This window comes from Neomegalonema perideroedes DSM 15528 (assembly GCF_000374145.1).
Classification (GTDB): Bacteria; Pseudomonadota; Alphaproteobacteria; order Rhodobacterales; family Rhodobacteraceae; genus Neomegalonema; species Neomegalonema perideroedes.
This window is the reverse complement of sequence record NZ_KB893654.1, coordinates 832029-889408: the sequence shown is the minus strand read 5'-3', so window position 1 is coordinate 889408 and position 57380 is coordinate 832029. Positions and strand designations below refer to the sequence as shown.

General features: G+C 67.7%; 46 protein-coding genes (1 of these 46 only partly in view). 32 read left to right on the top strand and 14 right to left on the bottom strand.

What is annotated here, in order from left to right; genetic code table 11:
* Positions 1-549 precede the first annotated feature (549 nt).
* Positions 550-2334, top strand: a complete 1785-nt coding sequence (locus tag B161_RS0111325) for an SLC13 family permease (RefSeq protein ID WP_018633519.1) — start codon at positions 550-552, stop codon at positions 2332-2334.
* Between the two features lie 45 nt (positions 2335-2379).
* Here B161_RS0111325 and B161_RS0111320 read toward each other — a convergent pair whose 3' ends face one another.
* The 3 genes from B161_RS0111320 to B161_RS0111310 form a co-directional block, all read right to left on the bottom strand.
* A complete protein-coding gene (locus B161_RS0111320; RefSeq protein ID WP_018633518.1) occupies positions 2380-6486 on the bottom strand; it encodes a CDP-glycerol glycerophosphotransferase family protein in 4107 nt (1368 codons plus the stop codon).
* 106 nt (positions 6487-6592) lie between these two features.
* Positions 6593-8227: an amidohydrolase gene (locus B161_RS0111315; RefSeq protein WP_018633517.1), complete on the bottom strand. Its 1635-nt coding sequence runs from the start codon at positions 8225-8227 to the stop codon at positions 6593-6595.
* 56 nt (positions 8228-8283) lie between these two features.
* Positions 8284-9147 carry a D-amino-acid transaminase gene (locus B161_RS0111310; protein WP_018633516.1) on the bottom strand — a complete coding sequence of 288 codons (864 nt, stop codon included), beginning with the start codon at positions 9145-9147 and terminating at the stop codon, positions 8284-8286.
* 183 nt (positions 9148-9330) lie between these two features.
* Here B161_RS0111310 and B161_RS0111305 point away from each other — a divergent pair, with 183 nt between their 5' ends.
* From B161_RS0111305 to B161_RS0111295, 3 genes are all read left to right on the top strand, one after another.
* Positions 9331-10521, top strand: a complete 1191-nt coding sequence (locus B161_RS0111305) for a surface lipoprotein assembly modifier (RefSeq protein WP_018633515.1) — start codon at positions 9331-9333, stop codon at positions 10519-10521.
* Between the two features lie 98 nt (positions 10522-10619).
* A complete protein-coding gene (locus B161_RS0111300; RefSeq protein WP_018633514.1) occupies positions 10620-12758 on the top strand; it encodes a malate synthase G in 2139 nt (712 codons plus the stop codon).
* A gap of 101 nt (positions 12759-12859) precedes the next feature.
* On the top strand, positions 12860-14899 hold the full coding sequence (locus B161_RS0111295) for a prolyl oligopeptidase family serine peptidase (protein ID WP_018633513.1): 2040 nt from the start codon (positions 12860-12862) through the stop codon (positions 14897-14899).
* Positions 14900-14905: 6 nt separating this feature from the next.
* On the opposite strand, the gene B161_RS0111290 is transcribed toward B161_RS0111295, so the two are convergent.
* Entirely contained in the window at positions 14906-15946 is a 1041-nt protein-coding gene (locus B161_RS0111290) for an MBL fold metallo-hydrolase (RefSeq protein WP_018633512.1), read from the bottom strand.
* Positions 15947-16115: 169 nt separating this feature from the next.
* Here B161_RS0111290 and B161_RS0111285 point away from each other — a divergent pair, with 169 nt between their 5' ends.
* The 25 genes from B161_RS0111285 (at position 16116) to B161_RS0111165 (ending at position 41425) form a co-directional block, all read left to right on the top strand.
* Positions 16116-17267 (top strand): ABC transporter substrate-binding protein, encoded by a 1152-nt coding sequence (locus B161_RS0111285; RefSeq protein WP_018633511.1) that lies wholly within the window; start codon positions 16116-16118, stop codon positions 17265-17267.
* A gap of 64 nt (positions 17268-17331) precedes the next feature.
* Positions 17332-18255: a branched-chain amino acid ABC transporter permease gene (locus tag B161_RS0111280; RefSeq protein WP_026310383.1), complete on the top strand. Its 924-nt coding sequence runs from the start codon at positions 17332-17334 to the stop codon at positions 18253-18255.
* Positions 18252-19241 carry a branched-chain amino acid ABC transporter permease gene (locus B161_RS0111275; RefSeq protein WP_018633509.1) on the top strand — a complete coding sequence of 330 codons (990 nt, stop codon included), beginning with the start codon at positions 18252-18254 and terminating at the stop codon, positions 19239-19241. Before B161_RS0111280 ends, B161_RS0111275 begins: the two co-directional genes overlap by 4 nt.
* Positions 19234-19983 carry an ABC transporter ATP-binding protein gene (locus B161_RS0111270; RefSeq protein WP_018633508.1) on the top strand — a complete coding sequence of 250 codons (750 nt, stop codon included), beginning with the start codon at positions 19234-19236 and terminating at the stop codon, positions 19981-19983. The genes B161_RS0111275 and B161_RS0111270 overlap by 8 nt, the downstream gene beginning before the upstream one ends.
* A complete protein-coding gene (locus B161_RS0111265; protein WP_018633507.1) occupies positions 19980-20666 on the top strand; it encodes an ABC transporter ATP-binding protein in 687 nt (228 codons plus the stop codon). Before B161_RS0111270 ends, B161_RS0111265 begins: the two co-directional genes overlap by 4 nt.
* A gap of 12 nt (positions 20667-20678) precedes the next feature.
* On the top strand, positions 20679-21086 hold the full coding sequence (locus B161_RS0111260; RefSeq protein ID WP_018633506.1) for an acyl-CoA thioesterase: 408 nt from the start codon (positions 20679-20681) through the stop codon (positions 21084-21086).
* A 124-nt stretch (positions 21087-21210) separates the two neighbouring features.
* On the top strand, positions 21211-21825 hold the full coding sequence (locus B161_RS0111255; protein ID WP_018633505.1) for a hypothetical protein: 615 nt from the start codon (positions 21211-21213) through the stop codon (positions 21823-21825).
* A 137-nt stretch (positions 21826-21962) separates the two neighbouring features.
* Entirely contained in the window at positions 21963-22655 is a 693-nt protein-coding gene (locus B161_RS0111250) for a response regulator (RefSeq protein ID WP_018633504.1), read from the top strand.
* A gap of 11 nt (positions 22656-22666) precedes the next feature.
* The gene (locus B161_RS17885) at positions 22667-23926 is read left to right on the top strand and encodes an FIST N-terminal domain-containing protein (RefSeq protein WP_018633503.1); all 1260 of its coding nucleotides are present in this window, start codon (positions 22667-22669) and stop codon (positions 23924-23926) included.
* Entirely contained in the window at positions 23907-25328 is a 1422-nt protein-coding gene (locus tag B161_RS0111240; protein WP_018633502.1) for an ATP-binding response regulator, read from the top strand. The genes B161_RS17885 and B161_RS0111240 overlap by 20 nt, the downstream gene beginning before the upstream one ends.
* A complete protein-coding gene (locus tag B161_RS0111235) occupies positions 25325-26902 on the top strand; it encodes an ATP-binding protein (protein WP_018633501.1) in 1578 nt (525 codons plus the stop codon). Before B161_RS0111240 ends, B161_RS0111235 begins: the two co-directional genes overlap by 4 nt.
* Positions 26899-27612, top strand: a complete 714-nt coding sequence (locus tag B161_RS0111230; protein ID WP_018633500.1) for a response regulator transcription factor — start codon at positions 26899-26901, stop codon at positions 27610-27612. Before B161_RS0111235 ends, B161_RS0111230 begins: the two co-directional genes overlap by 4 nt.
* Complete coding sequence (locus B161_RS17880; protein WP_018633499.1) at positions 27609-28322, top strand: hypothetical protein; 714 nt, start codon at positions 27609-27611, stop codon at positions 28320-28322. The genes B161_RS0111230 and B161_RS17880 overlap by 4 nt, the downstream gene beginning before the upstream one ends.
* Positions 28322-28672 (top strand): hypothetical protein, encoded by a 351-nt coding sequence (locus tag B161_RS0111220; RefSeq protein WP_018633498.1) that lies wholly within the window; start codon positions 28322-28324, stop codon positions 28670-28672. The genes B161_RS17880 and B161_RS0111220 overlap by 1 nt, the downstream gene beginning before the upstream one ends.
* A gap of 106 nt (positions 28673-28778) precedes the next feature.
* Positions 28779-29360, top strand: coding sequence for an S-(hydroxymethyl)glutathione synthase (gfa, locus tag B161_RS0111215; RefSeq protein ID WP_026310381.1), 582 nt, complete (start codon positions 28779-28781; stop codon positions 29358-29360).
* 220 nt (positions 29361-29580) lie between these two features.
* The gene (locus B161_RS0111210; RefSeq protein ID WP_026310380.1) at positions 29581-30711 is read left to right on the top strand and encodes an S-(hydroxymethyl)glutathione dehydrogenase/class III alcohol dehydrogenase; all 1131 of its coding nucleotides are present in this window, start codon (positions 29581-29583) and stop codon (positions 30709-30711) included.
* Between the two features lies 1 nt (position 30712).
* The gene (gene fghA, locus B161_RS0111205; protein ID WP_018633495.1) at positions 30713-31552 is read left to right on the top strand and encodes an S-formylglutathione hydrolase; all 840 of its coding nucleotides are present in this window, start codon (positions 30713-30715) and stop codon (positions 31550-31552) included.
* Between the two features lie 222 nt (positions 31553-31774).
* Positions 31775-33613 carry a methanol/ethanol family PQQ-dependent dehydrogenase gene (locus tag B161_RS0111200; RefSeq protein WP_018633494.1) on the top strand — a complete coding sequence of 613 codons (1839 nt, stop codon included), beginning with the start codon at positions 31775-31777 and terminating at the stop codon, positions 33611-33613.
* Positions 33614-33855: 242 nt separating this feature from the next.
* Complete coding sequence (locus B161_RS0111195; protein WP_018633493.1) at positions 33856-34431, top strand: c-type cytochrome, methanol metabolism-related; 576 nt, start codon at positions 33856-33858, stop codon at positions 34429-34431.
* Positions 34428-35303, top strand: coding sequence for a substrate-binding domain-containing protein (locus B161_RS0111190; protein ID WP_018633492.1), 876 nt, complete (start codon positions 34428-34430; stop codon positions 35301-35303). The genes B161_RS0111195 and B161_RS0111190 overlap by 4 nt, the downstream gene beginning before the upstream one ends.
* Positions 35304-35418: 115 nt before the next feature.
* A complete protein-coding gene (locus B161_RS0111185) occupies positions 35419-35907 on the top strand; it encodes a formate dehydrogenase subunit gamma (protein WP_018633491.1) in 489 nt (162 codons plus the stop codon).
* Entirely contained in the window at positions 35904-37430 is a 1527-nt protein-coding gene (locus B161_RS0111180; RefSeq protein WP_018633490.1) for a formate dehydrogenase beta subunit, read from the top strand. Before B161_RS0111185 ends, B161_RS0111180 begins: the two co-directional genes overlap by 4 nt.
* Positions 37427-40321, top strand: coding sequence for a formate dehydrogenase subunit alpha (gene fdhF / locus B161_RS0111175; RefSeq protein WP_018633489.1), 2895 nt, complete (start codon positions 37427-37429; stop codon positions 40319-40321). The genes B161_RS0111180 and fdhF overlap by 4 nt, the downstream gene beginning before the upstream one ends.
* A complete protein-coding gene (gene fdhD / locus B161_RS0111170; protein ID WP_018633488.1) occupies positions 40321-41157 on the top strand; it encodes a formate dehydrogenase accessory sulfurtransferase FdhD in 837 nt (278 codons plus the stop codon). Before fdhF ends, fdhD begins: the two co-directional genes overlap by 1 nt.
* Positions 41144-41425: a formate dehydrogenase subunit delta gene (locus B161_RS0111165; protein ID WP_157755610.1), complete on the top strand. Its 282-nt coding sequence runs from the start codon at positions 41144-41146 to the stop codon at positions 41423-41425. Before fdhD ends, B161_RS0111165 begins: the two co-directional genes overlap by 14 nt.
* A 210-nt stretch (positions 41426-41635) precedes the next feature.
* Here the strand turns inward: B161_RS0111165 and B161_RS0111160 are convergent, their stop codons facing one another.
* Genes B161_RS0111160 through B161_RS0111130 form a run of 7 tightly spaced genes read right to left on the bottom strand, consistent with a single transcriptional unit; the run spans position 41636 to position 47582 of the window.
* Positions 41636-42871 (bottom strand): BatD family protein, encoded by a 1236-nt coding sequence (locus B161_RS0111160; RefSeq protein WP_018633486.1) that lies wholly within the window; start codon positions 42869-42871, stop codon positions 41636-41638.
* Positions 42865-43464 carry a hypothetical protein gene (locus tag B161_RS0111155; protein ID WP_018633485.1) on the bottom strand — a complete coding sequence of 200 codons (600 nt, stop codon included), beginning with the start codon at positions 43462-43464 and terminating at the stop codon, positions 42865-42867. Before B161_RS0111155 ends, B161_RS0111160 begins: the two co-directional genes overlap by 7 nt.
* Entirely contained in the window at positions 43461-44423 is a 963-nt protein-coding gene (locus B161_RS0111150; RefSeq protein ID WP_018633484.1) for a vWA domain-containing protein, read from the bottom strand. The genes B161_RS0111155 and B161_RS0111150 overlap by 4 nt, the downstream gene beginning before the upstream one ends.
* On the bottom strand, positions 44420-45385 hold the full coding sequence (locus tag B161_RS0111145) for a VWA domain-containing protein (RefSeq protein ID WP_018633483.1): 966 nt from the start codon (positions 45383-45385) through the stop codon (positions 44420-44422). Before B161_RS0111145 ends, B161_RS0111150 begins: the two co-directional genes overlap by 4 nt.
* Positions 45382-45753, bottom strand: coding sequence for a hypothetical protein (locus B161_RS18945; protein WP_018633482.1), 372 nt, complete (start codon positions 45751-45753; stop codon positions 45382-45384). The genes B161_RS0111145 and B161_RS18945 overlap by 4 nt, the downstream gene beginning before the upstream one ends.
* Complete coding sequence (locus B161_RS17870) at positions 45740-46588, bottom strand: DUF58 domain-containing protein (RefSeq protein ID WP_018633481.1); 849 nt, start codon at positions 46586-46588, stop codon at positions 45740-45742. Before B161_RS17870 ends, B161_RS18945 begins: the two co-directional genes overlap by 14 nt.
* On the bottom strand, positions 46572-47582 hold the full coding sequence (locus B161_RS0111130; protein ID WP_018633480.1) for an AAA family ATPase: 1011 nt from the start codon (positions 47580-47582) through the stop codon (positions 46572-46574). The genes B161_RS17870 and B161_RS0111130 overlap by 17 nt, the downstream gene beginning before the upstream one ends.
* 501 nt (positions 47583-48083) lie before the next feature.
* Between B161_RS0111130 and B161_RS0111120 the strand changes: the two genes are divergently transcribed.
* Positions 48084-49658, top strand: a complete 1575-nt coding sequence (locus B161_RS0111120) for a Re/Si-specific NAD(P)(+) transhydrogenase subunit alpha (protein ID WP_018633478.1) — start codon at positions 48084-48086, stop codon at positions 49656-49658.
* Between the two features lie 10 nt (positions 49659-49668).
* On the top strand, positions 49669-51105 hold the full coding sequence (locus tag B161_RS0111115; protein WP_018633477.1) for an NAD(P)(+) transhydrogenase (Re/Si-specific) subunit beta: 1437 nt from the start codon (positions 49669-49671) through the stop codon (positions 51103-51105).
* 68 nt (positions 51106-51173) lie between these two features.
* Here the strand turns inward: B161_RS0111115 and B161_RS17865 are convergent, their stop codons facing one another.
* The 3 genes from B161_RS17865 to B161_RS0111100 all read right to left on the bottom strand — a co-directional run bounded on the left by B161_RS17865 (position 51174) and on the right by B161_RS0111100 (position 55596).
* On the bottom strand, positions 51174-52688 hold the full coding sequence (locus B161_RS17865; RefSeq protein WP_018633476.1) for a VOC family protein: 1515 nt from the start codon (positions 52686-52688) through the stop codon (positions 51174-51176).
* Positions 52685-53302, bottom strand: a complete 618-nt coding sequence (locus B161_RS0111105) for a glutathione S-transferase family protein (protein ID WP_018633475.1) — start codon at positions 53300-53302, stop codon at positions 52685-52687. The genes B161_RS17865 and B161_RS0111105 overlap by 4 nt, the downstream gene beginning before the upstream one ends.
* Before the next feature lie 233 nt (positions 53303-53535).
* Positions 53536-55596, bottom strand: coding sequence for a protein meaA (locus tag B161_RS0111100; RefSeq protein WP_018633474.1), 2061 nt, complete (start codon positions 55594-55596; stop codon positions 53536-53538).
* Positions 55597-56305: 709 nt separating this feature from the next.
* On the opposite strand from B161_RS0111100, the gene B161_RS0111095 reads away from it, so the two are divergent.
* On the top strand, positions 56306-57380 hold the 5' portion of the coding sequence (locus tag B161_RS0111095) for a DEAD/DEAH box helicase (protein WP_018633473.1). Its footprint extends 500 nt past the window's final position; only the first 1075 of its 1575 coding nucleotides appear in the window; it begins with the start codon at positions 56306-56308; the stop codon falls past the right edge of the window.

The following is a 57380-nucleotide window of genomic DNA, read 5'->3' as shown; positions in this document are numbered from 1 at the left end:
GGCCGTTTCCGAAGGAAAGGCGCTTGACCATACGAAAGATCATGGACAGTCTCCGCAGGAAAGCCCCGATCCGGCGACGCCTGCGGCGAGCGCAGGACCAAGGCTCGGCCATCTTCTGTCTTGTCGGAACGCCATCTTCTGTCTTGTCGGAACGAACGACGCCAGCCCCTCGGGATCAGGGCGACCGGAACAAGGCGACGCGTCCCGAAAACGCGCCCTGAAGCCGGACGGCCGATCCGGGAGGCTTCTGGAAGACGCAGGATCGCGCCCGCGGATCGCTTCAGCGAGGCCGCGCCGGAATTCCTGACCCTCTTGCGAAGCGGCGGCCGATCCGCTTCGAAGCTCGGGCGGGACGCAAGTTCGACCGCCGCAAGGCCGTCGGACGATGGGAGGCGGAGCGGCCGGACACGCTCCGCCTCTTTCGCCCTTGCGCCGCCCGCGACGTCTCTCCGGAATCTTCGGCGCGCCCGCCGAGGGCGCTTGCTCCCCCGCTCCGAGGCTCTATCCTGCCCGCCTTGAGCCTGAAGCCCCGAGGGAGACGAAGCCGCGATGCAGAGCCTGATCGCCGAACATGCGCCCTATGCGGCGCTCGCCGTCATGCTGCTCACCTTCGCCGCCTTTCTCTTCGAGCGCCATCCGCCCGAAGTCACCGCCGCCGGAGGCGCCGCCGCCTTCGTGATCCTCGGGCTGGTCACGCCCGCCGAGGCCATGGCGGTCTTCTCCAATCCGGCGCCTCTGACCATCGCGGCGATGTTCGTGCTGACCGGGGCCCTCGTGCGCGCCGGAGTTCTGGAGCGCGTCGCCGGGGCGATCATCGAGCTCGCCGGAGACAGCGCGGTCAAGGCGGTGGTCCTGCTGATGGTCGGAACGATGCTCATCGCGGGCTTCGTCAACAACACGCCTCTCGTGCTGATCCTGATCCCCATCGCGATCCGCATCGCGCGGAAATTCGACATCGCCTCGACGCGGCTGCTGATCCCGGTCTCTTATCTGACCATCCTCGGGGGCGCCTGCACGCTGATCGGCACCTCGACCAATCTGCTCGTGGACGGGGTGGCGCGCGAGCATGGGCTCGAACCCTTCTCCATCTTCGAGATCACCCCGGTCGGAATCGTGACGGCGCTGTCGGGCGCGGCGCTGCTCGGGCTTTTCGGGCGCCGTCTGCTGCCCGACCGCCGCGACGCCGCCCGAATCGGAGAGCAGGGCCAGCCGGAATTTCTCTCGGAGGCCGCGATTCTGGAGGAAGGCCCTCTGACGAGCGGGCCGCTCGGGGAGGCCAAGGCGCTGAAGCCGCATGGCGTCCGGGTTCTCGGCCTGAGGCGGGGCGAGGAGATCTTCCGCGAGAATCTCGACGGCTTCGTCCCGCGCAAGGGAGACCGGCTGATCCTTGAGGCCAGCGCCTCCGAATTGCTGACCCTCGCCGCCGACAAGGCCCTGCGCGTCGGCCAGAGGCGCCCCTCCGGGCTCGGCGCCGCCGCCGAGGCGGTGGTGGCCGAGGCGGTGGTGGCGCCCGCCCATGCGGGCGTCGGGCGGCCGATCTCGGAGCTGGGCTTAGGCGGACGCTTCGGGGTGCGGGTTCTGGGGGCGCATCGGCATCAGCATCGGCCGGGCAAGGATCTGGAGAGCGTTCTCCTGCGCCCCGCCGACCGCCTTTTGCTGGAGGGGCCGCCCGCCGGGCTCGACGCCATGTCGCAGCAAGGCTTCGTGGTCTCCGTCACCCGCACCAGCGGCCGCGCCTTCCGGCGCGCCAAGGCGCCCATCGCGATTCTGGCTTTGCTGTCGGTGGTGGCTCTGGCGGCCCTCGGCGTGATGGAGATCACCGTGCTGGCCATGATCGCGACGGCGGCCATCCTGCTGCTGCGCTGCCTCGACAGCGACGAGGCCTGGGGCGCGGTGGACGGCTCGATTCTGGTGCTGATCTTCTCCATGCTCATCATCGGCGCGGGGCTTCAGCGCAGCGGCGCCGTGGATCTCGTGGTCTCCGGCGTCGCGCCGGGTCTGGCGGGGCTTTCGCCGGCGGCGACCCTGATCGTGGTCTATCTGCTCACCTCGCTGCTGACCGAGATGATCACCAACAACGCCGTGGCGGTGGTGATGTCGCCCATCGTGATCGGTCTGGCCGCGCAGCTGGGCCTCGACGCGCGCCCTTTTCTGGTGGCGGTGATGTTCGCCGCCAGCGCCAGCTTCGCCACGCCCATCGGCTATCAGACCAACACGCTGGTCTACGGCGCCGGAGACTACCGCTTCGCCGATTTCCTCAAGGTGGGGATTCCGATGAATCTCGTCGTCGGTTTGGCGACCTGCTGGGCCATCGCGGCCTATTACGGCCTCTGAGGCCCCGCGCGCCGTCCGGGAGAGGCGGCGCGCAGGAGGCGAGGCTCAGCTCTGATCGCGTTTGGCGGATTTCCGCTTCGCGGGCGTCTTCGCCTTCGGCGGCGCCTCTTCGGTCTTCAGAAGCGCCGCGAGCCTTTCAGGCGCATAGGCGCGGCGCTCGATTCCGATCGCGCGCATCTCCGCCCGCGCGAGGGTCGCCTCCGTGACGCGGATCAGCGGCTCGTCTCCCAGAGCCTCGACGAAGAGATTGACCCAGAAGGGCCGCGCGCCGTCCAGATCCAGCGAGACGTCGAAATGCGCCCAGCCGAAGAGCCTCCGGGCCTCATGCCGCAAGGCCGCTCCGAAGACGGCGCGCATCGCAGGCGAGAGGAAGAATTCGCGCGTCTTCAGCTTCTCGTTCAGCCATTCCTCTTCAAGCGTCATGCAGGCTTTGCCGAAGCGGACGATCACATCCGCATCCGCGATCAGGGATTGGGCGGTCGCGATGCGGGCCTCGTCGCTCACGACCACGTGGCGATCCACCACCAGCGTGTTGAAATGTCCCTGCGCCTTGGCCTCCGCGAGCAGGCCGCGCAGCTCCTCCAGCTCCGGCCCCGCGTCGAGCGCGCCGCCATGGACCAGCAGAGTCTTGCGCCCCTCCGGGGGCTTCGGCGGCGTCGGCGCGCGCTCCTCGAAGAAGAAGGCTTCGACGACCCGCGCCGAGGCTTGGCCGTCCTCGAAGGGGCAATAGGTCTTGGCGTCGGCGCGATAGCGCGCGGAGATCCGCCCCTTCGGATCGCGGACGCAGGCGGCGAGGGCCTGCTCCAGCTCCTCGTCGTTCTCGGCGACGAGGCCGGGGATCTCGTCCTTGCCGAAATAAAGCCCGCGATTCTGGGCGTATTCGTCCCAGTCGGGAACGTAATGGATGACCGGACGCCCGGTGACGAGGAAATCGTAAAAGATCGAGGAGTAATCCGAGACGAGGACGTCCACGATCGACAAAAGGCTGCAGCTGTCGATGGAGTGCGGCGCGATCTTCACCGGAAGCCCCATCTGCATGATGAAGCGCTCCGCGAAGTAATGGCCCCGGAAGACGAGGTCGTAATCCGGGCTTTTCATCCGCTCGATGGTCGCGATCAGGGCCTCGGCCTCAAGCTCGGGCGTCGCCCAATAGCCGCGATAGGTCGGGGCGAAGAGGACCATGGGCTTGCCGGGAGTCAGGCCCAGCTGCTGGCGCATGGCGGCCTTCTCCGCCTCGGTCGCGTTGACCAGCAAGTCGATGCGCGGATAGCCGCTGAGCAAAGAGCGCCCGGAGAAGAGATTCCGCACGCCGTAACGATCGAGCATCACATGCTCGGTATGGGCGTTGGGCGCGATGAAGAGCGAGGCCTGAATCAGATTGCGCGCCGTATTGGCCCGCTGAATCGGCGTTTCATTGACGTCGTAGCCCAGAGTCTTGAGCGGCGTCCCGTGCCAGGTGCTGAGATATTTCTGTCCCTCCTTGCGCAGGAAATAGGCCGGGAAGGCGGCGTTGGTGATCAGATATTCGGCCGTGGCGAGCCAGCGCTGATAATTCAGGCTCTTCTTGACGACGAAGATCACGTCCTTGCGCTTGAGCAGCTCCTTGGGCGCTTTAGACAGGTCGTTCAGCGTCCAGACGTGCAGCCAGCCCGCGAAGCGCGGATCCCGCTCGACAAAGCGGAAGATCGCCAGAGGATTGTCCGAACAGCCCTCGCCGCTGAAGGATTCATAGAGGATCGTCCGCGGGACCAAAGGCAGCACGTCGAAGAATTCGCGATAGGCCGCGGTCTCGTGCAAAGCGGGGGTCGTCTCGAAGGCGGCCTCGGAGACGCCATGCGGACGCTGAAGGATCCGCTGATCCCGGAAGGCCGCGCAAGCCTCCCCGAACCGCCCCAGCCCCGCCAGCAACGCGCCCAGACGATGGCTCCATGTCGGCTGATGGTCGGACGCGCGCATCAGCGCCTGCCGCATCGCCTCGACGGCGGCCTCCGGCTCGCCGCCGGCCTCCATCAATTCGCTCAGACGCGCCCATTCCTTGGCGCGCGAGGCGTCGCGCGCGAGGCGCGATTCGATCACCTGCCGCTCGGAGCGGACGGCGGAGAGGGCGGCGCGGCGCTTGGCGTAGGCCATGTTCGGCTCCGGCGCGCAGAGCAGAGCCTCTGAGAGCGCCGTGGCGGCGGCTTCGCGGTCGCCCAGCCCCTCGAGAACGCGGCTATATTGCGACCAGAGCTTATCGTCGTTCGGCCGATCCTGAAGCAGATCGCGCAGAAGCTCCACATGCGCGGCCTGCAGACGCGCCATATGCGGCGCAGGCGGCGGGGGGGGCGCCGCTTCGGGCAGAACCGCGACATAGGCCGCGCAGGCCTCCTCCAGCCGCCCGAGCTTCTCCAGCGCGCAGCCCGCCCGATAGAACCACAGCGCCTGATGGGTCTTGGAGCCCCGCGCGGCGTGAAGATAGGCCTCCGCCGCCTCCGCGAACTTCTCCTGACGCTCCAGCGCGAAGCCGAGCCGATAATGCCATTGCGGCTTTTCGGAATCCAAAGCGAGGGCTTCGACGTAACGCGCCTCCGCTTCGGCCCATTCGTACAGCCGGTCATGGGACATGCCGAGCCGATAGCGCAATTCGGCGTCCAGCGGATGGCGGCTCAGATGCAGGCGATAAGCGGCCTGCGCCTCGCGCCAGCGCCCGCTTTTCGCATGGAGCGCGCCCACGCCGAATTTCGCGGCGACCTCGTCTTTCGCGCAGGCCTTCGCATAGGCCTGAGCGGCGGAGACCGGCGGAAGCTGCGCGAAATCGGGATCGGCGGGATCCGCCTTCTCCAGACAATAGCCGAGCCGATAGAACCAATCCGCAGTCGCCTTCTTGGGCGCGAGCTCGATGGCGGCGGCGAAGGCGGCGGAGGCGGAGGCGGGACGCCCCGCCCTCTGCTCCGCCAAACCGAGCCTGTGGCGCAGCCCCGCGTCCTGCGGCTTCAGAGCGGCGGCGCGCGCGAGGGCTTCGGCCTCCTCCCGCCATGCGCTCCGCCCGTTGCGGGCGCGCGCCAGAGAATCCCAGAGCTTCGGATCCTCCGCGCCGAAGGGCAGAAGAACCAGAACCAGACGCTCGACCTCCAGCCATTCCTTGGCCCGCTGCGCGAGGCGGAGCTGCTCGCGGAGATCCTCCTCGTCCAGATCGGAGCGCGCGTCCAGCAGCCCCTCCAGCTCCCGCGCCGCGGCTTCTCCGGCGCCGGCCTCGCGCGGATTGGCGAGATAATCCTCCAGAAAATCCTCGACCCCCGCCCCGAGATCCAGACGCCGCTTCTTAGCCAGAAGCTCCAGCATCTCCTCAAGGCTTTCCGGATGATGGCCGATCCGTTCGCGGTGGATATGGGCCTCGGCGCAATCGGGCGCGCGCTCCAGAATGCGGTCGCGCGTGATCCAGCTCGGGAAGATCACCGGCTTGCCGAGCGCCCAGGCCTCATAAATCAAGGAGGCGTAATCGGTGATCACCACGTCGGCCGTCAACAGCTCCTCGGTGACGGGGCGCTTCTCCCGCCCGACCCGCTCGTCCACGGCGAGGACCAGCTCTCCTTGCGCGCGCAGAAGCTCCAGATGGGGCTCCATATCCGCGCGGCAGCTCATGGGGCCGTCGACGCCGTGCCATTGCTCGTTCAGCGGCGCGAAGAGGATGCGGAAAGGCGCGTTCCTCGGGCGCGGAGGCAGCTGCGCCTGCAAGGCGCGCAGATGATCCACGCGCGGCGAGCCCACGACGACCACCGCCTCAGGATCGACCATCAGCTCAGGATCCGTCGTCAGGCGGCGGGCCGCCCATGCGCCCGGCACGAAGATCTTGCGGAAATTGCGGACGAAAGGCCATTTCTCAGGGGTGAACTGGCTGAAATAATTGCGATCCGCCAGATCGAAGGCCAGCAGGATTTCGCCGGGAGTCTTCGGGAAAAGGGAGACGCGCAACTCCGCTCCCTCGGCGGGCAGATCCTTCTCTCCGTCCCTCCAAGACGTCTCCGGGGAGAGCGCGGCCTTGATCGGAGCGTAGATCTGATGGCGCAGGAGGCTTTGGTCCTCGGCGGCGCCGTCCACGAAAACGATCCCCGGCCCGACGGAAGCGCCTTCGTCAAGAGGGGAGGCGGCGTCTCCAGAGGTCAAGCTGTTCATCTTCTTCAAATTCCCAAGCGAAGCGCGACATCAAAAGCCTAAAGCCGCGACAGCCTAACGAGGGGCGCAGACCATCGCAAGACGCGACGCGCGCCCAAGCGCCGCCCTAGCCGCGCGCGTCATGGACGACCCGCCCCGCGAGCAGCGTCAGCAGGCAGCGCGTCCCGGAAAGGACGACCTCCGGGGGCGCCTCCAGCAGATCCTGATCGAAGACCGCCACGTCCGCCCATTGGCCGGGAATGAGGCGGCCTTTCGTCGCCTCGGCCTTTTCGGCGTAGGCGCCGTGTTCGGTGAAGGCCTGCAGAGCCTCCTCGCGGCTCAGACGCTCCTCGGCCCGCAGCGTCGTCCCTCTCCAGGTCCGGCGGGTGATCATCGCATGCAGATTCGGGAAGGGATTGGGCGAGCAGACCGGCGAATCCGAACCCGTCGAGGGCTTCAGCCCCAGACGCGCCCAGCTCCCGGCGGGATAAGAGCCGCCGCCGCGCTCCTCTCCGAGGACCGAGACATAGCCGTCGCCGAAATCATGCAGAAAGACCTGCTGCCCGGCGGGATAGATCCCCGCGGCCTTCATCCGGCGCCCATGCTCCGGCGAGGCGTAGCCGCAATGCTCGACGCGGTGGCGGCGCTCGGGATCGGGAGAGGCCGCCAGAGCCTTTTCATAGGCGGTCAGGATCTGCTCTACGGCGCCGTCGCCGATGGCGTGGCAGGCCATGCGGTAGCCGCGTCCGTGGAGGTCGCGGACCATGGCCTCCACCTGCGGCGTGGGCAGCATCTGCACGCCGAAATTCTCCGGCTGATCCTTATAGGGCCGGGTCATCCAGGCCGTGCGCCCGCCCGCCGAGCCGTCGAGGAAGAGCTTGACCCCGCCGATCCGCATCATGTCGTCGCCGACGCCGGTGACCAGCCCCATGCTCCAGCACGCCTCCACGATGGAGCCGCCCGGATCGCCGAAGAGCGTCAGCCAGACCCGCAAAGGCAGACGGCCCTCGCGTTTGGCCTGCTGATAGGCCCGCAGCTCGGCGAGCCCCGCGACATGCCCAAGAGCCGCCTCCATGCAGCTGGTGATCCCATAGGAGAGCAGGAGCTTTCCGCCCCGCTCGACGGCCTCGACGAGGGCCTCCTGCGTGGGGGCGGGGATTTTCGACTCGACGAGCCGCTGCGCGTTCTCGGCGAGGAGGCCGTCGAGCCGCCCGTCGGCGCCGCGGCCGATCACGCCGCCTTCGGGCGCGGGCGTGGCCTCGGTCACGCCCGCCAGCTCCAGAGCCTTCGAATTGGCGACGGCCATATGGGTGCAGGCGCGCTTGAGCAAAACCGGATGATCCGGCGCGGCGCGGTCGAGATCCGCGCGGGTGGGATGGACCCCGACGTCCAACCGCGTCTGGTCGTAGCCGCGAGCCAGCACCCATTCGCCTTTGGGCGTCTCGGCGGCGCGCGCGCGCAGAAGCTCCAGCAGCGCGGCGAGGCTCGGCGCGGCCTGAGGCGTCGCGTCCGCCCAGCCCATGAACAGCCCGGTCGCGATCAGATGCAGATGATTGTCGTTCAGCCCGGGACAGGCGAAACGGCCTTCGAGATCGATGATCTCGGTCTGCGGCCCGGCGAGGGCCATGACCTCCCCGGAAGTCCCGGAGGCCAGCACCTTGCCGCCCCAGACCGCCAGAGCCTCATGCGGCGCCAAACCGCGCCCGCGCCAGATGCGGCCGCCCTTCAAGATCAGATCCGCCGTCACGAGGGCTTCGCCCATCCTTCATGCTCCTTATTCGACGTTCGGGCTTCGACGTTCAGACTCCGCCTTTCGCTTCAGGCGGGCGCGGCCTCCGGCTTCGAAACCGCTTCGAGATACAGCGCCTGAAGGCGTCGGGTCGTGGGGCCGGGGCGCCCGTCGCCGAGAATCTCGTCGCCGATCCGCACCACGGGAGTCACGAAGCTCGTGGCCGAGGTGACGAAGGCTTCGGCGGCCGCCTGCGCCTCCTCCGGCGAGAAGGCGCGCTCCTCGAAGCTCAGCCCCTGCTCGGCGCAGAGCCGCAGAACCGCCCGCCGGGTGCAGCCCGGCAAAACGGCCCAGGAATTCCCGCGCGTCACGATCCGCCCCTCGCGCGTGACGATCCAGGCCGTGGAGGAGGCGCCTTCGGTGATCTCCCCCTCCTCGACGAGCCAGACCTCCTGAAAGCCGCGTCTCCGCGCCGCGCGCTTGGCGAGCGCCTGCCCGAGCAGCATGGCGGTTTTGACGTCGCGCCGCGCCCAGCGCGGATCCGGGGCGAGATCCACCGCGATTCCCTCGCGTTGGGAGGGAGAATCGCGGACGATCTTCGTCTGGGTGAAGCCGATCAGCAGAGGCTTGAGGTCTTCGGACCAGATGAAATCCCGGTCGGCGGCGCCGCGCGAGACATGGAGATAGACCACCCCCTCCTTCAGCCCGTTGCGGGCGACGAGTTCGGCCTGAATCCCCGCGATCTCCGCGCGCGGCAGAGGCATGGGGATCTCCAGCTCCGAGAGAGAACGCTCCAGACGCTCCAGATGCAGGTCCTCGTCGATCAGGCGGCCGTCCAGCGCCGCCGTGACTTCATACACCGCGTCGCCGAAGAGAAAGCCGCGGTCGAACAGGCTGATCCGCGCCTCGCTCTCCGGCGTGAAGCCGTCATGACGATAGACGATCCGCTCCATAGGCGCCCTCCGGTTTCCCTCCGCGACGAGCCGCGCGGAAGCCCGGAGCATAAACGCTCCTCAGGCGGGCGGCCAATTCGTTTCAAGAGATCCTCAGCCTTTTCGCCCTATTCCTTGCGCAGCGCCGATCCGGCGCCTTGGTCAAAGCGCCGATCCGGCGCCTTTCGCTCCGGAGCGCGGCGCATGAAGCCTTCCTCATCCCGACGGGCCTGCGCGGCGGCGCTCGCGCTTTTGAGCCTGAGTTCCGGCGCTCCGGCGCGCGCCCTCGCCCCCGAAGAGGTGGAGGCGCGCTTCCTCGCCGGGTTGGAGGCTCTTTCCGAAGGCCGCCCCGAAGAGGCGGCGGAGATCCTCGGCGCCCTGCCGCCCGAGGCCGTCACGCCGCGCATCAAGCTGGAGCGGGCGCGGGCTTTGCTCTTCGCGGGCCGCCATGGCGAGGCTCTGCGGCTCTTTCGCGAGGTCTCCGGGGCCCCCGAGACGCCCCAAAGCGTCAAACGCAACATCCTGCCCTATCTGGAGGCCGCCGAACTGCGCAGCCTGCGCCTGCGCTACGGCGCGCGGCTGACCACCGATTCCAATCCCTCCAAAGTCTCCGAGGGCGGGACGATCTTCTTCAACGGCGTCCCGCTGGAGTATCAGCCCCCCGCCGAGAAAAAGACCGTTTATGGCGTCGAGCCTTGGGTCTCGCTTGAAAAGCTCTGGGAGAGCGATCTCCTGACCAAGCTGCACGCCTCGGCGAGCCTCTTCGAGGATTCGGATCTGACCTCCGCCCGCGCCGATCTCGCCATAGGCCGCGAATTGAGCTTCGCGCCGGGCGTCTTCCTTCAGGCGAGCCTCGCGGGGGAATGGGCGCGGAACGAGGGCTCTTTCCTCCTGCCCTCCGTGGAGATTTGGCGGCGCTTTCGGATCTCCGAGCATGCGCGGCTCGGCTTCGGCGGACAAATCGGCTATCTGAGCGCCGAGCGCGCCGAGATCTCCGGCGGGTTCTATCGCGGCTACGTCATGGGCGACTGGAGCCTCGGGCCTCACGCGACGCTCTTCGCGCAGGCTTCTCTTGAACGGCGCGACAGCCGCGACGGCTTTTTCGCCTATACGGCGCCGCGTCTGGAGTTGGGCCTCAGCTTCGAGGCGGGCGGCTTCGACGTGACGCCCCGCCTCTCCGCGACCCTGACCCGCTATGACGAGCCGCATCTCCTCATCGGCGCGCCCCGCCGAGACGCGACTTGGCGGCCCATGCTGACTTTGGCGCATGAGCGGCTCGCATGGGGCGGCTTCCAGCCTGAGCTGACGCTGTTTTATGAGCGGCGCGAAAGCAATCTCGGAATCGAGGAATACGACCAGTTCGGCGGCTTCCTCAATCTGCGGCGCGTCTACTGAGCAAACCTGTGAAGCTTCCCAAGCCGGATCGGGCGTGGCATGAAGATTCCGCATCAAAACGGAAGGCTTTCAGCTTCTCCCCCGTTCAGGAGGCCCAGATGACCAGTCATGTCGCCCGCGGCGGTCTTTCCGTCGCCGCCCCCCTCGCGCGCCTGATCGAGGAGGAGGTTCTGACCGGAGTCGCGCCGGAAGCCTTCTGGAGCGGCTATGAGGCGCTGCTGCGCGATCTGGCGCCGAAGAACGCCCGGCTGCTCGACAAACGCGCCGAGCTTCAGGCGAAGATCGACGCATGGCATGAGCGCCGCGCGCCCTTCGATCCTGCGGCCTATCGCGCCTTTCTGACGGAAATCGGCTATCTCCAGCCCGAGCCCGCCCCCTTCAAAGTCTCGACGGCGCATGTGGACCCCGAACTCGCGCGGATCGCCGGGCCTCAACTCGTGACTCCGGTGATGAACGCCCGCTTCGCGCTCAACGCCGCCAATGCGCGCTGGGGCTCGCTGTATGACGCGCTTTACGGCACCGACGCCCTCCCCGGCCCCATTCCCTCCGGCGGCTATGATCCGGCGCGGGGGGCTCAGGCCGTCGCTTGGGCGCGGGCGCATCTGGATCGGGTCGCGCCTCTGGAATCAGGCTCATGGGCCGATCTTGAGGGATTGGCCCTGCGGGAGGGCGCGCTCGTCGCGAAGCTCGCGGGCGGCGAGACGGGCCTGCGCGATCCCGCTCAATTCGCGGGCCATCGCGCGAAAGGCGACGTCCTTCTGCGCGTCAACGGCCTGCTCATTGAGATTCTGATCGACCCGACCAGCCGCGTCGGCAAGGACGACCGCGCCGGAATCTCCGACATCCGGCTGGAAAGCGCCCTCACCGCGATTCAGGATTGCGAGGACGCCGTCGCCGCCGTGGACGCCGAGGATAAGACCCTCGTCTATGCGAATTGGCTGGCGCTGATGCGGGGCGATCTCTCCGAAAGCTTCGAGAAAGGCGGCAGGACCCTAACCCGCCGCCTGAATCCGGACGTGGAGTTTCTCGATCCTCAGGGCCGCCCCGTGGTCCATCCGGGCCGGGCCGTGATGCTGGCGCGCAACGTCGGGCATCTCATGACCACCGACGCCGTGCTGCTCGACGGGAAGGAGACTCCCGAAGGGATCATGGACGCCATGGTCACCGTGGCCGCCGCCATGCACGACCTCCAAAAGACCGGCGAGGGCCCGCGCAATTCCCGCACAGGCTCCGTCTACGTTGTGAAGCCCAAGATGCACGGCCCCGAGGAGGTCGCCTTCGCCAATGAGCTTTATGGTCGGGTCGAAGAGATCCTCGGCCTGCCCAGGAACACGGTCAAGCTCGGGGTGATGGACGAAGAGCGCCGGACCTCGGCCAATCTCGCGGCCTGCATCGCGGCGGTGAAAGAACGCTGCGTCTTCATCAACACCGGCTTCCTCGACCGCACCGGCGACGAAATCCACACCTCCATGCGCCTCGGCCCCGCGATTCCGCGCGGCGAGATGCGCGGCGCGGCCTGGCTCTCGGCCTATGAGGACGGCAACGTCGACGCCGGGCTGGCGGCGGGGCTCGACGGCCATGGCCAGATCGGCAAGGGCATGTGGGCCAAGCCCGACGCCATGGCCGAAATGCTCAAAGTCAAGATCGGGCATCCCAAGGCGGGCGCCAACACCGCATGGACTCCCTCGCCCACCGCCGCGACGCTCCACGCCACGCATTATCATCAGGTCGACGTCCATGCGGTTCAGGAGGGGCTGAAATCCCGCGCCAAGGCCGCGCAGGAGGCCCTCTTGACGCCGCCCATGCTCGCCGGACGCAACCTCCCGCCGGAGGCCGTGCGCCATGAGCTGGACGACGCCTGTCAATCGATCCTCGGCTATGTGGTGCGCTGGGTGGATCAGGGCGTGGGCTGCTCCAAGGTGCCGGACGTCAACGACGTCCCGCTGATGGAGGATCGCGCCACTTTGCGCATCTCCTCGCAGCTTCTGGCCAATTGGCTGCTGCACGGGCTTTGCCGCGCGGAGGAGGTCGAGGAGGCGCTCCGGCGCATGGCTCTGCGCGTGGACGAGCAGAACGCCGGAGATCCCGCCTATCGCCCCATGGCGCCCGCCTACGACGGCCCCGCCTTCCAAGCGGCGCGGGATCTGATCTTCAAGGGCGTCGAGCAGCCTTCGGGCTACACCGAGCCCCTGCTCCACGCCGCCCGCCGCGCGGCCAAGCGCCTGCGCGCCTCCTGAGGGGCTTGACCGCAGGCGCTCCGGCGCTCGACAAAGCCTTTCCCTTCGGCCGCCCGTCTCGCGGGCGGCCGGACGCCGCCTTTCATTCCGGAGACCGACCCATGGCGCAGCCGAATCTTGAAGAGATCGAAGGCGAGGAGGCTCTGGCTTGGGTGCGGGCGCGGAACGCCCGTTGTCTGGAGACCCTGCAAGGCGTCCCCTGCTATGAGCAGATGCGTCAGGAGGCTCTGGCGATCCTCGAAGCCCGCGACCGCATTCCCTTCCCGGCCTTCCGCCGCCGGAAGGGCGCCGAGATCCTCACCAATTTCTGGCAGGACGCGCAGAACGTGCGGGGGCTCTGGCGGCGGACCACGCTGGAGAGCTACCGTCAGCCCGAACCGGAATGGGAGACCATCCTCGATCTGGACGCCCTCGCCGCCGAGGAGGGCCGCAATTGGGTGATGCGCGGCGCCAATTATCTGCCGCCCGAGGATCGGCGCTGCCTGCTCTCGCTCTCGGACGGCGGCAAGGACGCCGTGGTCCTGCGCGAATTCGACTTAGAGGCGAAAGCCTTCGTCGAGGGCGGCTTCGATCTGCCGGAGGCCAAATGCGCCGCCCTCTGGCTGGACGCCGACCGCCTGCTGGTCTCCCATGACTTCGGCCCGGAGAGCCTCACCGAATCCGGCTATGCGCGCTGCGTGCGGCTTTTGCGGCGCGGCCAGAGCCTTGAGCAGGCGGAGCCGATCTTCGAGGGCGAGCGGACGGACATGCTCATCCAGCCCTACGCCCTGCGCGACGCCGAGGGCGCTCTGAAGGCGATCCTCATCCATCGCGCGATCACCATTTACGACAGCGAGACTTACCTCTGGACCCCCGGCGAAGCGCCGCGCAAACTGCCTTTGCCTTTGAAGTCCAGCATACAGGCTCTGCTGGAAGGGCGCCTGATCCTCTCCACCAATGAGGATTGGACCGCGCCCTCGGGCCAGCGCTTCGAGACCGGCGACCTCTTCGCCTGGAGTTTCGACGATTGGCTGGCCGATCCGGCGACGCCCGCCGAATTGGTCTTGCGGCCCGGCCCGCGCGAAATGGGCGTCCGGGTCTCCGCCACCCGCGACGCGCTGATCCTCACCCGCTTCGAGGAGGTGCGCGGCGCGGTGGAGGTCTGGCGTCCGAAATCCGGCGGCGGCTGGAGCCGCGCCCGTCTGCCTCTGCCGGAAAACGTCTCGACGGACGTGGTTTCGGCCTCGGATCTGAGCGACCGGCTGCTCGTGCAGGTCGCGGGCTATCTGACGCCCCCCAGCCTCTGGCTCGCCGACGCCGCCACAGGCGAAGCCGAATCGCTCAAGGCCGCTCCGGCGCGCTTCGACGCCTCGGGCCTGATCGTCGAGCAGCTGGAGGCGCCTTCCAAAGACGGAACCCTGATCCCCTATTTCGTCATCCGCCGGGCCGAGGCCCCCATGGACGGCTCGAATCCCACCCTGCTTTACGGCTATGGCGGCTTCGAGATTCCGCTTGCGCCCGCCTATTCCGCGACCATCGGCAAGCTCTGGCTGGAGCGCGGCGGAATCCATGTGGTGGCGAACATCCGGGGCGGCGGCGAATTCGGGCCGAAATGGCATCAATGCGCCATCAAGGAGAACCGCCACCGCACCCATGAGGATTTTCAGGCCGTGGCCGAAGACCTCATCCGGCGCAAGATCACGAGCCCGAAGAAGCTCGGGATCATGGGCGGCAGCCAAGGCGGGCTTTTAATGGGCGTCACGCTGACCCAGCGCCCGGATCTCATCAACGCCGCCGTGATCCAGGTGCCGCTTTTCGACATGCTGCGCTATCATAAGCTGCTGGCGGGGCCTTCATGGATCGGCGAATACGGCGATCCCGAGATCCCCGCCGAACGCGCATGGCTCGAATCCTATTCCCCCTATCAGCATCTGCGGGCTGGCCAGCCTTACCCCGAAGTCTTCATCCACACCTCGACCAAGGACGACCGCGTGCATCCCGGCCATGCGCGGCGGGCGGCGGCGAAGCTGGAGGAATTGGGCTATCCGACGCTGTTCTATGAAAACACCGACGGCGGCCATGGCGCGGCGGCCAATCTGCGCGAGACGGCGCGGCGGCTGGCTCTGGAATATTCCTACCTCGCGCGCCGCTTGATGAGCTGAAGCGCCTCAGACCGAACGCGCCCGCCAGACCTCGCCCTTCTCGACCCAAGCCATCTCGCCGCGCGCGACGAGGTGGTTCACATGGGCGAGGGCCTCGGCGAAGGCGAAGGATTTCTGATGCGGATCCAAAGGCCGCGCGAACAGCTTCGGCGTCAGTTCGGAGACGGTCAAAGGCTCCGTGCGGCAGATCTCGCGCACCACCGCGCAGCGAATCTGATGATGGGCGGCCAATTCCTCCAACCGCCCATGCAGCGCCGTCAAAGGCTGCTCATGGCCGGGCAGGACCAGAGTCTCGTCCGGGACCTCGCCGCGCAGATCCTCCAGAGAATCGAGGAAGCGCGCCACCGGATCGGCCTCGGGCTCCATGGCGTGGACCGAGATGTTCGGCGTGATCCGCCCCAGCACCTGATCCGCCGCGAGGAGCAGATCCTCTTCGGCGCAATGGAGCATCGCCTGAGCCGGCGCATGGCCCGCTCCGGTCAGCACCCGGAAGCTCCGCCCGCCCAAATTCAGCGGAACCCGACGCTCCAGCGGATGAAAGGCCGCCGGAAGCCCCGTCACGCGGCGGAGATAATTATGGCCCCGCTCGATCAGGATGCGGGTTTCCTCGGCGTCGGCGCCGTGGCGACGGTAAAAGGCTTCATATAGCGGATCCTCCGTCGTCTCGCCGCCCGCCATCATATAGCGCGCGAAGAGATATTCCGTTTCGGTCATGTAAAGCGGCGGATCTCCGAGACGCCGCAGAAGCCAGCCCGCAGCCCCCACATGGTCGGGGTGGAAATGGCTCACGATCAGCCGCGAGACCCTTCCGCCGCGCAGAGGCCCCGCCAGAGCCGCCTCCCAGGCCGCATAGGTCTCCTCCACGCCGAGCCCCGCGTCGAAGAGCGCCCAGCCCTCGCTTTCGCCCTCGTCTATGGCGTAGATGTTCACATGATTCAGCGCGAAAGGCAGCCGGAAGCGCATCCAGAGCAGGCCCGGCGCGACCTCCACGGCTTCGCCGGGCGCGGGCGGCGGCGTGTCGAGCAGGTTCGCGGCGAGACGGCTCATGTCCGGGCTTCCTTAAATTGGGGGCTAGGGGCTGGGCGGCGCGAGAACCTGCGGCCTCAGGAGGAATTTGCGCTTGGCTTCCGTCGCGGGAGACGGAAAAATGACCGTGGAGATTAAAAGCCGTCCGGCGCCGGGGCGTCAAGACGGTCGGTCAGGGAGAAAGCACGTCATGACATCCGGATTCATGCTGAGAAGCGCCTTGGGCCTTCTGCTGGCGGCCACGGCGCCCGCCGCGATTCAGGCCGCGCCGCTGAAGATCGGCATGATCACCACGCTCTCCGGCGCAGGCGCCGGACTCGGCGTGGACGCGCGCGACGCCTTCGCTCTGGCGCTCAAGCAGGCGAATAATCCCGAGGCGACGCTGATCGTCGAGGACGACGCGCAAAAGCCCGAACTCGCGGTGCAGATCGCCGATAAGATGATCCAGAGCGACGGCGTGGACGTGCTGACCGGAATCATCTGGTCCAATCTGGCCATGGCGGTGGTGCCCAACGCGGTGGATCAGGAGATCTTTTATCTTTCGGTGAACGCGGGGCCTTCGGCTCTGGCGGGCGCGAATTGCCATGAGAATTACTTCAACGTCGCCTATCAGAACGACAACTTCCACGAGGCCATGGGCCAATACGCCGCCGAGACCTACAAGAACACGCTCATCATGGCGCCCAATTACCCGGCCGGGCTCGACGCCCTGACCGGCTTCAAACGCTATTACACAGGCGAGCTCGCGGGCGAGATCCATACGCAGGTCGGCCAAAGCGACTACGCCGCCGAAATCGCGCAGATCCGGGCTTCGGGCGCGGATTCGGTCTTCTTCTTCCTGCCGGGCGGCATGGGCATCGCCTTCCTGAAGCAATATGCGCAATCGGGCGTGGAGATTCCGCTGATCGGGCCGGGCTTCTCCTTCAGCCAAGACGTTCTGCCCGCCGTGGGCGACGCCGCTTTAGGCGTGCGCAATTCGGCCTCATGGTCGCCGGATCTCGAGAATGAGGCGAGCCGCGCCTTCGTCGAGGCCTTCAAGGCGGAATACGGCCGCCTCCCCTCGATCTATGCGGCTCAGGCTTGGGATACGGCCAATCTTCTGCTCTCGGCTCAGGCCAAGGCCGACGTGAAAGACCCCGAAGCCTTCCGCGCCGCGCTGAAAGAGGCCGATTTCGCCTCGGTGCGCGGGAAGTTCGGCTTCAACCATAACAATCACCCGATTCAGGACATCTACGTCCGCGAGGTGGCGAAGCTCGAGGACGGGACGCTCACCAACCGCATCGTGGCCAAAGCCTTCGAGGATCGCGGCGACGCCTACGCCGAAGCCTGCAAGCTGCCCTGAAGCTTCTCCGCCTCCCTGCGGGTTCTGAAGCCCGCGGGGAGGCCCCATGCCCGGAATCTCCCCTTTGTCCTTCGCGCTTCTGCTTGAGCAGCTGCTCAACGGCCTTCAGCTCGGCGTCATGCTGTTTCTCATGGCGGCGGGGCTGACGCTGATTTTCGGCGTCATGGGGGTGATCAACCTCGCCCATGGCGCGCTCTATATGATCGGCGCCTTCGCCTGCGCGGCCGTGGCGGCGGCCACGGGGAGCTATTGGCTCGGGCTGGCGGCGGCTCTGACGGCGGCGGCGGCGGCGGGCGCGCTCATCGAAGCGACGATCCTGCGGCGGCTCTATGGGCGCGACCATCTGGAGCAAGTCCTCGCCACCTTCGCCTTGATCCTCATCATCTCCGAGGGGACGCGCTGGATCTTCGGCGGCTTTCCGCTCTTTCTCGACGTTCCGCCGCTGCTGCAAGGCGCGGCGCCTCTGCCGGGAGGCGGCGCCTATCCGATCTATCGTCTGGCGATCATCGGCGTGGGGGCGGCGGCGGCTCTGGGGCTGCATCTGCTGATCTCGCGGACGCGGCTCGGGATGCGCATCCGCGCCGGAGAATCCGACCGCGAGATGATCGGCGCCTTGGGCGTGGAGATCGGGCGGCTTTACACCTTGGTCTTCGCTTTAGGCGCGGCCCTCGCGGGGCTGGCGGGCGGCATGATCGGCGCCTTGCAGTCGGTGCAGGTGGGCATGGGAGAACCCATGCTGATCCTCGCCTTCGTGGTGATCGTCATCGGCGGGATCGGCTCCATCTGGGGGGCTCTGGTCGGGGCGGTGCTGGTGGGCGTGGTCGACACCATGGGGCGCTTTCTGCTGCCGAAAGCCTTCGCGCTCGCTTATCCGCCTTCGGAGGCCAGCGCCATGGGGGCGGCGGTCGCCTCTCTGCTGATTTATCTGCTGATGGCGGTGATCCTCGCCCTGCGCCCGCAAGGGCTGTTCGGAGCCCCAAGCCGATGAAGAGCCTCATTTCAGCTTCTCCGCGCGAGGCGGCGGCCAATCTGGCGATCCTCGCGCTGCTGATCCTCGGGCCTTGGGCGGCTCTGAGCGCCGGACATCCCTTTTACGTCACCCTCGCGACCAAGGCCGCGATTCTGGCTCTGGCGGCGACGGGGCTGCATCTGGCCTTAGGCTTGGGCGGGCTGGTCTCCTTCGGACACGCCGCCTTTTTCGGCCTTGGAGGCTATGCGGCGGGGATCCTCGCGACCCACGCCGGAAGCGGCGAGGCGCTGATCTTCGGCTGGGCGGGCTCGCGCGAGATCCTGCTGATGATCTGCGCGGCCATGGGGCTGGCGCTGCTGGCGGCTCTGCCCATCGGGGCGATCAGCCTGCGGACCTCCGGCGTCTATTTCCTGATGATCACCCTCGCCTTCGCGCAGATGATCTATTATTTCGCGCTGTCATGGCCCGCCTATGGCGGAGACGACGGCCTGTCCTTCCGGCGCGGGATCTTCCCCGGACTCAATTCGGCGCGGCCTCTGCCCTTTTTCTGGATCTGCCTCGGGGCTTTGCTGATCGGGCTGGCGATCTTCCAGATCCTCCGCGCTTCGCGCTTCGGGACGGCTCTGGAGGCCACGCGGCAAAATCCGCAGCGCGTCGAGGCTCTGGGAATCGAGCCCTTCGGCCTGCGCCTGACGGCCTTCGCGCTTTCGGCCATGATGGTCGGAGCGGCGGGCGCGCTTTTCGCCAATCTCAACCGCTTCGCCAGCCCTTCGATGCTCTCATGGCAGATGTCGGGGGAGTTGATCATGCTGATCCTGCTCGGCGGGCGGGGGCGGCTGCTCGGCCCGACGGCGGGGGCGCTTCTCTTCGTCGCGATGGAGCATGTCCTTGGCGGCTGGACGGAGCGCTGGCAATTCTTCCTCGGTCTGGCGGTTTTAGGCGTGGCGGTCTTCGCGCGCGGCGGATTCCTCGGGCTGATCGCGGGAGGGCGCCGCGATGGCTGATCCCGCGCTCGACATCCGGGATCTGCGCAAGAGCTTCGGCGCGCTCAGGGCCACCGACGGCGTGACGCTGGATCTGCGCCCCGGCGAGATCCATGCTCTGATCGGCCCGAACGGCGCGGGGAAATCGACGCTCATCGCCCAGATCGCCGGAGGGTTGCGGCCCGATTCCGGTTCGGTGCGGCTCTTCGGGCGCGACGTGACCGCTCTGGGCGCTCCGGCGCGGGCGCGGCTGGGGCTGGCGCGGAGCTTTCAGATCTCCTCTCTGGCGGGGGAGTTCTCGGCCCTGCGCAACGTCATGCTCGCGATTCAGGCGCGGGCGGGATCGAGCTTTCGTTTCCTGCGCCCGACCCAAGGCGACCGCCGTCTGACGGAGCCCGCCATGGCGGCTTTGGCGCGGGTCGGACTGGCGGATCGGGCGGCGGTTCCGGCGGCGCTGCTCTCCCATGGCGAGCGGCGGCGGCTGGAATTGGCTCTGGCTCTGGCGATGGAGCCCAAGCTCTTCCTCCTCGACGAGCCCATGGCGGGCCTCGGCGCGGAGGGCTCGCGGGAGCTGACGGGCTTCCTCTCGGAGCTGCGCCGCGAGGCTCCCATCCTGCTGGTCGAGCATGACATGGACGCCGTCTTCGCCCTCGCCGACCGGATTTCGGTTCTGGAGGCCGGACGCGTCATCGCCAGCGGCTCGCCCGCCGAAATCCGCGCCGACGCCGGAGCCCGCCGCGCCTATCTCGGAGATTCCTCATGAGCCTGCTCGAAGCGGAGGGTCTGGAGGCTTTTTACGGCGGCTCTCAAGCGCTCTTCGGGGCCTCGCTGCGCATCGAGGAGGGCGAGACCCTCGCGCTCATGGGCCGCAACGGCATGGGCAAGACGACGACCATCCGCGCGGTGATGGGGCTGAACCCGCCGCGCCGGGGGCGGATCTCCTTCGGCGGACGCGATCTTCAGGGACTCTCCGCGCCGCAAAGGGCGCGTCTGGGGCTGGGATTGGTCCCGGAGGGGCGGCGCTGCTTCCCTAACCTCACCGTGCGCGAGAATCTCCTCGTGGCCGCCCGCCCGGAAGGCTGGAGCCTCGCGCGGGTGGAGGCGCTTTTCCCCCGGCTCGGCGAGCGCCGCGCGCAAATGGCCGCGACCCTCTCGGGCGGCGAGCAGCAGATGCTCGCCATAGGCCGCGCCTTGACCACCGGCCCGCGCCTGCTCATTCTCGACGAGGCGACGGAGGGTCTGGCGCCTCTGGTGCGTCAGGACATCTGGGCGGCGATCCGCAGCCTGAAGGCCGAGGGTCTGGCGATCCTCGCGGTGGATAAGACGCTCTCGGAGATCCTCGGGGCGGCGGATCGCTGCGTGATCCTTGAGCGCGGCGCGACCGTCTTCGAGGGGCCGCCGGAGGCCGTCACGCCGGAGATTCAAGAGCGCTGGCTCGGGTTATAGGGAGAGCAGGCCATGGCCTATGAGACGAAACGTCGGCTCGCCTTCGGCGACGCGGATCCTTCCGGCGCGGCCTATTTCCCGAGCTATCTGCATCTGCTGGTGGGGGTGGTCGAGGAGTTCTTCGCGGAGCTGGGCTGGCCTTGGGCCGATCTGGAGCGCGACCACGGCCTGATCCTGCCCACGGCGCGGATCGAGGTTCATTTCCTGCGCCCCGGCTTCCCCCGCGACGCCCTGACCTTCCGGCTGAAGGCGGCGAAGGTCGGCGCCAATTTTCTGGAGCTGCGCCATGAGGTCCGGCGCGGCGAAGACCTGCTCTGGGCGGCGGAGCAGACCCTCGTTCCCGCCTCCATCGAGACCCGGCGCGGCGCGGCCTGGCCGGAGGGCCTGCGCCTCGCTCTGGAGCGCGCGCAAGAGGCCTGAGCCCTCGGTCCTCCGAAAAGCTGAGGAAGGCCGCGCCCTCCGCCATGGACAAGCCGGGCGGCCTCGGCGCATGCTTCCGAGGATGCTCAGGCTGACGAAAAGGCCGGGACGGAGGAGGCGCGTCATGTTCAAAATTCCGGTTCTGATGCTCGTCGCGGCGGGCGCGGGCCTGTTCTGCGGCCTTGGAGGCGCTCAGGCGGCGGGGCCCGTCGATCCGGATTGGCCCTGCGTTCAAAGGCGCGTGCCGCAGATCTCGCTCGCGCAGGTCTGGAGCGGCCCCCTCCCGGACGAAGCCGCGGAGGCCCGCGCCAAAGACCCGAAAATTCAGGATCTGGCGGCGCGGCTCGCCCAGCGCCGCACGGCCCTTCCCGAGGCCGAGGCCCTCATCGCCGAATTCGCCGCGGCCGCTCCTCCGGAGGACGTGACGGCGCTCTATCTCGCGGTCTTCGAGCGGATCAACGCCGCCCGCGGCCGCGTCATGGGCGGCATCGCGCGCTACGCCCATAAGCAGGCCGCCATGGACAAGACCATCGACGCATTGCGCGCCGCCTTCGACGCGCTCGACGCCGCCGATCCCCCCGATTTCGACGCCATCGACGCCGCGGAGAAGGAGCTCGACTGGTCCACCCGCATTTTTCAGGACCGCCAGCAATCCCTGATCTACGTCTGCGAGACTCCGGTGATTCTGGAGCAGCGCGCCTTCGCTCTGGGGCGGGCCGCGCGGGCGCATCTTCCCTGAAACGGCCGTCCGGCGGGGTTTTCGCTGGGAAACCGCCTCTGCGCGCAAAGTTTGATATGCCTTTCGCAGGATTTGGCCTAAAACTTCTCTCAAGAAGCCGAGCGGACCCAGAGGCCGCAGGCGACAGGGAGGACGACATGGACACACCCATCTCGGGCGAGGAGATCGCGCGCCGGGCCAGGATCGCATCCGTGCGGGACCTGCTCATCGTGGACGATCACCCGCTGATCTGCGACGCGCTCGCCTTCACGCTCAAGCGCGCCTTCGACCTGAAGCGCGTGCGCGCCGTCTCCAGCCTCGCGGCGGCGAAAGAGAGCGTCGCGCAGGACGGGCCGCCCGACGCCGTGGCGCTGGACCTCAATCTGCCCGACGCCGAAGGGCTCGAAGGCGTGATGAGCCTGCGCCGCCTCGCCGAAGACGCGCCGCTCACGGTCATCTCCTCGACCCTCGATCCGCAGCTGGTGGAGGGCGTCATCGGCGCCGGCGCCCGGGGCTACGTGCTCAAGACGCTGGAGCGCAAGGAGATGGTCGCCGCCTTCTCGCGCATGTGGGCCGGAGACGTCGTCTTGCCCGAAGGCTGCGAAGCCGCCGTCGCCGGAGACGAGGAGGCCGCCGCCCTCGCCCGCGACTTCGCCACGCTCACGCCGCAGCAGTTCAAGATCCTGCGGCTGATCTGCGAGGGAAGGCCGAACAAGCTCATCTCCTATGAGCTCTCCATCGCCGAAGCGACGGTCAAGACGCATATCGCGGCCATCATGTCGAAGATCCGCGTCCGCAACCGCACGCAGGTGGCCTTCCTCGCCAATCGCGCGCGCATCTTCTCGCGCTGAACGGAGGCCGGATGAAGACCCGCGCGATGGAATCGGGAGAGGCCGCCCCCCGGCGCGGATCCGGCCCTAAGCCCGACGCAAGGCCCGCGGCCCGTCCAGAAGCGCCCCTCCATGCGCCCCCTCACGCGGCGAGCGCCCAAGGCTCTCCCGAGGAGGTCGCCGCCGCCATAGCCGAAGCCTTCGCCGGATTGAATCCGGCGGCGGTGATGCTCTTCGCTTCGCAGGGCGAGGCTCTGGCGCCGGTCTCGAAGCTTCTGGCCGGAGCCTTCGGCGCGCGCTGCCGGATCTTGGGCTGCTCCACGGCGGGCGAATTCGCCTGCGGACGCCCCGGCGGCGGCGGCGTGGCGGCGGTGGCCTTTCCGGCGGCGCATTTTCGGGTCCGGCCGGTCTGGCTGCGCGATCTGCGCCGCTCGGGCGCCCTCGACTGGATGGGGGCGCTGCGTCGCGCCGCCGAGGATCTGGCCGAGGAGGCGCCCGACTGGACGCGCTTCGGCGTGCTGCTCATCGACGGGCTCAGCCAACGCGAGGAATTGGTCAGCGCCATGGCCGACGCCGCCTTGCCCGGCCTGCTGACGCTCGGGGGCTCGGCGGGGGACGGGCTGCGCTTCGAGCGCGCTTGGGTGGCCCTCGACGGCGAGGCGCGGCAGGACAGCGCCGTCTTCTGCCTCATGGCCACGGATTTTCATGTGCAGGAGGTGGTCTTCGATCATATCCTCCCTACGGAGACGCGCCTCGTCGTCACCGACGCCCGGCCGGAGGACCGGCTCATCCTCGAAATCAACGCCGAGCCCGCCGTTCAGGAATACGCCCGGCTGATCGGGCTGGATCCCGCCGAACTCGGGCCGAGCGCCTTCGCCGAAAATCCGCTTCTGGCGCGCATCGGGGGGCGGAACTTCGTCCGGGCGATCAGCGAAGTCGCCGAGGGCGGCGCCCTGCGGCTGATGTCCTCGGTGGAGACGGGCATGGTCATGACCCTCGGGCGGGCGGAGAACCTCACCGACGGGCTGGAGGACCGCCTCTCGCTGCTGGAGGCCGAGCCCGCCTTGGTCCTCGGCTTCGACTGCATCCTGCGGCGCATCGCCTTAGAGCGCGCCGGGCTGGAGGAGACCGCCGGACAAATCTTCCGCCGTCATCGGGTGGCGGGCTTCAACACCTATGGCGAGCAGCATGGCGGCATGCATGTGAATCAGACCTTCGTCGGGCTGGCCTTCATGGCCCATCCCGAGAGGTCCGCCCCGGAGAGCGCGGAAGATGCCCCCTTGGACGCTTGAGGAGCCGCAGGAGGATCCGGCCCGCGCCCTCGCCAAGCTGAGGCGCATCAACGAGGCGCTCATCCGCCGCATCGACCAATTGGAGCAAACCCGCAGCTCCGCTTATGCGCTGAGTCAGGCGGCGGCCATGCTCGAAAAAGAGGTCATGGCGCGGAATCTCGATCTGGAGCGCCTGCTCGCCCAGCTCAGCGCGGCCAATCAGGAGCTGGCCATGGCCCGCGAGGCCGCCGACGAGGCCAATCGGGCGAAATCGCGTTTTCTGCGCGCCGCCAGCCATGACCTGCTTCAGCCGATGAGCGCGGCCAAGCTCTTTCTCTCGCATCTCAGCGAGGCGGCGCCCTCGCCGCTGCAACAAGATCTGATCGGGCGCATCGCCGATAACTTCGAATCCGCCGAGGAGCTGATTCAGACCCTGCTCGAAATCGCCCAGCTCGATTCGCGCAAGCTGGAGATCAACATAGGTCCGGTGTCGCTCGGGCGGCTGTTTCAAAGGCTCTCGACCGATCTTCAGGCTCAGGCCGAGGCCCGCGGGCTGGATCTGCGCTTCGTGCCCTCCTCTCGGGTGGTGCTGAGCGATCCGGCTTATTTGCGGCGGATCGCGGTGAATCTGGTCTCCAACGCGCTGAAATACACCGATGCGGGCCGGGTGATCGTCGGCGTGCGCCGCGCCCGCCCCGATCCCGACGAACCCGATGAGGAGGAAGGCGATTCCGTCTGGCTGGAGGTGCATGACACCGGGCCGGGCATCGCCCCCGAAGACCGCGAGCGCGTCTTCAACGAATTCGAACGGCTCTCGCGGGCCGACCGTCCCGGCACCGGGCTCGGGCTCTCCATCGTCAGGCGCGCCTGCCTGCAATTGGGGCATGATCTGGAGCTGCACAGCGCGCTGGGGCGAGGCTCTCTGTTTCGGGTGCGGCTGCCTCTGGCGCCGGAGGGGATCGCCTCCTCGCCGCACAGGCGCGCGCCCGAATCCGCGATCCCTCCCCCCGCCCCCGCCGAGAGCTTCGCGGGCGGCGTCGCGCTGGTGGTGGAGAATGATCCGGCCATGCGCCATGCTCTGGCCCTTTCGCTGGAGGGGCTCGGCTTCAAGGTCTTCGCGGGGGCGGGCGCCTGCGAGGCGGTGGCGGCCATCCGGCGGATCGGCCTGCGCCCGGATCTTCTGCTCAGCGATTATCGGCTCGACCATGGCGAGACCGGCGCCAAGGCCATTCTGGAGATCCGCGCCGCCTTCCGCAGCCGGATCCCCGCGCTTCTGCTCAGCGGCGAGCGGCTGGAGGAGATCCGCGCCGAAGCCCCCGATCTGCCCGCCGACGTGGATTTCCTCGCCAAGCCCTTCGCCGAAGCCGATCTGCGCGCCCGTCTGCGGCGGCTCGCGCCTCCCTCCGCAGGAGATTCGGCGTGAGGCTCAGGCCGCCCGGCCTGAGGCTGCGGCTGATTCTCGGCGCGGCGGCTCTGGCGGCTCTGGCGGTCTTCGCGGCGGGGCTGGCGGTCTGGGGCCTCTCGCGCACGCAGGCGCTGGCGGGCGAGGCCATCGCCGCCCAGCATCGTATCGAGAGTCTGAGCAGCCTCTCCGCCCGGGTGAACGAATGGGCCTTGCGGCGGATCTCGGGCACGCCGGGCGAGGCTCAGGAGGGCGCGGAGGATTTCGCCGTCACCGCCACCTTCGCCCTGCTCGACGCCCTCGCCGACGAGGATGTTCAGGCCGCGTCCGATCCCGTCGAGCGCCAGCGCCGCGAGGGGCAAAAAATCGAGATCGCGCGGCTGCGGGGCGCCTTCTCCCTTCTGGAGCGGCAATTGCGCCTCGCGGAGGAGGATTCGGCGGCCAGCATGGCGGCGCTGAGCCAGCACGCCTTGCAGGCGGATCCGCTGATCGCCGCCCGCATCCAGCAGGACGCCCGCCGCCGGGACCGCGCCGTCGGCGATCTGGAGGCCCTGAGGCTCCGGCTGAGGCGGCTCGCGCTGATTCTGGCGGCGGCGGCGCCTCTGACGCTGCTCGGGCTGCATCTGGCTTTGGCGCGGCCGCTCGGCAGGCGGCTGAGATCCGCCGCCGAAGCCGCCGAGAAACTCAGCCTCGCGCCGCTCGAAGGCGCGGGCGGCCATGACGAGCTCGGGCTTCTCTTCGCGCGCATCCGCCAGATGCGGGCGCGGCTGGACCGCCGGCAGGCGCGGCTCGCCGCCGACCGCGAAAGGCTGGAGGCCATCGTGGAGGAACGCGGCTCCGAGCTTCGGGCCGCCAATCAGCGCCTTGAGCGCGTGGACGCCGAGCGGCGGCGCTTCTTCGCCGACGTCGGCCATGAATTGCGCACCCCTCTGACGGTGATCCTCGGCGAGGCGGAATTGGGCCTGCGCGATCCTGATCCGCTCCGGCGCGAGAGCTTCGGCGCGATCCGCAGCCGGGCCTTGCGGCTTTACCGGCGCATCGAGGATCTTTTGCGCATCGCGCGCTCGGAAAGCGGGCGGCTGGACCTTGAGAGCGCTCCGACCGATCTCGGCGAGGCGCTGGCTCAGGCCGCCGAGGACGCCGCGCCTTTGCTGAAACGCGCGGGCGTGGGCTTGCGCCGGGAGGATTTGGAGGCTTTGATCGTGGAGGGCGACGCCGATTGGCTGCGTCAGGTCTTCGCGGGAGTCTTCGAGAACGCCGCCAAATACGCCGGACGCGGCGCGGTGGTCGCGGTTTCGGGGCGCCGCGCGGGCGAATCCGCCCTGATCGAGATCCGCGACGACGGGCCGGGCCTGCCGCCGGAGCGTCTGGCGCGGGCCTTCGCGCGCTTCGACCGGGCCGGACCTGAGGAGGGCCCGCCCAAAGGCGGATTCGGCGTGGGGCTGGCTCTGGCGCGCTGGGTGACGGAGGCCCACGGCGGCTCGGTGGAGGGCTTCAGCCCGGCGGCGCCGGAGGGGCGGGGCTTGGGCCTGCGCTTTCTCCTGCCGCTGGCGGAGCGAAAACGGAGCCTGAATTTGGAGGAGGAGCGCGCATGACCCGGATTCTGATCGTCGAGGACGACGCGGACATCGCCTCTCTGCTGCGGCGAGGCTTCGCGGCGGAGGGCTACGACTCCGCCTGGGAGCAAAGCTCCGCCGAGGCCCTCGCGCGGCTGAAGGCCGAAAACTTCGACGCCGCCGTGGTGGACATGATGCTCGGCGAGGAGAGCGGCGCGGATCTGCTGGCCGAGATGCGTCTGCGCGGCCATATGATGCCCGCCCTCGTGCTGAGCGCCCTCTCTCGGGTGGAGGACCGCGCGCAGGGGCTTCAGGCGGGGGCTCAGGATTACGTGGTCAAGCCCTTTCAGCTCAGCGAGCTGCTCGCGCGGCTGAGGGTGCAGCTGCTGCGGGCCGCGCCGAAGGTCGAATCCTTGCGTCTGGGAGATCTGCGCTATGATCCCTCCACGCGGATCGTCTCGGGCGGGCGGTCCTCCGGCGGGACAGGGGGGCGCAGGGTCTCGCTGACCGAGCGCGAAGGCGAGCTGATGGCCTATCTCGTCGCCCACGCCGGACAGCTGCTGACCCGCGCCGAAATCTTCACGGCGCTCTGGTCGCCGCATGGCGGCGCGACGGAGAACGTGGTGGACGTTTATCTCGGCTATCTGCGGCGCAAGCTTTCGCCGCTTTCGGATTACGGCCTCGCGCTGCGCACTTTGCGCGGCCGGGGCTTCATGCTCACGCGCGACGACGAGGAGGAGGAGACGTGAAGCTCTCCCCGCAGATCAAAATGAAGACGATGATGTTCGCGGCGCTTCTGGCGCTGGGCGGCGGCTCTTTTCTGGCGGCGCCGCAGGTTCAGGCGGGGCCTTTGTCGGATCTGCTGCTCGGCGAGAAGGCGCCCGAAAGCGGCCATCCGGGGCTCTGGCGCCATGAGCGCGTCACGCCCGCGCCCAAGCCCCGCGCGGGGCAAGGCCCGGAGATCGAGCCCCCCGCGCCTCTGCCGCCTCTGGACGAGCTTTTGCGCCTCTCCGCCGAAACCGACGCCGAGGGCCGCGCGCGGTTCGTCCTTTCGCGCGAGCCCGCCGAAGGGCGTCCGGGCGTGGAGATCGCCGAATTCCCCGCGCGCTCCGCGGGGCCTATGGCCTTATATTTCCTGGAATCCGTCGTGCGCTCCATGGCCGAGACCTCTGGCGGGAGCCCTTTCTACATCCGCAACCGCCTGCGCGAAGCCTTCGTCGCGGCGGAGTTGGGCGAAGCCGCCGCCGCTCCGGCCCCCGAAGGCGAGGTTCAGGCTCATCGCGTCGAGATCCGGCCCTTCGAGAAAGACCCCAATCGCCCGCGCATGGGCGAATTCGCGGATCTGCTGCTCGTCTTCACGATCACGCCCGAGGGCCGCCTCCTCAGCCTTTCCGCCGATACCCCCTCGGAGGAAGGGGGCTATCATGAGCGCCTCACCCTGACGCCGGAGGCTCCCTGATGCGCTCATCCGCTCTCTTCTCCGCCCTTTTCGCCGCTCTGGCCGCAGCGCCCGCCGCAGCGACCGGAGCGCTCAACGATTATCCCACCGAGGCGCGGGTCGAATACGTCTTCGGCTGCATGGCCGTGAACGGCCAGACGCCGGAGGCTCTGCGCCGCTGCTCCTGCTCCATCGACGTGATCGCCGAGATCCTGTCCTATGAGGATTACGTCGCCGCCGAGACCGTGCTGAGCATGCGGCTCGCGGCGGGCGAGCGGGCGGCGCTCTTCCGGGGCGGCGCTCCGACGGCGACCCATCTCGCGGCCCCCTTGCGCCGGGCTCAGGCCGAGGCGGAGATCCTCTGTTTCTGAGCCCCGCGATGGCCGGACTTCGTCCGCTCTTCCCCCCTTTGGCTGAATCGCCGCCTTGGGCGCGGCGGCTTATCCTTCGGGCCTCGCTCTTGGGGAGGAAATCCAAATGACCTATGAAAACGTGAAGATCCATCCGGCGGTCGACAGCGGCGTGAAGCCGGGCCTGTCGAATTTCGCGGGCGGCACGCTGGAGTGCAAATGCGCCTCCGACAAGGTGCAGGTCCGCGTCGAGGGCCAGACCGCCCATAACCACGTCTGCGGCTGCACGAAATGCTGGAAGCCGCAGGGCGCGATCTTCTCGCAGGTCGCGGTGGTCGGCCGCGACAAGGTGACCGTCACGGCCAACGCCCATAAGCTGAGCATCGTCAATGCGGCGGCGCCGATCCAGCGCCACGCCTGCACGGGCTGCGGCGTCCATATGTACGGCCGCATCGAGAACGAATCCCATCCCTTCTACGGGCTGGACTTCGTCCACACCGAGCTGTCGCAGCAGGCGGGCTGGTCTCCGGCCGAATTCGCCGCCTTCGTCTCCTCGGTGATCGAGTCGGGCGTCGAGCCTTCGCGCATGGAGGGGATCCGCGGCCGCCTCACGGAGCTGGGCCTTCAGCCCTATGACGCGCTCTCCCCGCCGCTGATGGACGCCATCGCCACCCATATCGCCAAGGCCTCGGGCGCTCTGCCCGCCTGATCCGGCGATCCTCGCGGGCTTCGGAGCGGCCTCGGGCCGCTTCGGAGCCTGAGTTTTTCCAGTCCGGCCCTTTCAGACTCAGGACGGCTTGATTTCGACTCCGCCGCCATGAGAGCAAGAGCCCCCCGGAATGCGCCGGACATCATGCGCCGAACATCATGCGCCGAACATTCCGCAAGTCCTGAAAAGATCCGCTCAGAAGACCTCTAAGGAGAAGATCATGCGTACTCGCGCCGCCGTCGCCCTCGAAGCGGGCAAGCCTCTGGAGATCATGGAGGTCAATCTCGAAGGCCCCAAGGCCGGCGAGGTTCTGGTCGAGATCAAGGCCACGGGCATCTGCCACACCGACGACTTCACCCGTTCGGGCGCCGACCCGGAAGGCATCTTCCCGTGCATCCTCGGCCATGAAGGCGCGGGCGTGGTTCTGGAGGTCGGCCCCGGCGTGACCTCGCTGAAGCCGGGCGATCATGTGATTCCGCTTTATACGCCGGAATGCCGCGAATGCCCCTCCTGCCTCAGCCGCAAGACGAATCTCTGCACGGCGATCCGCGCCACGCAGGGCAAGGGCCTCATGCCCGACGGCACCACGCGCTTCTCGATGCTCGACGGCACCCCGATCTATCACTACATGGGCTGCTCGACCTTCGCGAACCACACGGTCCTGCCGGAGATCGCCCTCGCCAAGATCCGCGAAGACGCGCCCTTCGATAAAGTCTGCTACGTCGGCTGCGGCGTGACCACCGGCGTGGGCGCGGTGATCAACACGGCGAAAGTCGAGATCGGCGCCAAGGCGGTGGTCTTCGGGCTCGGCGGCATCGGCCTGAACGTGATTCAGGGCCTGAAGCTCGCGGGCGCGAACATGATCATCGGCGTCGACATCAACGACGACCGCAAGGCCTGGGGCGAGCGCTTCGGCATGACCCACTTCGTCAACCCGACGAAGATCAAGGACGACGTCGTCCAGCACCTCGTCAATATGACCAAGACGCCCTTCGACCAGATCGGCGGCGCGGATTACACCTTCGACTGCACCGGCAACGTCAAGGTGATGCGTCAGGCGCTCGAAGCCTGCCATCGCGGCTGGGGCCAGTCGGTGGTGATCGGCGTGGCGCCGGCCGGCGCCGAGATCCAGACCCGTCCTTTCCAGCTCGTCACCGGGCGCGTCTGGAAGGGTTCGGCCTTCGGCGGCGCCCGCGGCCGCACCGACGTGCCCGAGATCGTCGAATGGTACATGGACGGCAAGATTCAGATCGACCCGATGATCACCCATCTCCTCACGCTGGACGAGATCAACAAGGGCTTCGACCTGATGCATTCCGGCGAGAGCATCCGCTCGGTGGTGGTTTACTGAGATGAGCCTCAAAACCATTTCTCAGAACCGGGCTTTCGGCGGCGTGCAGGGAGTCTTCTCCCACGCCTCCGAGGCCACGGGCGGCGAGATGACCTTCGCGGTCTATCTGCCGCCTGCGGCTCAGGCGGGCCCGGTTCCGGTTCTGTGGTATCTCTCGGGGCTGACCTGCACCCATGAGAACGCCATGACCAAGGCGGGGGCTCAGGCTTGGGCCGCCGAGGCGGGGATCGCGCTGATCTTCCCCGACACCTCGCCGCGCGGCGAGGGCGTCGCGGACGACGCGGCCTATGACCTCGGCAAGGGCGCGGGCTTTTATGTGGACGCGACCGAAAAGCCTTGGGCGCCGCATTTCAACATGTGGAGCTACATCGCCAAGGAGCTTCCGGAGGTCGTCTTCGCGAATTTCCCGCTCATCCGGGAGCTTCAGGGGATCACCGGGCATTCCATGGGCGGCCATGGCGCGCTGACTCTGGCGATGACCTTCCCCGAGGTCTATCGCTCGGTCTCGGCCTTCGCGCCCATCGCCCACCCGACGGCCTCCGATTGGGGACGCAAGCAATTCGCGGCCTATCTCGGCGCGGATGAAACGCTCTGGCGGCCGCATGACTCGACGCTGCTTCTGCGTGAAAAGGGCTATCCGGGCGAGATCCTCGTCGACCAAGGCGGGGCGGATCAATTCCTCGATCTGCTCAAGCCGGAGGCTCTGGCGGAGGCGGCGGCCAAACGGCGTCAGCCCATGACCTTCCGCATGCAGCCCGGTTACGACCATAGTTATTTCTTCGTCTCGACCTTCATGGCGGATCATGTCCGCTGGCATGCGGAGAAGCTCGCCGCGCTCTGAGCGCGCCCGAGCCCTTCAGGGTTCGAAGATCGGGGGCCGCGCCTTCCTTCATACTTTGGGGGGAAGCGCGGCCCTTCATGTTGACGCAGGGCGATTTACGGATTCAAATAAGAAAAGAATAAGAAGCCGCAGGAATCAAGCCTCCCTCGTGAGGCGGGCGGCTTCGCTTTAGGCAGGAACGTCCGCGCGGCTTTTCGGCGCGCGTCTCTCGGAGGGAGATTCATGACCAGATCCGCCATGCGCGCCGCCAAGGCCGCATTCCTTGGAGCCGCCCTTTCCGGCGCGGCCTTCTTCGGCCCCGCCCTCGCGCCCGCCCTTGCGAACGACGGCCTGCTCGCGCTCCAGGACGACCCGAAGCAATGGACCATGCAGCTCGGCGACTACGCGGGCAACCGCTATTCCGAGCTGGACCAAATCAACGCCGAGAACGTCAAGAACCTTCAGGTCTCTTGGACCTTCTCGACCGGCGTTCTGCGCGGCCATGAGGGTTCGCCTCTGGTGGTCGGCGACGTCATGTACGTCCATACGCCTTTCCCGAACACCGTCTACGCCCTCGACCTGAACGACGACGGCCGCATCCTCTGGCGCTATACGCCCCAGCAGAATCCCGAAGTCATCGGCGTGATGTGCTGCGACACGGTTTATCGCGGCCTCGCCTACGCCGACGGCGTCCTCTTCCTGCATCAGGCGGACACCACCCTCGTCGCGCTCGACGCCAAGACCGGCGACGTGAAATGGAGCGTCGTCAACGGCGATCCCGCCAAGGGCGAGACCAACACCACCACCGTTCTGCCGGTGAAGGATAAGGTCATCGTCGGCATTTCGGGCGGCGAATACGGCGTGCGCGGCCATGTGACCGCCTATAACGTCTCCGACGGCTCGATGGCCTGGCGCGCCTACTCCACCGGCCCGGACGACGAGATGCTCGTCGATCCCGAGAAGACCACGGTCCTCGGCAAGCCGGTCGGCGCGAATTCCTCGCTGGAGAGCTGGGAAGGCGATCAATGGAAGATCGGCGGCGGCACGACCTGGGGCTGGTTCACCTACGATCCTGAGGCCGATCTCGTCTATTACGGCACCGGCAACCCCTCGACCTGGAACCCCTCGCAGCGCCCCGGCGACAATAAATGGTCCATGACCATCATGGCCCGCGATCCGGACACCGGCGTGGCGCGTTGGTTCTATCAGAAGACCCCCCATGACGAATGGGATTACGACGGCATCAACGAGAACCTCCTCGTCGATCAGGAGATCGACGGCGTGGAGCGCAAGCTCTTGGTCAATTTCGACCGCAACGGCTTCGGCTACACCCTCGACCGTCTGACGGGCGAATTGCTCGTCGCCGAGAAATACGATCCGGCGGTGAACTGGGCCACCCATGTCGACATGGACCCCGCCTCCGCCACCTACGGCCGCCCTCAGGTCGTGGCCGAATTCTCCACCGAGCAGAACGGCGAAGACGTGAACTCGACGGGCATCTGCCCCGCGGCGCTCGGCTCCAAGGATCAGCAGCCCTCGGCCTTCTCGCCGAAGACCGGCCTGTTCTACGTGCCGACCAACCACGTCTGCATGGATTACGAGCCCTTCCGCGTGAGCTACACCGCCGGACAGCCCTATGTCGGCGCGACCCTCTCGATGTATCCGGCCCCCGACAGCCATGGCGGCATGGGCAACTTCATCGCCTGGGACGCCACTCAGGGCAAGATCGCCTGGTCTCTGCCGGAACGCTTCTCGGTCTGGTCGGGCGCTTTGGCCACCGCGGGCGACATCGTGTTCTACGGCACGCTGGAAGGTTATCTGAAGGCCGTGGACTCCAAGACGGGCGAGGAGCTTTACCGCTTCAAGACCCCCTCGGGCATCATCGGCAACGTCATGACCTACGAGCATAAGGGCAAGCAATATATCGGCGTGCTCTCGGGCGTCGGCGGCTGGGCGGGCATCGGCCTCGCGGCGGGTCTGACCAACGCCAACGACGGCCTCGGCGCCGTGGGCGGCTATGCGGCCCTCTCCGACTACACGGCGCTCGGCGGACAGCTGACCGTCTTCGCTCTGCCGAACTGACCCGCCCTCCCGGCGAGGCTTTTCCTGAAACCTCCCGCGCGCCGCCCCCAAAGGGCGGCGCGTTCGCGTTTTCGCGACGCGAGTCCGGCCGAGCCGGCCGCCCCATCCGGCGCGATCCTCCTGTGAAGCTCAGGAGGTTTTCCCAAACGCCGCAGGAGAGAATCCCACCAAAAGGCTGACTTCGGCGCAGGCGGCTCCGGGACTAGACTTCGGCAAAACCAAAAACTTGGGAGGATTCGCCAATGGCTTTTGAAAGCCTCAGCTTCTCGACCGCTTCGGCCCGGCGCGCGCCGCGGCTCAGATCCGCGGCCGCCGCGGCCCTTTTAGGCGTTCTGGCGGCGGGCGCGGCGCTGGCCGAGCAAAAGCACCGCGAGGACGTGGACGTGGCCGCCGCTTCGAACGACGGCATCCGCTATTTCAACGCGGAGGACGTCCCCACCTTCAACATCAACGACAAGGGCGAGCTCGATTGGCCGACCTTTTCGGGCTTCCGCCGCTATCATGCGGAATGCCACGTCTGCCACGGCCCCGACGGCGAAGGCTCCACCTACGCCCCCGCGCTGAAGAACTCCGCGCTGAATTTGGATTATTACGCCTTCCTCGAAGTCGTCGCCAGCGGTCGGCAGGTGACCGGCGCCAGCGGCAATTCGGTCATGCCCGCTTTCGGCACGAATAAGAACGTCATGTGCTATCTTGACGACATCTACAGCTATCTGCGCGCCCGCGGCGTGGACGCTCTGCCCCGCGGACGCCCCGCCAAACGCGAGCAGAAGACGGACGCCTATTCGGATCTCGAAAAGGAGTGCATGGAGGGATGACGCGCAGATCGCTCGGACGGCTGCTGTTGGCTCTGGGCGCGACGGCGGGTCTTTGCGGACCCGCCCAGGCGCAGGTCGCCGACCTCGTTTCGGAGGATTCGCTGCGGGTCTGCGCCGATCCGGCCAATTCTCCGATGTCGAACCGCGAGGGGACGGGCTTCGAGAACCAGATCGCCGAACTCATCGCCGAAAAGCGCGGGACGCCCCTGCGCTATACGTGGTTTCCCATGGTCACCGGCTTCATCCGCCAGACGCTTCAGGCGGGGCGCTGCGATCTGGTGATCGGCTACGCCCAAGGCCATGAGCTGGTCCTCAACACCAATCATTACTACACCTCGACCCATGTGCTGATCACCCGCGACGACAGCGATCTCGCGGGGGCCGCGAGCTTCGCGGATTCCCGGCTCGACGGGAAAAAGATCGGCGTGGTGGCGGGATCTCCGCCCGCCACCCATCTGGCGCGGCGCGGCATGATCGGGCTGGCCAAGGGCTATAATCTCGTGGTCGACCGGCGCGTCGAGGATCCCGCCGGGCAGATGCTCGACGATCTCGAAGCGGGCGCGATCGACGCGGCCGTCCTCTGGGGGCCCATCGGCGGGCCGCTGGTCAAAGCCCGCGAGGGCCTGACGGCGCAGCCTCTGCTCAGCGAACCGGGGACGCCGAGGCTGTTCTACCGCATCACCATGGGCGTTCGGGCGGGCGAACTGGAGTGGAAGCATGAGCTGAATTCGCTCATCCGCCGCAATCAGGCCGAGATCGACCGCATCCTGACCGAGGCGGGCGTCCCGATCCTCGATGATTACGGAACCAAGCTCAAGGAGCCGCCTCAGGCCGCGCCGAGACGCTCGGCGCCTTTCACGCCGCCCACCTGAAGACCCGAAGGGCGGGGCGAGCGGAGGAGCTTTCGCCTCCTCCGGAGAGATGACTTGCAAGCGCGGCCCAGCCGGAGAAAATGATCCGGCCTCAAAACCATGGAGGATCGCCAGCGTGACTCTCACGTCTTCGCCAGCCCAAGTTTCGGCCGTCGGCGCGCGGATCGCCGAGATCGTCGCGGCCAACGCCGGACGCGAAGGCCCGCTCCTGCCGATTCTGCATGAGATTCAGCATGAATTCGGCCATGTGCCTGAAGACGCCGTGCAGGTCATCGCCGACGGCCTGAATCTGGGCCGCGCCGAAGTCCATGGCGTGATCTCCTTCTATCATGATTTCCGCAAGGCCCCCGCCGGGCGCCATGTGCTCAAGATCTGCCGCGCCGAGGCTTGCCAATCCATGGGCTCGGAGGCTCTGGGCGCGCGGGCGCGGGAAAAGCTCGGCCTCGACTGGGGCGAGACCAGCGCCGACGGCCGCGTGACTCTGGAGGCGATCTTCTGCCTTGGGCTCTGCGCCTGCGCTCCCGCCGCCATGCTCGACGGCGAATTGCGGGCGCGGCTGGACGAGGCGGCCCTCGACGCTCTGCTGCAGGAGGCGCGCGCATGAAGCTCTATCTTCCCGCCGACGCCGCCGCCAAGGCTCTGGGCGCCGAGAAGGTCGCCGCCGCGCTGAAGGCCGAGGCCCAAAAACGCGGAATCGCGCTGGAGCTGATCCGCAACGGCTCGCGCGGCATGATCTGGCTGGAGCCTCTGCTCGAACTGGCGACGCCGCAAGGCCGCTTCGCCTTCGGCCCCATGACGCCCGAGGCCGTCCCCGCCTTTTTCGAGGATCCCGCCGCCCATCCTCTGGCTTTGGGCAAGACCGAGGATCTGCCTTGGCTGAAGCGCCAGACGCGCCTGACCTTCGCCCGCTGCGGCGTGATCGATCCGCTGAGCCTCGCCGATTATGAAGCCCACGAGGGCCTCGCGGGTCTGCGCCGGGCTTTGGAGATGGAGAAGCCCGCCCTCGTGCAGGAGGTGACGGAGTCGGGTCTGCGCGGACGCGGCGGCGCCGGATTCCCCACCGGAATCAAATGGAAGACGGTTTCGGAGGCTCCGGGGCCGCGCAAATACATCGTCTGCAACGCCGATGAAGGCGACAGCGGCACCTTCGCCGACCGCATGATCATGGAGGGCGATCCCTTCACCCTGATCGAGGGCATGATCATCGCCGGATTGGCCACGGGCGCGGAGCAAGGCTACGTCTATATCCGCTCGGAATATCCCGACGCCGTGGCCGTGATGAGCAAGGCCGTGGAGATCGGACGGGCGGCGGGGCTGCTCGGGCGCTCGGTGCTGGGCTCGGAGCGCGCCTTCGACATGGAGATCCGCGTGGGCGCAGGAGCCTATGTCTGCGGCGAGGAGACTTCTCTCCTGAATTCGCTCGAAGGCAAGCGCGGGATCGTGCGCGCCAAGCCGCCGCTCCCGGCGCTGCAAGGCTTCCTCGGGCGCCCGACGGTGGTCAATAACGTCATCTCCTTGGCGACGGTCCCGATCATCCTCGCGCGGGGCGCGCAATTCTATAAGGATTTCGGAATCGGCCGCTCGCGCGGCACCATTCCGCTCCAGATCGCCGGGAACGTCAGATATGGCGGGCTCTTCGAAGTCGCCTTCGGCCTGAGCCTCCGCGAGATCGTCGAGGACATCGGCGGCGGCACGGCTTCCGGGCGCCCCGTCAAGGCGGTGCAGATCGGCGGGCCGCTCGGGGCCTATTTCCCGCAGGCGCTCTTCGAAACCCCCTTCGGCTATGAGGAATACGCCGGACAGGGCGGCCTGATCGGCCATGCGGGCCTTGTGGTCTTCGACGACCGCGCCGATATGCTCCAGATGGCGCGCTTCGCCATGGAGTTCTGCGCGGTGGAATCCTGCGGCAAATGCACCCCCTGCCGCATCGGCGCCGTGCGGGGCATGGAGACCGTCGACCGCATCGCGCGCGGAGACCGTCGCGCGGTGGCGATTCTGCAAGATCTTTGCGAGACGATGAAATCCGGCTCCCTCTGCGCGTTGGGAGGCTTCACGCCCTATCCGGTGATGTCGGCTCTGACGCATTTCCCCGAAGATTTCGCGCGCGCTCAGGAGGCTGCGGAATGAAGGACCTCATCATCCCCGACCTGACCGACCGCGATTTCGGCACGCCCGCCTCCCGGTCGAAAAAGATGGTCACCCTGAGCGTGGACGGCTTCGAGGTGACGGTCCCGGAAGGGACGAGCGTCATGCGCGCCGCCGCCGAGGCCGGAATCGCGGTGCCCAAGCTCTGCGCCACCGACAACCTCGAATCTTTCGGCTCCTGTCGGCTCTGCCTCGTGGAGATCGAGGGCCGCGCGGGGACTCCCGCTTCCTGCACCACGCCCGTGACGCCCGGCATGAAGGTCCACACCCAGACCGAGCGCGTGAAGCAGCTCCGCAAGGGCGTGATGGAGCTTTACATCTCGGATCATCCGCTCGACTGCCTCACCTGCTCGGCCAACGGCGATTGCGAATTGCAGGATATGGCGGGCGCCGTGGGCCTGCGCGAAGTCCGTTACGAGGCCGAAGAGACACATTTCCGCGCCCGCGCCAATGGCGGCGAGGCCAATCCGCTTTTCCTGCCCAAGGACGAGAGCAATCCCTATTTCACCTATGATCCTTCGAAATGCATCGTCTGCTCGCGTTGCGTGCGGGCCTGCGAGGAGGTTCAGGGCACTTTCGCGCTGACCATCGCCGGGCGCGGCTTCGACAGCCGGGTTTCGGCGGGCGCCGTCTTCGATGATTTCCTGTCCTCGGCCTGCGTCTCCTGCGGCGCCTGCGTCCAAGCCTGCCCGACCGCCACGCTTCAGGAAAAATCGGTCATCGAGATCGGCACGCCCGATCCCGACCGCTCGCTGATCACGACTTGCGCTTATTGCGGCGTCGGATGCAGCTTCAAGGCCGAGATGCGCGGCGACGAACTCGTGCGCATGGTGCCTTGGAAGCATGGCAAGGCCAATCGCGGCCATAGCTGCGTCAAGGGCCGCTTCGCTTATGGCTACGCCAGCCATAAGGACCGCATCCTCAATCCGATGATCCGCGAGACCATCGACGAGCCTTGGCGCGAAGTCTCATGGGAAGAGGCCCTGAGCTTCGCCGCCAATCGCCTGCGCGGACTTCAGGAGACATACGGGCGTCAGTCCATCGGCGTGATCACCTCCTCGCGCTGCACCAATGAAGAAACCTATCTGGTGCAGAAGCTGACCCGCGCCGTCTTCCGCAACAACAACACCGACACCTGCGCCCGCGTCTGCCATTCCCCGACCGGCTACGGCCTCGGCCAGACCTACGGCACTTCGGCGGGCACGCAGGATTTCGACTCCGTCGAGCAAAGCGACGTCATCCTCGTCATCGGCGCCAATCCGACGGACGCCCATCCGGTCTTCGGCTCCCGCATGAAAAAGCGCCTGCGCCAAGGCGCGCAGCTCATCGTGGTGGACCCGCGCCGCACGGATCTGGTGAAGTCGCCCCATATCAAGGCGGCGCATCATCTGCCTTTGCGCCCCGGAACCAATGTGGCGGTGGTCACGGCTCTGGCTCATGTGATCGTCACGGAAGGGCTCTTCGACGAAGCCTTCATCCGCGAACGCTGCGAATGGGACGAATTTCAGGATTACGTCGAATTCGTCGCCGAGCCGCGCCATAGCCCCGAAGCCACCCAGATGCTCACGGGCGTTCCGGCGGAGGAGCTGCGCAAGGCCGCCCGGCTCTACGCCACGGGCGGCAACGCCGCCATCTATTACGGCCTCGGCGTGACGGAGCATTCGCAAGGCTCGACCACCGTCATCGGCATCGCCAATCTGGCCATGCTGACCGGCAACATCGGACGCCCCGGCGTAGGGGTGAATCCTCTGCGCGGCCAAAACAACGTGCAGGGCTCCTGCGACATGGGCAGCTTCCCCCATGAGCTTCCCGGCTATCGCCATGTGAAGGGCGAGGCCGCCCGTTCGGTCTATGAAGCGCTCTGGGGCGTGACGCTCGACCCTGAGCCGGGCCTGCGCATTCCGAACATGCTCGACGCGGCGGTCGAAGGCGCCTTCAAGGGGCTCTATTGTCAGGGCGAGGACATCCTGCAATCCGATCCGGACACCAAACATGTCTCGGCGGGGCTGGCGGCGATGGAATGCGTCATCGTGCATGACCTCTTCCTCAATGAAACCGCCAATTACGCCCATGTCTTTCTTCCGGGCTCCTCCTTCCTGGAGAAGGACGGCACCTTCACCAACGCCGAGCGCCGCATCAACCGCGTGCGCAAGGTCATGTCTCCGCGCAACGGCTACGCCGACTGGGAGATCACCCAGATGCTCGCCAACGCCATGGGCGCGGGCTGGAGCTACCAGCATCCCAGCGAGATCATGGAGGAGATCGCCGTCACCACCCCGAGCTTCGCGGGCGTGAGCTATGAGAAGATCGACGCCCTCGGCTCAGTGCAATGGCCCTGCAACGAGGCGGCGCCGGAAGGCACGCCCCTCATGCATGTCGAGGGCTTCGTCCGCGGACGCGGCAAATTCATCCGCACCGAATATATCCCGACCGATGAGAAGACCGGGCCGCGTTATCCGCTGCTGCTGACTACGGGGCGCATCCTCTCGCAATATAACGTGGGCGCTCAGACCCGCCGCACCGAGAACGTGATGTGGCATGATCAGGATCTTCTCGAGATCCACCCCCATGACGCCGAATTGCGGGGAATCCGCGAAGGCGACTGGGTGCGTCTGGCCTCGCGGGCGGGCGAGACCTCCTTGCGGGCCAAGATCACGGATCGCGTCTCGCCGGGGGTGGTCTACACCACCTTCCATCATCCCGACACTCAGGCTAACGTCGTCACCACGGATTTCTCGGATTGGGCGACCAATTGCCCGGAATATAAGGTGACGGCGGTGCAGATCACGCCCTCCAACGGGCCTTCGGAATGGCAGAAGGAATATAACCTTCAGGCCGAGGCCGCGAGGCGGATCCTCCCGGCGGCGGAATGATGTCCGAGGAGATTCCGAAGACTCATCGCCCCGCCGCCCGGATTCTCTATGCGGGCGGCGCGGTTGCGGCCAGCGAGCGCCTGCTGCCGGAGGAAACCCCCATCGCCCTGAGCTTCAACGGCTCGACTCAGGCGGTGATGATGGCTTCTCCGCAGGATCTGGAGGATTTCGCCTATGGCTTCGCGCTCACCGAGGGCATAGCGCGCCCCGAGGAGATCGAGAGCGTCACGGTCCAGCCGACCAGCTTGGGAGTGGATCTGCAAATCTGGCTGAAGGACGAGGCCGAGGCCAGATTGACCGCGCGTCGGCGGAGCATGGTCGGGCCGGTGGGCTGCGGGCTTTGCGGCATCGACAGCCTTGAAGAGGCCGCCCGCAAGCCGCGCCAAACGCCGGATTCCGATTTCCGCATCCGCCCTGAGGAGATCCTCGAAGCCATGCGGGCCCTGCGCGCCCATCAGCCTTTGCACGACGTCACGCGGGCGGTCCATGCGGCGGGATTCTGGGAGCCGGGCGCGGGCCTGACCCTCGCCCGCGAGGACGTGGGCCGCCATAACGCCCTCGATAAGCTGGCGGGGGCTCTGGCGCGGCGCGGCCTCGGAGAGGGCCTTTCGGGCGCTCTGGTCCTGACGAGCCGCGTCTCCATCGACATGGTGCAGAAGGCGGCGGCTTTGGGCGCGCCGATGATTCTGGCGGTCTCCGCCCCGACGGCCTCCGCCGTGGCCATGGCCGAAGAGGCGGGGCTCACGCTGGCCGCCCTCGCCCGAGAGGATCGCTTCGAGATTTTCGCCCATCCGCGCCGCATTCTGCTGGAGAACCCGGCCCATGTCGTCCTCTAAAACCTCCTCTGAAGCCTCCTCTGACGCCGAAGCCCACGCCGATCCTGCGGCGCGCCTGATCCATATGGCCAATCAGATCGCCAAGACCATGGAGACGCGGAGGGACTTCATTCCCGCCGAGGGGCTGGCCTCGCATATCAACGACTTCTGGGAGCCGCGCATGAGGCGCAAGCTCTTCGAACTTCTGGCCGAGAGGCCGGAGGCTCTGCGCCCGCTCGTGCATGAGGCCGCGCCGCTCATCCGCAAGCCGCCGCCCGAAGGCGCCTGAGCCTTCCTGAAACGCCCTCCCAAGGCTTCCACCTTTTTTGTGGTCGCATTTTCGCGACGCGAAGCCTTTCGGCCTCGCTGGAAAATGCATCGGCCTTTTATTTGGTCGCATTTTCGCGACGCGAAGCCTTCGGCCTCGCTGGAAAATGCATCGGCCTTTTTTGTGGTCGCATTTTCGCGACGCGAAGCCTTCGGCCTCGCTGGAAAATGCTCAGCGCCCGCGCAAAAACCCCTTCAGAAAGGCGGAGGCGTCGAAATTCTCCGCGCCGCCGCCGTAAATCGCCCGGTCGAGGCTCTCCAGCCGCGCCAGACGCGCCGGGCTCTGCGCCTCGCGGGCCGAGAGCCAAGCCTCCGCCGCCCCGCGCAGAGCCAGAAGATCGCCGCCGCGCGCCGCCGCCCTGAGCCGCAGAAAAGGCCCCGGCGCCAGCCTCCGGCGCAGCCGCGCCCAAGCCGCGCCGAAAGCCCCCGTCCGCTCCGGGGCGTAGCTCCGCCCGAGCAGCGCCAAACCTCCGCCCATGCCGAGCAGCAGCGCGAGAACCGTCCCCCAGCGGCTGGCCGGAGAGGTCTCGCCGCCCTGAATCTGCGAGCTGGCGAAACTGGCGTAGCCGATGGACATGGCGGGAATCTCGATGCGGTCCATCTCGCGGGTCAGAGTGTTGAAGAAGGGAATGGGGATCGCCCGGATCACCCCCGGCTCGCCGGTCTCGGGACGAAAACTCCAGCGCCAGACCACCGTCGCCACCGGGCCCTGAGGCGTGCGCTCAAGGCGGCGCTCGGTGGGCGTGGTGAAGGTGATGAGCCATTCCTCGTCGATGGCCGGACGCGGCGGCAGCATCTCCGGCAGAACGCCCCAAGCCCGCAGAGTCACGGTGCGGGTCACGGTCTCGCCGTCCTTCAGCGCGGAGGGATCGGCGCTGAAGCTCTCCTCGGCCTCCACCCGCGAAGAGGCGAAGCGCCATGCGGTTTCGCGCTCATAGGGCGTCAGGCCATGCATCCCATGGGGGCTGTCGATGGGCTCCTCAGGCATGGGCGAGACCGAAAGCGTCAGAGGCTGCGCCTTGACCGTCATCGGCTGACGGTCTCCGGCGGCGGTGATGATGGTCAGATCATGCTCGGCGGGGCCGAAATTCGAGAGCCCCCCATGTTTGGGAAAAATCGCCAAGGGCCGCTCGAAGGTCAGAAAGGCGCGGCCTTCGATGCGCTCCTCGCGCCAGCGGTCGGGGCCGAGCTGAATCCAGTCGAAATCCGCCGAGGGCGAGAGGGTCATCTTCTCCAGAGCGATCTTGCGGTCATAGATTCCGCGCAGGGTGGTCAAGACCATCTCGCCCTGAATGATCGAGGAGGAGGTGGGATGCGGCACGAAGCTCAGGGTCTTCTCGCCGAGGCCCTCCTCGGCCTGAGCGGCGCAGACGGAGAGCGACAGAATCAGCAAAGCCAGCCTCACCATGGGTCTCCTCCCTCATGGGGCACGAAGCCCAGAGAAATCCGGCGCTGATTCTCATCGGCCAGACGCAGACGCAGGAATTCGCCCGGATCATCGGCGAGTCCCTCCAGCCAAGCGTCGTCCGCCACGCGGCCGCCCTCGTCCAGAGGCTTGCGCAGATGCGAAAAGCTCTCGACCGGAGGCCCCGAGGGCTGTGCGACCTTCACCGCGATGCGCCCTTTGCCGTCGCTCTCGCCGACCACCACCGGCGCATAGCGCGAAACCACCGCGCGATTGTCGCGGGCTTGGGCGTCCACGGGATTGGCGAAAAGGACCGCGTCGAAATAGGCCACCGAAAGCGCGTAACGCCCCGTGGCGGCCAGAGAGAGCCCGCGGTTATAGGTCGAGCTGCGCCCGGCTTCGGCGAAAGCGCGGTCGGCGGCGGCGTAGTCTCCCGCCTGATAAAGCGCCGCGCCGCGCGTCGCCGGATCGGAGATCAGCTTCGCCGCCAGCCCCGGCGCCCCCAGAACCAAAGCCAGCTTTCCAGCCCCCGCCGCGCCGCCCGCCGCCAGAGCCGCCGCTCCCGCCAGAGCCAGCCAAAGCCGCAAGCGCCTCATGACGCGCCTCCTGTCCTGCGGATCGGGGCCTCGCGCCGGAAGAGGATCAGCGCGAAAGGCAGAGCCGCCAGCAGAATCCAGCGCCCGAAATCCTCGAAGGCCTGAGGCGCCAGCGGACTCCGCGCCAGAACGCCCCGCCGCGCCCGGGAAATCGCCTCCATCGCGGCGCCGGGATCGCGGGCCGGAGCGAAGGCCCCGCCGCCCGCCGCCGCCAGACGCCGCAAAGCCTCGGGATCGGCGGGGGGGGCGCCTTCGGGCGGCGGGCGGTCCAGACCCAGAGCCCAGACCCGCGCGCCCTCGGCCTTGAGCCGCGCGGCCTCCTCCTCGGCGTGGAGGCCGATCCCCGCGCCGTCGCTGATGAAAATAATATCCGCGCCTAAAAGTCCCGGACGCGTCGCCGCCCCCGCCTCGCCGAAGAGCGCCCGCGCCTGATTCAAAGCGAAATCCGGACGGCTGCCGGTCACGGGCATGGTGTCGGGCCCCAAAGCGCCGATGAGGGTTTCGAGCGTCGCGGCGTCGGTGGTGGGGGCGCTGGCCAGATAGGCGTCGGCGGCGTAGAGGATCAGACCGATGGGGCGGCCCTCGGCGCGACTGAGGATCCATGCGGCGGCGGCTTGGGCGTCGGCGAGGTTCTCGCTCCGCGCCACGGAAGGCGAAAGGTCGAAGGCGATGAGGATCGGATCCACGCGCTCATAGCTCGTTTCGGAAAGCCGCAGCCGCGCCGGACCGCTCAGAGCAAGGGCGGTCAGGGCCGCCGCCGCGAGAGGCGCCAGAACCGCGAGATCGCGGCCTCCGGGGGCGAAGCGGCCCATCTCCTGAAGCTTCGCGCGGACCTCCGGCGCGAGGAGGGCGGCCCAGGCCCCGGCGCGGCGGCGGCGCCAGACCCAGAAGCCCGCCGCCGCCAGCAGCGGAATCGCCAGCAGCCACCAAGGCCGCAACATAAGGACGTCGCCCGTCATCGCCGCGCCTCCCGCAAGATCCCCAGCCCCAGAGCCGCCAGAAAAGCCGCCATGGCGGGCCAGATCCACAAAGGCCGCGCCACGGTCACCGGCGGACGCCCGGAGGGATTGGGCTCCAGCCGGTCCAGCTCCTCGGCCATGGCTTCGAGATCCTCCATGCCGCGCACGCGCCAGCTTCTCCCGCCGCTCTCCTCGGCGATGAGGCGCAAGGCGGCGGAATCCACCGCGTCGCGCGAGGCGGGACGGGTCTCCAGATCCTCCGGCCCGAGGGCGATGCTGTGGATGCGCACGCCGTGGCTCGCCGCCAGAGCCGCCACCTGCGCCGCCTCGATGCGGCGGCTGGTGTCGCGCCCGTCGGAGAGCAGCACGATGACGCGGCTCGGGGCTTCGGAGGCCGCCGCCCGCTTCAGCGCCAGCCCGAGGCCCTCGGAAAGCGCGGTGGCGCGTCCGGCGAAGCCGATCTGCGCCTCCTCCACCGCCTGACGCGCCGCCGCGAGGTCATAGGTCAGAGGCGCCGCCACGAAGGCCCGGTCCGCGAAGAGCGTCAGCCCGACGCGGTCGCCGCGCCGCCCCTCCACGAAGCGGGCGGCTACGCGCTTCACCGCCTCCAGACGCGAGACGCGTTCGCCGTCGAGGTCGAAATCTTCGATCAGCATGCTGCCGGAGAGATCCAGCGCCAGCATGATGTCGCGGCCCGAAGCGCTGACGTCCGGAACCGCCTCCAGCCGCTGCGGCCCCGCCAGAGCCAGAACCAGCCCCAGCCAGAGCAACATCCGCAGCATCAGGGCCCCCGCCCCGCCCTCGCCCGCCGGACCTGAGGGCCGCGCCGCCGAGGCCAGCCCCTCCGGCAGCTCCAGAGCGCCCGAAGCCGCCGCGCGGGGCGGCGCCCAAAGCCGGATCGCCAGAGGCAAAGGCGCCAGCAGCAAGGCCCAAGGGGTCGAGAAGGCGAAATCCCCGATCATGGCCGCGCCTTTCGCAGGGCGCGCAAAGCGGCTTCGAGGCGATCCGCCAGAGCCGCGCGCTCGGAGGCTTCGGCGGGAGCGTAAAGCGCCGCGCGCAAATCTTCGGGCGGCGTCAGGCCGAGATTCCGCGCCAGCTCCATCAGCCCGAGAATCCGCGTCTCGGCGGGAGCTTCGCGCAAAGCCTTCAGACGATCCTCAAGCTTCGCCCGGCGCTTCAGCCTCAGCCATGGCCGCGCGACCTCGAAGAGCAGCAAGGCCGCCAGAAGCCCCAAGCCCAAAGCCGTGGCGATCTCCGGCCAGCCGAGCCCCGCGAAGCCTTCCGGCAAACGCGGCGGATGCAGATCGCGGATGGGGTCAAGCGGCTCCATCTGGGCCTCCGATCTCGGAGACTTGCAGCCCCTGACGCTCCAGAGAGCTTTTCAGCGCCGCCAGACGCGCCGGAAGCCCGTCGAAACGCCCGAATCCCGCCTCTCCCGCCTCGTCGAGATAGGGAAGCAGACCTGTGGGCGGCGCGCGCTCGAAATCCTCCGTGGCGAGCAGAACCCGCAAAGGCCCCCGCCGCCGGATCTCGCCGAAGGCCGCGTCGAGGCTCGCGCCGGGGCGGTCGAAGGCGCTGGCGAGCAACAGGCTCGCGCCCCGAGGGGCCAGACGCGCCGCGCGCAGAAGATCCGGCGCCAATTCGCGCGCAGACCCCTCCGTCAGCGCCGAAGCCGCCAGAGCCGAAGCATGGGCGCGCTCCAGAAATCCCGCGACTAAAGCCGCCCCGCGCGCCCGTCCAGCCGGAGCCCGCCAGAGCAGCCCCGCCTCCGTCAGCGCCGCCGCCGCGACGGTCCCGCCCTCCTCCAGCGCGCGCCATGCCTCGATCATCAGCGCCTCGGCGGCGGCGACGGAGCGAAACCGCGCCACGCCCCAGAGCATCGGGCGGCGGAAATCGGCGATGAGCGTCAAAGCGCGGTCGCGGTCCTCATGAAAGGCGCGGACCTGCGGCGCGCCGCTGCGGGCGGTGGCGGCGGCGTCGATCCAGCGCGGATCGTCGCCTTCGACGTAAGGCCGCAATTCGCGGATCTCATGGCCCTGCCCGCGCGGACGGGCGGGCGCGCTCCCCGGACGCCGCGCCAGAGCCGGAGCCTCGCGGCGCCCGGCCAGAGCCCGCCCCCTCAGCGCCATGAGCGCCTCGGCGGAGACCTCAGTAAGGCCGGACATGGGCCAGCAGCCGCGCGACGATCTCGCGGGAATCCACCCCCTCGGCGGAGGCGCGCCAGCTCGGGATGAGCCGATGGGCCAGAGCGTCGGGCGCGAGGGCCTCCACGTCTTCGGGCAGGGCGTGGCCGCGGCCATGGAGCAAGGCCCGCGCCCGCGCCGCCGCCGCCAGAGCCAAAGTCCCGCGCGGCGAAACGGCGTGAGCGATCAGCCCCTCCAAAGGCCCGCCCCCGGTTTCGCGGGCGCCCATGGTCAGGCGCACGATATAGTCTTTCAGCGGCGGCGCCAGATGCACACGGGCCGTCGCCGCCTTGGCCGCGCGGATTTCGGCGGAGGTCAGGCGCAAAGGCGGCGGCGCAGGCGCGTCGGCGCGGGTTTCGGTCTCCACGAGGTCGAGAATCGCCCTTTCGGCCTCGGCGCCGGGCAGATCGAGCTTCACATGCAGGAGAAAGCGGTCGAGCTGCGCCTCCGGCAAGGGGAAGGTGCCCTCATGCTCGATGGAGTTTTGCGTGGCCGCCACCATGAAGGGATCCGGCAGGAGCCGCGTGACGCCGCCCGCCGTGACCTGACCTTCGGCCATGGCCTCCAGCAGCGCGGATTGCGTCTTCGGCGGGGCGCGGTTGATCTCGTCCACGAGCAGGAGAGAATGGAACAAAGGCCCCTGAACGAAGTCGAATTCCTCGCTGGCGCGGCGGAAGACCTGCGCGCCGATCAGATCGGAGGGCATGAGGTCCGGCGTGCATTGCACGCGGGCGAAGCCCCCGGCCCCGCCTGAAGCCTCCTCCGAATCTCCGCCCAGATCCAGCCCTTCGGCCAGACGGCGCACGGCGCGGGTCTTGGCGAGGCCCGGCGGCCCCTCGATCAAGGCGTGTCCGCCCGCCAGAAGCGCGATCATCAAACGCTCGACGAGATGCTCATGGCCAATGAGGCCCTCGCGGATCCACGCGGCCAGCCGCGCCGGCGCCTCGGCGGCGGCGGGCGCCTTCACGGCGTCCATGGTCTTCCTCCCGAAATTCTTCACGACGGGCGTTCTGCGGCCCTTTCGCCGACCATCTTGGCGCCGTCGCGCGCGGGGCGCCACCCGTCGCGCGCCTCTCCGGCCTCCACCTTAAGAAGGAGATAAGAAAGGGCGCCGGAAGATCCCGGCGCCGTCATGAATCGCGGACGCGCGGCGATGAAGTGAGGAAATCGCGCGAAAATCGCGCGCCCGACCCCCAATAGGCTCTATGGCGGGCTTGACCTGAGCCGAACACGCCGGATGTATAGGCGTCGAGCGTCCGGCGAGCCTCGCCGCGCCCTGCGTCGTCACGCCTTCAGGGAACCCCCGGGTGGTCCGCCTGAAGCCTCAGCCCCAGGGCGGAGGTTTGAGCCGGAGTCTCCTCCGGCGCGGCCGCAAAGGCGCGGAGATGCGGGATTCCGGGGCGCCGTTTCGTTCGGAACGCGGCCCTCGCCGCGCTAAAACGACGTCTGGGGGATCAGAAATGCGGAGGAAGACCTTATGAAGATCGGGGCGCCGAAAGAAAGTTTCGCAGGCGAATCGCGCGTGGCGATGACGCCCGACAGCGCCTTGCAGCTTCAAAAGCTGGGCTATGTTTGCCTGATCGAATCGGGCGCGGGCGTAAAGGCCGGATTCTCCGACGCCGCTTATGAAAAAGCGGGCGTGCGCGTGGTCCCCTCGACGGAGGCCCTCTTCGCCGAGGCCGAGATCGTGGCGAAGGTCCGCCCTCCGACCCCGGAGGAGCTGAAGCTCACCCGCAAGGGACAGCTGCTCATCTCCTTTTTCTACCCGGCCCAGAATAAAGAGCTTCTGGAGCAGGCCAAGGAGATCGGGACCAACGTCGTCGCCATGGACATGGTGCCGCGCATCTCGCGCGCCCAGAAGATGGACGCCCTCTCCTCCATGGCCAACATCGCGGGCTATCGCGCGGTGATCGAGGCCGGCGCCAATTTCGGCCGCTTCTTCACCGGACAGGTCACGGCGGCGGGCAAGGTGCCCCCGGCCAAGGTGCTGGTGGTGGGCGCGGGCGTGGCGGGCCTTGCGGCCATCGGCGCGGCGACCTCGCTCGGCGCCATGGTCTACGCCTTCGACGTGCGGCCGGAAGTGGCCGAGCAGATCGAGTCCATGGGCGCGGAATTCGTCTATCTCGACTTCTCGGAGCAGCAGACCGACGGCGCCGCCACGGGCGGCTACGCGGCCCCCAGCTCGCCGGAGTTCCGCGAGGCCCAGCTCAAGAAATTCCGCGAGCTGGCCCCGGATATGGACATCGTGATCACCACGGCGCTCATCCCCGGCCGCGACGCCCCCAAGCTCTGGCTGAAGGACATGGTCGAGGCGATGAAGCCCGGCTCGGTGGTCGTGGATCTCGCCGCCGAGCGCGGCGGCAACTGCGATCTGACGGTTCCGGATCAGAAGATCGTCAGCGACAACGGCGTGACCGTGGTCGGCTACACCGATTTCCCGAGCCGCATGGCTTCGCAGGCCTCCAGCCTGTATTCGACGAACATCCGCCATATGATGTCCGATCTGACCCCCGGCAAGGATGGTCAGGTCGTCCACAACATGGAGGACGACGTGATCCGCGGCGCCACCGTGACCTATGACGGCGCGATCACCTTCCCGCCGCCGCCGCCGAAGATTCAGGCCATCGCCGCGCAAAAGCCCAAGGAGAAGCCCAAGGAGCTGACCCATGAGGAGAAGCGCGCGCTTGAGGTCGCGAATTTCAAGAAAAGCACGCGCAATCAGGTCGGCCTGCTGGCGGCCATGGCGGGCTTTCTGCTGATCCTCGGCGGGTTCGCTCCGGCGAGCTTCATGCAGCATATGATCGTCTTCGCTCTGGCGGTCTTCGTGGGCTTTCAGGTGATCTGGAACGTCGCCCATTCGCTGCATACGCCGCTCATGGCGGTGACCAACGCGATCTCCTCCATCGTGATCGTCGGCGCGATTCTGCAGATCGGCTCGGACGTCTCGCTCGTGAAGATCCTTGCGGCTTTGGCCGTGCTCATGACCGCCGTGAACATCGTCGGCGGCTTCATGGTCACGCGCCGGATGCTCGCCATGTTCCAGAAGTCGTAAGGGGGTTGAAATGCCTTTGGGATTGGTTTCAGCCGCCTATGTCGTGGCGGCGGTGCTCTTCGTCCTCTCGCTGGGCGGATTGTCGAATCAGGAAAGCGCGAAACGCGCGGTCTGGTATGGCGTGGTCGGCATGGCGCTGGCCTTCTTCGCCACTCTGCTGACGCCGGGCGTCGGCGGCGGATGGCTGGTGCTGCTCATGGCGATTCCCGGCGCGATCGGCGGCGCGATGCTCGCCAAGCGCGTCGGCATGACCGAGATGCCTCAGCTCGTGGCGGCCATGCATTCGCTGGTCGGCCTCGCGGCGGTCTTCATCGCGATCAACGCCGAAATGGAGGCGCGGCACGTCGCGGGCCTCGGCGAGGAGGCTCGCAGGGCTCTCACCGGATTCGCGGGCGTGCTGGCGCATAAGAGCGGCGTCGAGCTGAACATCATGAAGGTCGAGGTCTTCCTCGGCGTCTTCATCGGCGCGGTGACCTTCACCGGCTCGGTCATCGCCTTCGGCAAGCTCGCGGGCAAGGTCGACGGCAAACCCAAGCAGCTGCCCGGCGGCCATATGCTCAACGCGGGCGCTCTGGCGCTCTGCGTGATCCTCGGGATCATGTATCTGGCGGGCGCGGGCCTCTGGACCGTGGTGCTGACCGCCGTCATCGCGGGCTTCATCGGCTGGAATCTGATCATGGGCATCGGCGGCGCCGACATGCCCGTGGTGGTCTCCATGCTCAACAGCTATTCGGGTTGGGCGGCCGCGGCCATCGGCTTCACGCTGGGCAATGACCTGCTGATCGTGGTGGGCGCTCTGGTGGGCTCTTCGGGCGCCATTCTGAGCTACATCATGTGCAAGGCGATGAACCGCTCCTTCGTCTCGGTGATCCTCGGCGGCTTCGGCGGCGCGGCGAAAGGCCCCGCCATGGAGATCGCGGGCGAGCAGATCGCCATCGACGCCGACGGCGTGGCCGCCGCGCTCAACGACGCCGACAGCGTCATCATCGTGCCGGGCTACGGCATGGCGGTGGCTCAGGCGCAGCAATCGGTCTCCGAGCTGACGCGGCGTCTGCGCGCCAAGGGCAAGAACGTGCGCTTCGGCATTCATCCGGTGGCGGGCCGTCTGCCGGGGCATATGAACGTGCTGCTCGCGGAGGCCAAGGTGCCCTACGACATCGTTCTGGAGATGGACGAGATCAACGACGACTTCCCGGAGACCGACGTGGCCATCGTCATCGGCTCCAACGACGTGGTGAATCCCGCCGCGCAGGAGGATCCGAACTCGCCCATCGCCGGCATGCCGGTGCTGGAGGTCTGGAAGGCGAAGCAGGTCTTCGTCAGCAAGCGCGGCGCCGGAACGGGCTATTCGGGCATCGAGAACCCGCTCTTCTATAAGGACAACACCCGGATGTTCTACGGCGACGCCAAGAAGTCGCTGGACGAGCTGCTGACCAAGATCGCCTGATCTTTCCGCCTGAGAATCGAAAGAAGGCCCGGAGGGAGACCTCCGGGCCTTCGTCATGTCGTCTCGCCTCAAGCGCGCTTCAGCCAGGCCCGCAGGATCTCTTCGTCATTGGGCGTCGGATTATGCCCGAGCGCGGCCTGCTGAAGCTCCGCCGAGGCCCCGGCCCGCCTCAGAGCCTCCGCAAGGGGCTCCGCGGAAGGATCGCTCGCGCCGGTCAGCAGAAGCGCTTCGGCAGGCGCGGGGGCCGCGCCGGGCTCGGCCTCCAGCACCATCTGCGGACGCAGCAGGATCCCCCGCCGGATCGCCCCCGGATGGAGCAGCATCGCCGCTCCGAGAAGGTTCGCGCCATTGGACCAGCCCAGAACCGCGACCCGCTCGGGATCCAGCCCATAGGCCCGCTGCGCCTCCTCCAGAGTCCAGACCAGAGCCTCGGCCTCGGCGCGGACGTCCTCCTGATCGAAGCGCCGCCCCGGCAGACGCCGGAACCAGCGATGGCTCCCCTCCTCGATGCTGCGGCCCCGCAGACCCAGCAACGTGGCGCGCGGCGCGACCCGCGCGGCGAAGGGCATCAGATCCGCCTCCATCCCCGCCGAGCCATGGAGCAGGATCAGCGTCGAGCCGTCGGGCTCCGCGCCTTCGGGATCGCGGAAGCGATGGACGAAGGGCAAATCCCGCCGAGGCCGCCGAGGCGCGCCGGGGAGGGCGAATTGCGGCAGCATGGCCGCCAGATCCTCGACGCCTTGGGCGCGGGGCGGGAAGAACAGCCTCGTCCCGAGAGTCTCCTCCGGCTCGTCGAGCAGGAAGCCCGGCCCGTCGGAGGCGCATTCGATCAGAGAGCCGCCCGGCTCGCGGACGTAGAAGGAGAAGAAATATTTCCGGTCCCGGAGCGAGGTCTCCGCCCCTTCCGCCGAAAACTCCGCCGCCAGAGCCCGCACCGCCGCTTCGTCCGGCGCGCGAAAGGCGACGTGATCCGCCGCTCCCGCCCCCGCGACGCCGGGATAAAATCCGCTCGCGTCGCGGACGTCCAGAGCGTCGGTCTCCGAGAGCATCCGCTGAATCGAGCCCTCGCGCGGCCCCGGCCGATAGCCGAAGCGCGCCACGAAAGCGGCGGTTTCTTCGGGCTTTTCGGTCAGCAGAGTCGCGGCCCGAATGCGGATGGGCGCCATCTCCTCGGGGGCGGCCCCTTCCGGAGCCTCCGCCCCGACCAGCTTGACGATCACCCCGTCCGGATCCTTCAGACGCAGGACCGTCTCGCCGAATTCGCGGCTCGGGCTTTCATGCGGAACGCGATGCTCCATCGCCCGCGTCAGCCAATGGCCGAGGCTCTCTTTCGGCACGGAGAGCGCCACCTCTCCGATTTGCCCATGTCCGGCGCGGCCCGGGGCGCCGTCCTCCCAGACGAGGAAGGTCAGCAGAGTCCCGGGCGCGCCCACGCGGTCGCCGTAGAACAGATGCAGCTGCGTGGGGTCGGCGTAGCCGGCCGTGCGCTTGACGAGGCGGAGGCCGAGGAAGCCGACGTAGAAATCCACATTGGCCTGCACCCGCCGCGTCACCAGCGTGACGTGATGAATTCCGCTGGTCACTTCGCGGCTTCCCGCGCGAGGACCGTCTTGACCCCTTCGTCGGCGGCGAGGCGGTCATGCAGCGCCATGACGTTCGGATAGGCGCCCATGCCCTCGGGCAGCTTGGCCCGGCCCCAACGGATCATCGGGAAGGCGTAGGCGTCCATGACCGAACGGCCCTCAAGGATCCATTCGCGGCCCTGAAGATGGTCGTTGAGGATCTTGAAGCGCTTGCGCACCAGATCAAGGCCCGCCGCGCGGGTCGCCGCAAGCCCCGCCTCGGAGCGGTCCGTGGTGTAGCGGTCGGCCATGAAGACCGGGTAGAAGGAGGGATGCAGATCCCCCGTGAAGAAGCTCGACCAGCGATGCGCCTCGGCCGCCGCGCGCAGGCCCTCGCCGCCCGAAAGCTTCGCCTCCGGATGCTTGGCCGCCAGATATTCGAGGATCGCGCCCGCCTGAGTCAGAATCCAACCGTCCTCCTCCCGAAGCGCAGGCACCGCGCCCGAGGGATTCACCGCGACCAGCTCCGGCGAGCCGTAAGTCACGCGATGGGCCTCATAGGGCGCGCCGATCCACTCCAGAACGATATGCGGCGCGAGGGAGCAGGCTCCGGGCGCGTAAAACAGCTTGGTCATAGGGATTTCCTCGGGATTCGGTTTTGTCGTCAGGGATATGGGGAGGCTTATGCGGTTTTCTCCAGAGGCCGACAAGCCGGAGCGGAGAAACAGTCAGATTCGGGCTGGGGCCTTGAACAGAAAAAGCCCGCCCCGGCGCTCCGGAGCGGGCTGTTCAAAGGCGCCTCAGGACAGATCAGGCGGCGGGCTTTCGGGCCTTTTCCGACCCCAAGGGGTCGTTCAAAGGCCCTGATTCATTTCGTCGCCGCGTTTTCACGACGCGAAGCCGAAACGGCTTCGCTGGACAACGCTCCGGCCGCCTGAGCCTCGACCATATCCACGATCTCGCTCATAATCTTGGTGAGGTCGAAATCCTTGGGCGTATAGACGCGCGTCACGCCGGACTTCAGCAGCAATTCGGCGTCGGAATCCGGGATGATGCCGCCGACGATCACGATGACGTCGTTCATCTCCAGAGCCTTCATGCGCTCCAGCACCTCCTCGACGAGCGCCAGATGCGAGCCCGACAAGATGGACAGCCCCACCACATGCACGCTTTCCTCAAGCGCCGAATTGACGATCTGGGCGGGAGTCAGGCGGATGCCTTCATAGACGACTTCAAAGCCGCAATCGCGGCCGCGCACGGCGATTTGCTCGGCGCCGTTGGAATGGCCGTCGAGGCCCGGCTTGCCGACCAGCATCTTGATGCGCCGCCCGAGGCGATCCGAAACCTCGGCCACGCGCTGACGCACGACCTTCATGCGCGTGAGGTCGGTGCTGGGCGCCGAAGAGGCCGCCGAAACGCCTGTGGGGGCGCGGAACTCGCCGAAGATCTCGCGGAGCGCTCCGCCCCATTCGCCCGTCGTGGCGCCGAGCCGCGCCGCGATGATCGAAGGCGGCATGACGTTGCGGCCTTCCTTGGCGGCGGATTTCAGCTCCGCGAGGGCGGCCTGCACGGCCTTTTCGTCGCGCTGGGCGCGCCAAGCCTTGAGCGAGGCGATTTGCTCGGCCTCCACCGCCGGATCCACCACGAGGATCGCGCCGTCTCCGCCCGAAAGCGGCGAGGGCTCGCCGGAGGCGTATTTATTCACGCCCACGACCACCTGCTCGCCGGATTCGATCCGCGCCAGACGGGCGGCGTTGGATTCCACAAGGCGACGCTTCATATAATCCAGAGCGTTGAGCGCCCCGCCCATCTCCTCGATGCGGGCCAGCTCCTCGCGGGCGCCGGTCTTCAGCTCCTCGACCTTGGCCGCCACCACCGGAGAGCCGTCGAAGAGATCGCCATATTCGAGGAGGTCGGTCTCGAAGGCGAGAATCTGCTGCATCCGCAGCGACCATTGCTGATCCCAAGGCCGCGGCAGGCCCAGCGCTTCGTTCCAAGCGGGAAGCTGCAAGGCGCGGGCGCGGGCGTTCTTGGAGATCGTCACCGCGAGAGCCTCGATGAGGATGCGGTAGACGTTGTTTTCCGGCTGCTGCTCGGTCAGGCCGAGGCTGTTGACCTGCACGCCGTAGCGGAAGCGCCGGAGCCTTTCATCCGTGACGCCATAACGAGTCTCGGCGATCTCCTCCCAGAGCTCGCCGAAAGCGCGCATCTTGCACATCTCGGTGATGAAGCGCATCCCGGCGTTCACGAAGAACGACAGCCGCCCGAGGATCTGACCCAAGGTCTCGGCGGGGATCTCCTTGCGGGCCTTGAGCGAATCCAGAACCGCGATGGCCGTCGCCAGAGCATAAGCGAGCTCCTGCTCAGGCGTCGCGCCCGCCTCCTGCAGGTGATAAGAGCAGACGTTCATGGGGTTCCATTTCGGAACCTCGGTGAGGGTGTAGGCGGCCACGTCGCCCACCAGCCGGATCGAGGGCGCGGGCGGATAGACGTAAGCCCCGCGCGAGAGATATTCCTTGATCAGATCGTTCTGCGTGGTGCCTTGCAGGCTTTTCGGATCGACGCCCTGAGCCTCCGCCGTGGCGATGTAGAGCGCGAGCAGCCAAGGCGCCGTCGCGTTGATCGTCATGGAGGTGTTCATGCGGTCGAGCGGAATGCCGTCGAGCAGGGCCTTCATGTCGCCGAGATGGCTGACCGGCACGCCCACCTTGCCGACTTCGCCGCGCGCAAGCGGATCGTCGGAATCATAGCCGGTCTGGGTCGGCAGGTCGAAGGCGATGGACAGGCCCGTCTGACCCTTGGCCAGATTGCTGCGATAAAGCGCGTTGGACTTGGCCGCCGTGGAATGGCCGGCGTAAGTGCGCATGAGCCAAGGGGCGTCGCGGGCGACGGGCGGCTTGGGAGCGGCGTCGGACTTAAGCTCGGACATGATCGCGGATTCCAGATCAGCGCGAGGGCGCGGCCTCGCTTCGGCGTCGGTTCTGGCGCGACTATACCCATCCTACGCCGCAGCGCAAAAGCAATATTAAGTCTCAAGCGAGCCTCAGGACGAAGGGATGATGCGCAAATCACGAAATCGACCGCGCGACGTCCCCGATCATCCTCCCGCGCGACGCCCCCGCCCGAGAGGCCGCAAGGCTGTTCGCCGGGGCGGCCCGATCCGCGGCGGCCGCAGGAGCCGCCGCGCCCTATCCTTAAGACGCAGGCCCGGCCCGACGACGGCTTTCCTCCGCCGCGCCGCGCCCTTGCGGAGGAGGCCGGGATTCTCGCCCTCTTCATCTGAGCGCCCGACCCTGCGCGCGGCTCAGGCGGGGCTTCTGATCCTGGATCCGCGCGCCGGAGGGATTCCCGCCCGCATTCCAAAGCCTTACGGCCTCTGGCGGGGCTTCCGCCCCTGCGCGGAGAGGAGGCGCGCCCGACCCGCCGCCCTGCTCCCGACCGGAGCCGCTCCGGGATCCTCCTCGTCTTCTGCGGCCCTGAGCGACGAAAACTCCCGGCCCGCGTCCTTCCGCGCCGCTCATCCGGACCCTTCGCGTCGCAGCGAAAGTTTGACTTTCTCCGCGCCGCGGAGCATGTTGCCCATACGCCGCAGTCTATGGCTTGCGAGGCGCCATCTCATACGTGAGTTTAAACGGTCAATGACGTTTGACGATCTGAATCTGCCCGCTCCGCTCCTCCAGGCCATCGCCGAAGCGGGCTATAAGGAGCCGACGCCCATTCAGGCCGAGGCCATCCCGCATGCGCTGGCGGGCCGGGACGTTCTCGGCATCGCGCAGACGGGCACCGGAAAAACGGCCTCCTTCACGCTGCCGATGATCGCCTTGCTGGCTCAGGGCCGCGCCCGGGCGCGCATGCCGCGCTCTCTGATCCTCGCGCCGACGCGCGAGCTGGCCGCTCAGGTGGCCGAGAACTTCGAGACCTACGGCAAGCATTACAAGCTCACCATGGCTTTGCTGATCGGCGGCGTCTCCTTCAACGAGCAGGATAAGCTCATCGACCGCGGCGTGGACGTGCTCATCGCCACGCCGGGGCGGCTGCTGGACCATGTCGAGCGCGGCAAGCTCATGCTGACCGGCGTGCAGATCATGGTGGTGGACGAAGCCGACCGCATGCTGGACATGGGCTTCATCCCCGACATCGAGCGCATCTTCAAGCTCACGCCCTTCACGCGTCAGACGCTCTTCTTCTCGGCGACCATGCCGCCGGAGATCGTCAAGCTGACGAGCGAGTTCCTTCAGGCGCCGGTGCGCGTCGAGGTGGCGCGTCCCGCCACCACCGCCGACACCGTGGCGCAGGGCCTGCGGCAGATCGAGGGCGGCGGCGGCCGCGAGATCGAGACCAAGCGCAAACGCGACGTGCTGCGCGCCATGCTCAAGGGCGAAGGCGACAAGCTGCGCAACGCCATCATCTTCTGCAACCGCAAGCGCGACGTCGGGGTTCTTTATAAATCCCTTGAGGTCCATGGCTTCTCGGTGGGCGCCCTGCACGGCGACCTCGACCAGCATGTGCGCATGCGGGTGCTCGACGGCTTCCGCAACGGCGCGATTCAGCTGTTGGTGGCCTCGGACGTGGCGGCGCGCGGACTCGACATCCCCGACGTCAGCCATGTCTTCAACTTCGACGCCCCGACCCATCCCGAGGATTACGTCCACCGCATCGGCCGCACGGGCCGCGCCGGACGCTCGGGCACGGCCTACACCCTCGCGCTGCCCA

What these genes read in the sequence shown, in the direction of transcription:
- B161_RS0111325 (WP_018633519.1), top strand. Translation starts at nt 550, where the DNA reads ATGCAGAGCCTGATCGCCGAACATGCGCCCTATGCGGCGCTCGCCGTC.
- B161_RS0111320 (WP_018633518.1), bottom strand. Translation starts at nt 6,486, where the DNA reads ATGAACAGCTTGACCTCTGGAGACGCCGCCTCCCCTCTTGACGAAGGC.
- B161_RS0111315 (WP_018633517.1), bottom strand. Translation starts at nt 8,227, where the DNA reads ATGGGCGAAGCCCTCGTGACGGCGGATCTGATCTTGAAGGGCGGCCGC.
- B161_RS0111310 (WP_018633516.1), bottom strand. Translation starts at nt 9,147, where the DNA reads ATGGAGCGGATCGTCTATCGTCATGACGGCTTCACGCCGGAGAGCGAG.
- B161_RS0111305 (WP_018633515.1), top strand. Translation starts at nt 9,331, where the DNA reads ATGAAGCCTTCCTCATCCCGACGGGCCTGCGCGGCGGCGCTCGCGCTT.
- B161_RS0111300 (WP_018633514.1), top strand. Translation starts at nt 10,620, where the DNA reads ATGACCAGTCATGTCGCCCGCGGCGGTCTTTCCGTCGCCGCCCCCCTC.
- B161_RS0111295 (WP_018633513.1), top strand. Translation starts at nt 12,860, where the DNA reads ATGGCGCAGCCGAATCTTGAAGAGATCGAAGGCGAGGAGGCTCTGGCT.
- B161_RS0111290 (WP_018633512.1), bottom strand. Translation starts at nt 15,946, where the DNA reads ATGAGCCGTCTCGCCGCGAACCTGCTCGACACGCCGCCGCCCGCGCCC.
- B161_RS0111285 (WP_018633511.1), top strand. Translation starts at nt 16,116, where the DNA reads ATGACATCCGGATTCATGCTGAGAAGCGCCTTGGGCCTTCTGCTGGCG.
- B161_RS0111275 (WP_018633509.1), top strand. Translation starts at nt 18,252, where the DNA reads ATGAAGAGCCTCATTTCAGCTTCTCCGCGCGAGGCGGCGGCCAATCTG.
- B161_RS0111270 (WP_018633508.1), top strand. Translation starts at nt 19,234, where the DNA reads ATGGCTGATCCCGCGCTCGACATCCGGGATCTGCGCAAGAGCTTCGGC.
- B161_RS0111265 (WP_018633507.1), top strand. Translation starts at nt 19,980, where the DNA reads ATGAGCCTGCTCGAAGCGGAGGGTCTGGAGGCTTTTTACGGCGGCTCT.
- B161_RS0111260 (WP_018633506.1), top strand. Translation starts at nt 20,679, where the DNA reads ATGGCCTATGAGACGAAACGTCGGCTCGCCTTCGGCGACGCGGATCCT.
- B161_RS0111255 (WP_018633505.1), top strand. Translation starts at nt 21,211, where the DNA reads ATGTTCAAAATTCCGGTTCTGATGCTCGTCGCGGCGGGCGCGGGCCTG.
- B161_RS0111250 (WP_018633504.1), top strand. Translation starts at nt 21,963, where the DNA reads ATGGACACACCCATCTCGGGCGAGGAGATCGCGCGCCGGGCCAGGATC.
- B161_RS17885 (WP_018633503.1), top strand. Translation starts at nt 22,667, where the DNA reads ATGAAGACCCGCGCGATGGAATCGGGAGAGGCCGCCCCCCGGCGCGGA.
- B161_RS0111240 (WP_018633502.1), top strand. Translation starts at nt 23,907, where the DNA reads ATGCCCCCTTGGACGCTTGAGGAGCCGCAGGAGGATCCGGCCCGCGCC.
- B161_RS0111230 (WP_018633500.1), top strand. Translation starts at nt 26,899, where the DNA reads ATGACCCGGATTCTGATCGTCGAGGACGACGCGGACATCGCCTCTCTG.
- B161_RS0111220 (WP_018633498.1), top strand. Translation starts at nt 28,322, where the DNA reads ATGCGCTCATCCGCTCTCTTCTCCGCCCTTTTCGCCGCTCTGGCCGCA.
- gfa (WP_026310381.1), top strand. Translation starts at nt 28,779, where the DNA reads ATGACCTATGAAAACGTGAAGATCCATCCGGCGGTCGACAGCGGCGTG.
- B161_RS0111210 (WP_026310380.1), top strand. Translation starts at nt 29,581, where the DNA reads ATGCGTACTCGCGCCGCCGTCGCCCTCGAAGCGGGCAAGCCTCTGGAG.
- fghA (WP_018633495.1), top strand. Translation starts at nt 30,713, where the DNA reads ATGAGCCTCAAAACCATTTCTCAGAACCGGGCTTTCGGCGGCGTGCAG.
- B161_RS0111200 (WP_018633494.1), top strand. Translation starts at nt 31,775, where the DNA reads ATGACCAGATCCGCCATGCGCGCCGCCAAGGCCGCATTCCTTGGAGCC.
- B161_RS0111195 (WP_018633493.1), top strand. Translation starts at nt 33,856, where the DNA reads ATGGCTTTTGAAAGCCTCAGCTTCTCGACCGCTTCGGCCCGGCGCGCG.
- B161_RS0111190 (WP_018633492.1), top strand. Translation starts at nt 34,428, where the DNA reads ATGACGCGCAGATCGCTCGGACGGCTGCTGTTGGCTCTGGGCGCGACG.
- B161_RS0111180 (WP_018633490.1), top strand. Translation starts at nt 35,904, where the DNA reads ATGAAGCTCTATCTTCCCGCCGACGCCGCCGCCAAGGCTCTGGGCGCC.
- fdhF (WP_018633489.1), top strand. Translation starts at nt 37,427, where the DNA reads ATGAAGGACCTCATCATCCCCGACCTGACCGACCGCGATTTCGGCACG.
- fdhD (WP_018633488.1), top strand. Translation starts at nt 40,321, where the DNA reads ATGTCCGAGGAGATTCCGAAGACTCATCGCCCCGCCGCCCGGATTCTC.
- B161_RS0111165 (WP_157755610.1), top strand. Translation starts at nt 41,144, where the DNA reads ATGTCGTCCTCTAAAACCTCCTCTGAAGCCTCCTCTGACGCCGAAGCC.
- B161_RS0111160 (WP_018633486.1), bottom strand. Translation starts at nt 42,871, where the DNA reads ATGGTGAGGCTGGCTTTGCTGATTCTGTCGCTCTCCGTCTGCGCCGCT.
- B161_RS0111155 (WP_018633485.1), bottom strand. Translation starts at nt 43,464, where the DNA reads ATGAGGCGCTTGCGGCTTTGGCTGGCTCTGGCGGGAGCGGCGGCTCTG.
- B161_RS0111150 (WP_018633484.1), bottom strand. Translation starts at nt 44,423, where the DNA reads ATGACGGGCGACGTCCTTATGTTGCGGCCTTGGTGGCTGCTGGCGATT.
- B161_RS0111145 (WP_018633483.1), bottom strand. Translation starts at nt 45,385, where the DNA reads ATGATCGGGGATTTCGCCTTCTCGACCCCTTGGGCCTTGCTGCTGGCG.
- B161_RS18945 (WP_018633482.1), bottom strand. Translation starts at nt 45,753, where the DNA reads ATGGAGCCGCTTGACCCCATCCGCGATCTGCATCCGCCGCGTTTGCCG.
- B161_RS17870 (WP_018633481.1), bottom strand. Translation starts at nt 46,588, where the DNA reads ATGTCCGGCCTTACTGAGGTCTCCGCCGAGGCGCTCATGGCGCTGAGG.
- B161_RS0111130 (WP_018633480.1), bottom strand. Translation starts at nt 47,582, where the DNA reads ATGGACGCCGTGAAGGCGCCCGCCGCCGCCGAGGCGCCGGCGCGGCTG.
- B161_RS0111120 (WP_018633478.1), top strand. Translation starts at nt 48,084, where the DNA reads ATGAAGATCGGGGCGCCGAAAGAAAGTTTCGCAGGCGAATCGCGCGTG.
- B161_RS0111115 (WP_018633477.1), top strand. Translation starts at nt 49,669, where the DNA reads ATGCCTTTGGGATTGGTTTCAGCCGCCTATGTCGTGGCGGCGGTGCTC.
- B161_RS0111105 (WP_018633475.1), bottom strand. Translation starts at nt 53,302, where the DNA reads ATGACCAAGCTGTTTTACGCGCCCGGAGCCTGCTCCCTCGCGCCGCAT.
- B161_RS0111100 (WP_018633474.1), bottom strand. Translation starts at nt 55,596, where the DNA reads ATGTCCGAGCTTAAGTCCGACGCCGCTCCCAAGCCGCCCGTCGCCCGC.